The organism is Haloarcula onubensis (assembly GCF_031624605.1).
Taxonomy (GTDB): domain Archaea; phylum Halobacteriota; class Halobacteria; order Halobacteriales; family Haloarculaceae; genus Haloarcula; species Haloarcula onubensis.
Window position 1 is genome coordinate 115,344 of the sequence record NZ_JAMQOS010000007.1, and the last position, 53,732, is coordinate 169,075.

Here is a 53,732-nt window from a genome sequence, read left to right on the forward strand (position 1 = left end):
GAAGTCGTAGTCGGGGTCGAACCGGAGGTTCTCGGTCATGTCGACGGTGCGAGCGCGCAGCGGTGCCCTGCCTGCCGCGACATCGTTCTCGTCGACGCCGACGACCTGGCCCGGATTCAGGAGCCAGTCCGGGTCGAAGGCCGTCTTGAGCTCCTGGAACAGCTCCCAGACGTCGTCGCCGTACAGCCTGTGATTCCACTGGGTCCGTGCGCGGCCGTCGCCGTGTTCCCCGGAGACGCTGCCGCCGTACTCCGTGACTAACTCCGTCGCGCCGTCGGCGATGGCTTCCATCCGCTCGACGCCGTCGACGGTCTTGGTGTCGACCAGCGGGCGGATGTGGAGACAGCCCGGCCCGGCGTGGGCGTAGAAGGAGGCGAACGTGCCCTGCTCGTCCAGCAGGTCCCGAAAGTCCGCGACGTACTCGGGCAGGTTCTCGGGCGGGACCGCCGTGTCCTCGATGAAGCTGATGTGTTTGGCGTCGCTGGTCCGCCCCAGCAGAATCGGCAGCCCCGACTTCCGCAGCTTCCAGAACCGCTCGCGCTCGGCGTCGCTGTGGGCCTCACGGCCGAGGAAGGCGTAGGTCGGTTCGTCCGTCACGCCCGCGGCCGTCTCGCCCGGCGCGACCGCCGTGTCTACGTCGCCGATGCGGTCGGCCAGCAGGTCCGCCACTTTCCGCTTGCCGGCCTGGTCGTCCTCCGCGTAGAACTCGACCAGCAGGATGGCCCCCGTCCCGTCGGGGACGATGTCGTCGACGAGCGCGCCGAACGCCTCGGTCTCGCCGGCCAGGTCGAGCAACACGTCGTCGAGCACTTCGACCGCGGCGGGGTCGTGGGCGAGGATGGGCTCGACGTCCCGCATCGCGGTGACGAGGTCGTCGTAGGTCAACAGCGCGAGCGCCTTCGTCTCGGGGACCGGTTCCAGCGAGACGGTCGCCTCCGTGACGATAGCCAGCGTCCCCTCGCTGCCGGCGAGCAGCCGCGCGAGGTTGACCGTCCCTTCCTCGCCGTACTCCCCGCGGGCCTCCGCCAGCAGCCGGTCGAGGTTGTACCCCGAGACGTTGCGTTTCAGGTGCGGGTACGACCCTTCGATGGCCTCGGCCCCGTCCTCGACGAGGCGGACCACCGCGTCGTAGACCCGCGATTCGAGGTCGCCGTCGGGGTCGCCTGCGGCCCGCAGCTGTGCCAGCGACGACTCGCCGAACGTCGTCACCGTCCCGTCGGCCAGGACGACCTCGCAGGACTCGACGTAGTGGTCGGTCTTGCCGTACTGCAGCGAGTGCGCGCCCGTGGAGTTGTTCCCGATGGCCCCGCCCAGCGCCGATTTGTCGCCCCACGCCGGGTCCGGCGCGAACTTCAGCCCCTCGGGAGCGAGCGCGGCGTTCAGGTCCCCGAGTCGGACGCCGACCTGCGCCGTGGCGCGGCGGTCCTCCGCGTCGACCGACTCCAGGTCGTCCATGTGACGCGTGAAATCCAGCACGACGGCCTCGTTGACGGACTGGCCGGCGAGGCTCGTCCCGCCGCCCCGCGGCAGGACGGGTATCTCGCGGGACGCGCAGTAGCGGACCACGGCGGCCACGTCGGCGGTCGACGTGGGGTAGACGACGCCGACCGGCGTCATCTCGTACGCGCTCGCGTCGGTGGCGTAGAGCTGGCGGGAGTACTCGTCGAACCGCACGTCGCCCTCGACCCGCTCGCGAAGCTCCGCGACCATCGCCGGTCGGGCGACGCCGTCGCCCTGATAGTCGTAGTCGGCTCGCCCGTCCGCCGCGGGGTCCTCGCTCGCCTCCTGCTCGGTAGCGCCCATACCCAAACCACTGGTCGGGACAGGATTAACCTGGCGCCAGCACCCCGACGGTCCGTCATGACGGCCCGGTAACGCGATATACCGGAGCGTTATTTACCTTCTAGCGTCGAAACACGGCTAACAATGGGGCTTACCGAGACAGTGTCTAACAGGCGACAGTTCCCGGTCGAGCTGTCGGGTGTCAGCGCCGTCGTCGCCGTACTGTTGTATCTCGTCGTCGACCTCGCCGTCAAACTGACCGGAACGACCGTGTTGGCGTTCGGATTCCACGTCATCGGGGGGTCGCTCACAGTCGGCTCGCTCCTCTCGATGGTGGTCGACGGACTGCTGGTCGGGCTGGCCGTCGGGCTGGCCGGCATCGGGCTCTCGATGACCTACAGCATCCTCGACTTCGCGAACTTCGCCCACGGGGACACCGTCACCGCCGGCGCCTTCCTCGGCTGGGTCGCGGCCTACGTCGTCGCCGGACTCGGGAGCGGTGCGGCGCTGTCCGAACTGGTCCTGTTCAACACCGGCCAGCAACTCAGCGTCGTCTCGGCGTTCCTGCCGGTGTTGTTCGGACTGGTGGTCGCCGGCGCGGGCACCGTCGGCGTCGTCCTCCTCGTCGACCGGCTCACCTACCGGCCGATGCGGGGGTCGGACAACATCTCGCTGCTCATCGCCTCAATCGGGGTGGCGCTGGCGCTGCGCTACCTCATCGCCTTCGTCTTCGGGACTCAGACCAGCGGGGTCGCCTCCAGCGGCGCCCGCTTCCAGGTGGTTCCCGGCCTGACCATCACGGACAACGAACTCGCGCTGCTGGTCCTGGGCGTCGGGCTGATGCTCGCAGTCCACCTGTTGCTCCAGCGGACGAAACTCGGCAAGGCCATGCGCGCGATGGCAGACAACGAGGACCTCGCGCGCGTGACCGGTATTCCGACCGAGCGGGTCATCCGGGTCACGTGGGTGCTCGGGGGCGCGCTGGCGGGTATCGGCGGTTACCTGCTCGTGCTCGAAAGCGGCACTATCTCGTTTAACTTCGGCTGGATTCTCCTCTTGCTCATCTTCGCGGCGGTCATCGTCGGCGGTATCGGCTCCATCTACGGTGCGATGGCAGGGGGCGTCCTCATCGGGCTGGTCGACAGCCTGGCGCTCATCTGGCTCCCGTCGGGACTGACCCGTGCGGCCGCCTTCGCGGTGCTCATCGCCGTATTACTTCTCAAGCCGTCCGGGCTGTTCAGCGGGGTGAGCACGGCGTGAGCACCGCACACGACGTCTGGGACCGACTGGAGGAACTCCCGGACTACGGCCTCGTCGCGCTCTTCGTCGTCGCCATCTGGCTGCTGCTCTCACTGCTCGCGGCGCTGGTCGGCGGGCCGCAGGCGCCGAACCTCGCGGCCGGCTTCGTCGGCAGCGTGACCGTCCTCATCGGCGCGTTCGCCCTGCTGACGCTGGCGCTGAACCTGCAGTGGGGGTACACCGGGCTGTTCAACATCGGCGTCGCGGGCTTTATGGCCGTCGGCGCGTACACGACGGCCGTCCTGACCGCGCCGACGGACCCCGCAGCCGGGGCCGTCCCGGGCTTTGGACTCCCACTCGCCGTCGGACTGGTGGGCGGGATGGTGATGGCCGCCGTCGTCGGCGCGCTGGCCGCGCTGCCCGCCCTCAGGTTACGGGCGGACTACCTCGCCATCGTCACCGTCGCCCTCTCCGAGATCATCCGCCTGTTCGTGAACTGGAACGGCGTCGAACAGTTGGCCGTCGCGGGCGTCGAGTTCGGCACCGGCGGCGCGACCGGTATCTCCTTCGAGTCGCCGTCGGGCATCGTGGCCGGTGTCGTCAACGGCCCGCTCGGCCCGCTCGTCGCGGCCGCGGAGGGATTGGGTATCTCCGGGCCGAACGTCGTCAACTTCGCGTACGGGCTCGTGTTGCTCGCGCTCGTCGTCGGGAGCTACTGGGTCCTCTCACGGCTCGTCAACTCCCCCTTTGGCCGGGTGTTAAAGGCCATCCGCGAGGACGAGCAGGTGACCCAGTCGCTGGGGAAGGACACCCGGCTGTTCAAGATAAAGGCGTTCATGATAGGCTGTGCGCTGATGGGGCTGGCCGGCGCCCTGTTCCGCGGGAGCGCGGGCTACATCAGCCCGGCGCAGTTCCGGCCCGGCATCACGTTCTACGTCTTCGCGGCGCTCATCATCGGCGGCGCCGGCTCGAACACCGGCAGCATCCTCGGGGCAGCGACGTTCTCGGCGCTACTCTTTTACCTGCCCGCCCGACTGGGGGAGTTCTTCCCGAACGTCGGCGGGCAGGCACCGGGCAACATCGTCGAGGCCGTCGGCGCGCTGGGCGCGCTCGACGTCGGCCCGCTCGTGGCCTACACCGTCGCGAACATCAGCACGCTCCGATTCGTCCTCATCGGCGTCGTCCTCATCTACATCATCCAGCGGCGGCCGCTGGGTCTGCTGGGCCACCGGAACGAACCGGCGGCCAGCGTCGACCTGGGGCGGCCGCGGGCGGCCGACGGGGGTGGCGACGATGAGTGAGCCCGAGACGGTCGAAGCGACCGCACCGGACACCGACGTGCCGACGACGAGCGACGCCGTCGACGCGCCGCTACTGGAAGTCGATGGCCTGCGCAAGGAGTTCGGCGGGGTCACCGCCGTCGACGGGGCATCCTTCCGCGTCGCGCCCGGCTCTTTCACGGGACTTATCGGTCCCAACGGCGCCGGCAAGTCGACGACGTTCAACTGCATCACCGGTATCCACGAGCCGACGGCCGGCACCGTCCGCTTCGACGGGCAGGACGTGACCGGGCTGGCGCCCTTTACCCTCGCCAAGGAGGGGCTGGTTCGGACCTTCCAGATTGCCCGGGAGCTCTCGGAGATGACCGTTCTGGAGAACGTCATGCTCGCGCCGCCGGGCCAGCGCGGTGAGTCGGCTATCCAGTCGGTGCTTCCAGGGCTCCGAGAGGAGGTTCAGGCGGCGGAACGCGACGTGGTCGAGGACGCCTGGGAGACCCTCGACTTCTTCGAGATAGACCACCTCGCCCACGAGGACGCCGGCTCGCTGTCGGGCGGCCAACGGAAACTACTGGAGATGGCCCGGGTGCTCTCGACCGACCCGGAGATGGTGCTGCTCGACGAACCGCTCGCGGGGGTGAACCCGACCCTGGAGGAGAAACTGCTCGACCGCATCGACGAGTTGCGCCGGGACGGGCTGACCTTCCTGCTTGTCGAACACGACATGGACGTCATCATGAACCACTGCGAACACATCATCGTCATGCATCAGGGACAGGTCCTCGCGGAGGGGGACGCCGAGACAATCCAGTCCGACGAGCGGGTCCTGGAGGCCTACCTCGGAGGCGACGTATGAGCCAGCAGGCCAGCCGGTCGGCCGACGTGACGCTGCCGGACGCGAGCGAGAGCCTGCTTGCGGTGCGGGACCTCGATGCCGGCTACGGCGACCTGCAGGTGCTCGACGGCGTCGACATGGACGTCGCCGACGGCGAGTACGTCGTCATCGTCGGCCCCAACGGCGCGGGGAAATCGACCGTGATGAAGTCCGTCTTCGGACTGACGACGTACATGGGCGGCTCCGTGAGCTTCGACGGCGAGGAGATAAGTCAGCGCCGCCCCGACCAGATAATCTACGAGGGCATCGGCTACGTCCCACAGACGGACAACGTCTTCGGCAAACTCAGCGTCCGCGAGAACCTGGAGATGGGGGCGTACATCTTAGACGAGGTGCCGGAAGACCAGATCGACGCTATCTACGACCGGTTTCCCATCCTCGAAGAGCGCTCGTCCCAGAAGGCCGGGACGCTCTCGGGCGGCCAGCAGCAGATGCTGGCGATGGGGCGGGCGCTCATGCTCGACCCCGACCTCCTCTTGCTCGACGAACCCTCGGCGGGGCTGGCGCCGGACCTCGTCGCCGAGATGTTCGACCGCATCGACGGTATCAACGACGACGGCACCGCCGTCATGATGGTCGAGCAGAACGCGAAGGAGGCGCTCCGGCGCTGTGACCGGGGCTACGTCCTCGTGCAGGGACAGAACCGCTATCAGGACAGCGGCGAGACGCTGCTTGCCGACCAGGACGTGCGCCAGGAGTTCCTCGGCGGCTGAGTTCGCCGTTCGGAAAGAAAGCGGGTTGTCGAGTCCGGTCGGGCGGCTGTCCCGGACAGTCCGGGCTACTGGTTGAGCGCGCTGTTTATCTGTGAGGTGTAGGAGGACTGCTGGGACTCGAAGCCCACCTTCTGGAGGACGGAACCGCCCGACTCCTCGAACGCGCTGACGAAGCTCTCCTGAAGCGCCTGGCCGTAGCTGTTGTTCAGATACAGCGTCGACGCGGTCGAGGCCTCCAGGTCCTCGTTGGCTATCTGTGACAGCACCTGCCCCTGCAGCGCGTCGCTCGGCGGGGTGCGGAAGACGAAGTCGTCGTCCTCGAGGTTCGTGATGGTCGGCGAGGTGGAGGCCGGCGAGCAGGCGACCACCTCGTTGTCCACGAGGACGTTGCGCGCGACCTGAATCGTCGCCTCGGAGCTCGCGGCACCGGTGATGGAGGGGTAGCCGGCGCTGACGAGCGAGTTGGCCGCGTTGACCGCCGCCTCGGCCGTCGACTGGGTGTCGCCGACCTGGGTCTCGATGGACTGGTCGATGCTCCCGTTGAGCTGTCGGGCCGGAAGCAGCGCCGCGTCCCGGATGGCCTGCCCCAGCGAACCGAGGTCACCGGTCTCCGGCTGGAGGACGCCCAGCCGGACCGCCCGGTCGGCGCCGCTGCCGCTTCCGGACGGCTCGGGTTGGGGCACGTCACCTGAACCGCCGAAGTCGATGGTGCTTTTCGACTCGACGCCGTCCTGCGTGAATCCGAACACCTGGTACTGCGCGGCGGTGATATCGCCGGCGTCGTCGAAGTTGACGTTGCTCGACGCCCCTGCGTACTCGATGTTCTCGCCCGCGGCGGCGGCCTCGGCGGCTTCGGGCAACTCGGAGGGCGTGTACTGCGTCCCGCCGGGGTTCGCGACCACGCGCATGTGGTCCCGGATGGAGGCCCCGTCGTTGGCCCCAGCCATGAGGTTCGCCAGAATCTGGACGGCCGAGGCGTCGTAGGCCTGGGAGGTGAACACGCCGGCGCTGTCGTAGTCGAACTCCTCGGTGAACAGCGACTCGAAGGTGTCGACACCGGGGCCCGCCGCCGACGGCGCCGACCCCTGGACGTTGGACATGTCGTTGCCCACGTCGCCGGGGAGGTCGCCGTCCTGCAGGCCGTCGGTGACGAGGATGTCGACGGTGTCGTCGCCGTAGTCCGCGTAGTAGTCCTTGAACAACTGGACGCCGCTCTGTGGGTAGCCGACGACCATCAGGACGTCCGGTGTCTCGCCGCCGCCGGACTCCGTGGAACAGCCGGCGAGACCGACGAGACCCGCCACGCTTGCCGCGCCACTGTACTTCAGGAATGACCGTCTATTGGTATTGATTCCCATACTGACTCCGGCTTATACGCCATAGGTAAAATAGGTTGCCCGTAACTCAGTCACAGAGCCCGAATGTTCGGTCACGCGGGGGCACTACACCGGGTCCGTCCGCGCCTCGAACTACGGCGCGAGTCGGTTCTTCCGGTTCTTCATCTCGCGCTCGTAGTGGTCGAAGGTGATGGGACACCAGTCGGCGGCGATGTCAAGCAGGTCCTCGGTCAGTCCGCGAATCTCCCACTGGGCGTCAGCGGCGGCGCGCATGTCCGCGACGTGCATCAGCATCCGGGCGTTCATCGACATCACCATGTTCACCTTCGTCCCGATAGGGAGGACGAAGCGGGCGTCTTCGGGGGGCATTCCGAGGTCGAGCAGGTCCTGATAGGACTCGACGGCGTCCTCGATGGTGTCTCTGAATATCTCGGCGCGCTCCTCGACGACCGAATCGTCGACCTGGCCGCTCTTCTGGTTCCGGCCCACCCAGTCCGGGTCCGTCGCCGACGGCGGGACGACGACCAGTTCGCCCTCGCGGACGTCGGCCGGGTCGACGTCGTCGAACGAGACGTAGCGCATCGACTGGACGTCGAAAGAGACGTGACGATGTCGAGTAATCTGTGCCATACACGACCGCGAGACGCCCTCGACGGCGAACGTTATCTGGGGGTGTTCGAACGGCCCGAAGTGGCCGTGGTCCAGCAGGTGCCCGATGAGCGTCGCCTGCTTTTCCCGCATGGTGTCCCCGTCGACGGTCGCCATCGTCGCCTCGAGCGACTGGCCCCCGACGAACTCCCCGCTGTAGTCGTTGCGGGCCGCCTTGCAGATGAGTTCCTCCGGGTCCTCAGTGGCTTCCAGCAGCGTGACTTCCATACGGGGTGGGAACGCCCGAACGTGATAGTTCTTGCTCCACGCACGAGCGTAACGCTCAACCGCCAGGCCCCTAGACCGACCCGGTATGCTGCAGGTGCCCCTGACCGCAAGTCCCGCCCTCTGGATGCTGGTTCTCGGGCTCGTCGTGCTGTGCGTCCCGGCTGTACTGGGAGCCATCGTCCTCCTGCGCCGGCGGACCGACCGTCAGCGCAGAATCGAAGCACTCGAACGGCGCGTCGAGGAACTGGACGACTAGATTCGCTGCCAGTCGGTGGGCTCGTTTGCCAGCCCCAGCACGCGGGCCTCGCGGCCGCCGCCCTCCGCGTCGCGGATGTCGATGAGGCCGTCGAAGGCCTGCTTGATGACCTGGATGGTCTGTTGGTCGTGGGCCCCCGAGTCGATGGTAAACACGCCGATGTAGCCGGCGGCGTCCAGCCGCGAAGAGAGCACGTGACAGAACTTGAAGACGGTCTTCTTGTCGGTGTAGGTGAGCATCGTCGACAGCGAGACGAGCGCCAGCCGGCCGCGTTCGCGGCCGGAGTCGTGCAGTCCCTCCAGCGCCTTCGTGATGCCGATACCGATACCGGTCAGGTCGCCCGGCGAGGAGACCTGGTGGACGGAGACGCCGTCGACGAGGTCGGGGTCGGCACCGCCCTCGCCGCGGCAGTCGACCACGCCAAGCTGGGCCCCCTCCAGATTCGGGACGCGGTCGCGAAACTCCGTGACCACGTTCGCCGCCTTGTCGCTCGTGGTGACGACCACGGCGCCGTCGCCGTCTCTCGCGCCGTCGGCCAGGATGTCGTAGACGAGATTCTCTTTCCCGGTCATCGCGGGCCCCGAGACGAGGATACTGGACCCGGGTCTGACCTCGGCCAGTGCGTCGAAATCGAGAACTGAAGACAGATCGTACATGTGTATCACCCCCTTATTCTTCTTCGCCGTTGCTCAGGCCACGCAGTGTCGCGATGAAGTCGTCGTCGTCTTCGATACCCCCCAGCGTGTCGTCGAGCCCCTCGCGCATCTCGGTTATCTCGGCGGTCAGCTCCGCGTACTGGTCGCTCTCGGCCAGTTCCGCGCTGGACTTCGTCGCTTCGAGCGTGGCCTGCTTCTCCACGAGCGCGTAGTACTCCTGTAACAGAGAATCGTACTCCGAGCGCTCCAGTAGATTCGTCACCGTGTCGTGGAGCTGCTCGCTCCGAATCGGCTTCGAGAGATAGGCGTCGAACCCCATCTCGAGGATGTCGAAGTCGGGTTCAACCGCCGTCACCATGGCGACTCGACAGCCGAGGTCCCGCTCCCGAATCTCGTCCAGCACCTCGTCACCCGACAACCCCGGCATCATCCGGTCCAGCAGGACCACGTCGACGCGCTCGTCCAGCAGTTCGAGGCCTTCGTCCCCGTTTTGCCCCATTCGGACCTCGTAATCACCCTGTAACCACAGTTTGTACGTCTCCGCGACGTCCGGTTCATCCTCCACGATAAGTACGACAGGCGGGTCCGGCTCAGACATGCTATTCCTTACTACCACAGTTTCTGTATCCTCCTACATAGCCCTGTGGGTGTTTCACCGTAGTCAGTGGCTACTGCTGACACGTCGGTGCCGTGCTGGGTGGTCCGGCGTCGGTCGACCCGGAGCGACACCGACATCCGTGGGCCCGCCGAAGTTCGGGCATGATACGAAACCTCGCTCGGGGGACGGACGCCTTTACCAGTAACGTCTTTCTAGTGACCGGCGACCGTCGCGTGCTCGTCGACGTCGGCAACGAGTTCGACGCCGTCGGCGCCGTCCGGGAGCACGTCGACGACATAGACGCCGTGGTCGTGACCCACACCCACTACGACCACGTGTCGAACCTGTCGGCCGTGGTCGAGGCGTTCGACGTCGACGTCTGGGGCTACGACACCACACAGGACGGCATCGACCACGCGCTCTCCGACGGCGACACCGTCGCGCTGGGCGACCACGAGTACACGGCGCTCCACACGCCCGGCCACAAGGACGACCACCTCTGTCTGTTCTCCGCGCCTGCGAGCGTGCTGTTCGCGGGTGACCTGGTCTTCGCGGACGGGAGCTTCGGGCGGACGGACCTGGAGGAGGGGGACCGCGACCGACTCGTCGAGAGCATCGACCGGGTGCTCGACACCGTTCCGGAGGACCTCGACGCGTTGCACACCGGCCACGGCCCCAGCGTCGAGGACCGGCCGTACCACGACATCGAACTCGCCTGGCAGGCGGCCCGGTTCTGAGCGCCAGCAAAACATTTACCGTCTCGTCCATATCCTCGGGTGTGAGTCAGGACGCGCCGCCGTCGGAGGGCCCCGGTGAAGCGATACTCGAACGTCTCTCCGACGGCGTCGTCGCGCTCGATAGCGACCTGCAGATCACGTACTCCAACGGCGCCGCGGCGTCGCTGCTGACTGCCGACCGCGAGACGCTGCTCGGGACCCCCGTCCTCGACGCGCTCGACGACCAGGTGGCGTCGGTGGTCCGCCCACCGCTCGAACGGGCCCTCGAGAGCGGCACCGAACAGTCCTGCGAGTGGTACGGCCCGTCACAGGACAGCTGGCTCGTCCGCTTCTACCCCGACGACGACGGCGTCACCGTCGTCGTCAGCGAGACGACCGACCACCGTCGCCACGAGGAGACGCTGGGGCGACTCCACGAGGCGACCCGACAGATGCTGCTGGCCGACTCGCCAGAGCAGGTAGCCGACTTCGTCAGCCACGCGGCGGTGGAGGTCCTCGGACTCCCGATTAACGCCGTCCACTACTACGACGACGAGGCCGGGACCCTGGTCCCCGTCGCGCAGTCCCCGGCGTGTTACGACGTGCTGGGCGACCCGCCGGAACTCGACAGCGGGCTGGCGTGGACGGCCTACCAGACCGGGAACGTCGGCGTCTACCCCGACCTGCGAGCCGAGGCCGAGGCCTTCGACGCCGAGACGCCGTTCCGAAGCGAGTTGGTCGTCCCGCTGGCCGACTACGGGGTCTTCATCGTCGCGGCCGAGACGGCCGACGCGTTCACAGAGGCCGACGTGACCCTGGCGAAGCTGCTGGGGGCGAACGCGACCGTGGCGCTGGAGCAGGTCACGAGCGAGAACCGCCTCGCACGGCAACGGGACAACCTCGAACTGCTGACGCGGATGATGAGCCACGACATCCGTAACGACCTCCAGGTGGTCGGGGCCGTCGCCGAGATGCTGGGAGAACACGTCGAGGGGACCCAGCGGGAGTACGTCGAGAAGATTCGACGGAGTACGGCCGCGGCGGTGGAACTGACGACCAGCGCCCAGGAACTGGTCGAGGCGATGCTCCGCACCGACACCGAACCCGTGCCAGTAGCGCTCCGGACGATTCTGAGTGCGCAGATAGACCGGGTCGCCGAGACCCACACGGCCGCGACGATAACGGTCGACGGCGAGATACCGGACGTGGGCGTCCTGGCCGACGAGATGCTGGGGTCCGTGTTCCGGAACGTGCTCAAGAACGCCGTCCAGCACAACCGTGGGGACGACCCGACGGTCGTCGTCAACGTCGATACCGACGCGGAGACCGTTCGCGTCCGCGTCGCGGACGACGGCCCCGGCGTCCCGGACGAGCGCAAGGAGAGCATCTTCGGCCGCGGCGAGCGCGGCATGTCGAGCGAGGGGACCGGCATCGGGCTGTATCTCGTCCAGACGCTCGTTGAGCAGTACGGCGGCCGCGTGTGGGTCACAGACAACGACCCGACCGGCGCCGTCTTGGTCGTCGAACTCCGCCGGCAGTAACGACTTTCAGCCGGCGCCCCATCCCTTCGGGTATGCCGCTACCAATCGACCCCGCGGCGCTCGAATCGGGCGACATCGGCGAGAAACGGGCCACGCTGGAGATGGACCACGAGGCCGCCGTCGAACACGTCCGGAGCGTGTTCACCGAGGCCGGCTTCGGCGTCCCCGTGGAGTTCTCGCCGTCTGAACTGTTAAACGAGAAGGTCGACGCCGACCGGGACCCCTACTACGTGCTGGGTGCGTGCAACCCGGCGATGGCCGACCGCGCGCTCGACGCGACGGACAACCGCATGGGCGCGCTCTTTCCCTGCAACGTCGTCGTCTGGGAGGACGAACCGGGCGTCCAGACGGTGTATCACGTCTCCATCATGCGGGCCGCCAGGCTGCTCGGGATGGCGCCCGACGACGAGGTGATGGCCGATATCGTCGCGGACACCGGCGAGATGGTCGAGGACGCGTTCTCGAACCTGTGAGCGACTGCGGGAGCGAGGCTCAGTCGAACGCCGTCGCGAGCAACGCGTCGTAGGCGTGGTCGTACGCGGCCGCGACGGCGTCCGGGTCTTTCCGCGTCGCCGAGTCAAGCGCCGGCAAGCGGACCGCGCCGGCCCGGTCGATGAGGTCGACGACGTTCTCGACCCGCTCCTCTAGCTGGCCCTCCTCGGGCCCGCCCGTCGCTATCTGACAGGCCTTCGCGTAGCGGCGGCCGTCGTAGAACCGCGCCCGTCCCGGTTCGACCACCGCGACGGCGTCGGGCTCGAACCCCTGTAGCGGCCGGGCGATGTCGCCGTAGGATTCGACGACGGCGCGGTCGGCCGCCGCTATCTCCTCGCGCAGGGCCGAAAGCGCCTCGGCGTGCATCGCGCCCATCAGGTCGTTGAAGTCGGGCACCGACGTGACCCGTGGCGCCGCCTCTAACGGGAGCCGCTCGGTCGCCGACTCGGGGACGTCGACGGTACCGTTGACGGCGAACTCGCCGACGCCGTCGGCGTGGCCGACCCGGTCGACGACGAACTGCCTGGCCGACTGGCCCAACAGTCCTTTCGACGGCCCCGGCGACGGGTGCCAGAGCCGGTGGACGGCGTTGATTGCCTCGGGGGCCACGTCGCCCGGCGAGGCGGCGGCCAGCCGATGGGCGTCCTTGCCGTAGAGGCGACCCTGTTCGGTCGCGCGCTGGTAGTCGTCGTGGTCGAACCAGTAGTTGTTCCCGGCCCGCGGTTTGAACCCGCGGGCGCCGGTGTGAGCGAGCAGGCCCACCGAGAAGGTCGTCTTCCCGGCGTCGACCCGGTCGCCACCGGCCACGAGCAACTTCATTCGTCGGCGAGGCCGTAGAGGCCGACGACTTCGTCGTCGTCCGGTTCGGCGAACACCAGACTGTCCTGGTTGTAAATCATCCACGGGATCGCCCAGTCGATGAACACCGACTCGTTGAAGTCGGACAGTTCGGCGTCGGCCGGCAACCCCTGGAGCAGTCGGGCCAGTTCGGGAATCGTGTACAGCAGGTCGGGGTCGAGTATGTCCGCCGGTTCGTAGAGGTCGAAGGCGCGGACGTCGTCGAACTCCGCTTTCCGTGCAGGCATGCGCGGCGCTACGCCGAGACTCGGTGTAAAGCTCTCGAAGTCGGCACAGCCGCTGTCGATGTCAGCGCGAATAAAAGTGCGTGTTCGGGAGTTACTCGAAGTGACCGACTGCGGTGCTGTACTCCTCGGCGACCTCGTCCCAGTCGACGACCTCGAAGAAGGCGTCGATGAAGTCGCCCCGTGCCGGACCGTAGTCGTAGTAGTACGAGTGTTCCCAGACGTCGAGGGCCAGGATGGGATGGGCACCCCAGAGCGCACCCTGGTCGTGCTTGTCGACCGCGACGTTGCGCAGTTGCTTCGCAACGGGGTCGTAGACAAGCAGCGCCCAGCCGCCGGCAGCGGACGCGGCGGCCTCGAACTCGCCCTTCCAGCCTTCGTAGGAGCCAAAGTCCTCCTCGATGCGGTCGGCGAGTTCACCCGACGGCTCGCCGCCGCCGTTGGGGTCCATGTTGTTCCAGAACAGCGTGTGGAGATAGTGGCCACAGCCGTTGTGGGTGACGTTGCCCAGTGCACCGGCGGACGAACCGAAGTCCCCCGACTCGCGGTTCTCGGCCAGCGTCTCCTCGGCCGACTCGAGCCCGTTCACGTAGCCCTGATGGTGGGTGTCGTGGTGCCACGTGAGCACCTGCTCGGAGATGTGGGGCTCCAGGGCGTCGTAGTCGTACGGGAGCGGTGGCAGTTCAGGTTCGGAGTGTTCGGGCATATGAAATCGCCTCCACAGGTATTGTCGGGCGGATGCCTTTTAAACGTTTAGAAGCCGTACGGTACCACTGCACACACACAGGGACCCGGGACGAAGTTTCACACGCCGCTGCGTGAAGCTAACCCGCCACGTCGATGGGTACTAGATGTGTCAGGAAGCGACCGCGGTAGTCGGTGAGGCGGGGACGCTCACTCGCAGTCAGTTCGCGGGAACGTGAGTTCGAGCGACGTGTGGTCGCCGTCGGTGCCGACCGTGACTATCCCCCCGGCCTGTTCGGCCCCCCAGTTGACCAGCCAGCGGCTCATGTCCTCGCGGTCGGCCGGCTGCGGTTCGGCCCCGTCACAGAGTACCGACCGCTGCCTGTCGGTCAGCGGCGGGCCGGCGTCGCTGACCGAGACGGTCACCGCGTCCGGCCCGGCGGTCACGGAGACGCCGACGACCGGTTCCGTGTCCCCCAGCAGCGAGCGTCTGGCCGCGTGCCGGAGCGAGACGCGAAACACCGGCTCGAACAGCCCGTTGCAGTACGCCCACTCGCCGAGGCTCGCTTCGAGGACGAACGAGACGTCAGGCTCCCACTCGCGGGCCGCGTCTATCTCCTCGTGGATTATCGGGACGATGTCGACCGGCGATTCCGCCTCCTCGTCCAGCATGGACGCGAGTTCGCCGGCACGGTCGCTCATCGCCAGGGCCGACGGAAGTCCCCCCTCGGTAGCGCCGGTGAGGACCTCGCCGTGGACCGCACCCCCCACGGCCGAGACCTCCTCCTGAATCGTGGCCCGCAACACTTCGTTCAGCGCACGCAACTGCCGTTTGCGCTCGCGCCGGTCGGTCACGTCGCGGAAGGTCACGACGCTCCCGAACACGTGGTCGCTGTCGTCTATCGAGGCGACCTGCACGTCGTAGTAGGTCTGGCCCACGTCGCTCTCGACGGTGACGGTCGACCCCGCGGAGTCGGCGTCGACATCGGCCAGGTTCGGCACCGCGCGGGCCGGCGTCCCCAACAGGGTCGACCGGGTCATCCCGACCAGGTCGAGCGCCGCGGGGTTACAGTCCACGACGGTTCGTTCGCCGTCGAGGACGAAGGTAGGGTCGTCCGTGGCAGTCATCGCCGTCTCGCTGGCCAGATGTGACGGCACGGGCGCGCGCCGGAACATGTCGAACTCCACGACCGCGAGCGCCGCGAGACCGGCCGACACGGCAAACGTGAGCGGTGTCATCCGAAACACGTCGTCGCCGATGAGATGGAGCGTCTCCAGGAAGTTCGTCCCCACCGGGACGAAGCCGGCCGTCAGCAACACGAGTGCCCGGCCCCGGTAGAGTGAGCGTCCCTCGACGACGAACTCCGCCAGCAGTATCGCGCTGCCGGTCACGAGCAGCCACGTGTAGACGGCAAACAGCCAGTACAGTGGTCCGTACGTACCCGCGAGGGCCGAGAGCCCGTCGGTGCTGGCCACGGTGATTCCCACTCGTATCGTTCGCTCGTAGGCAAGCAGCGACCCGGAGAGTGCCACCGCCGGCACGACGGCGAGTCCAGTGAGTCGCCGCCGGGTCACGTGGTGGCCTCGACCGGTGTACTCGAACACGAACACCGTCCACGCAAGCGGGATGACGACGACGCCGACTTGCTGAACCCTGGCGAACGCCAGCATGACCGACGGCGTCTGGGCCAGCAGTTCACCGATGTAGCAGCCGAGCCACCACAGCTCCCCGAACTGGGCCACTAGCAGCGGCGCAGCGCCCGGACGCGACCGATTCACCGCGAGGAGATATATCGCCGCGACTGCCGCAACCACGGAGAGAGCCAGCACTGCGAGAAATACGTCCGTCTGCATAGTTCCATGGCCTATCTACGTGTATATAAACAACCTGATTGTCAATGGGATGGGAGCTTCGCTGCTAGAAGGTATCGCGCCGACCGCACAGTGCCGGACAGTCGGATACGGGCTCGCCCAACGCCGACCACGGCTCTCTCACTCCCGGTCCGTCCGCGGGAAGGTGAGTTCGAGCGACGTATGGTCGCCGTCGGTGCCGACCAGAATCCGACCCCCGGCTTGTTCGACGCCCCAGTTGACCAGCCACCGGCTCATGTCTGCACGGTCCGACGGCGTCGGCTCCGCGCCCTCACACAGCACCGTCCGCTCGTGGTCGGTGAGCGCTGGTCCGCGGTCGCTTACCGAGACAGTCACCGACTCGGGACCGGCGGCTATCGAGATGCCGACCACGGGTTCGGCTTCGGACTGGAGTGAGCGTCTGGCAGCGTGCCGAAGCGAGACACGGAAGACGGGCTCGAAGAGCCCACTGCAGTACGCCCACTCACCCAACGTCGCGTCGAGGACGAACGACACCTCCGGGTGTAACTCCCGGGCCGCCTCTATCTCCTCGTGGATAATCGGGACGATGTCGGCGGGTGACTCGGCATCGGGCTCGACCATCGACGCGAGCTCGCCGGCCCGGTCGGTCATGTCCAGCGCCAGGGAGGCGCGTTCACGGAGCGCCCGGATGTCGCTCCCGGTCCCCTCCTCGTCGACGGTTTGCTTGACGGTCGCCATCTCCTCCTGAATCGTGGCCCTGAGGACGTCGTTCAACGCGTTCAGCCGCTGCTTGCGCTCCCGTCGGTCGGTCACGTCCCGAAGTGTCAAGACCCGGCCGTGTCCATGGCTGCCGTCCTGGTCGACAGTGGCCGTCTGGACGTCGTAGTAGGTCATCGTCCCGTCGCGTTCGACCGTGACCGTCGAGTCCTCGGCGGTGTCGACGCCGGCCAACGGTGGCAGCGTCGCCTTGGGGGTCCCGACGAGGGACTGCTCGTCTAGCCCGACTACCGCACAGGCCGCCGGGTTGCAGTCCACGACGGTGTCGCTCCCGTCCACCACGAAGGTGGGGTCGTCGATGGCCTCGATGGCCCGCCCGGTCGCGATGTGGCGTGGAATCGGCGGTTCGTCGAACGCGTCGTACTCGACGATGGCCAGTGCGGCGAGTCCGCTCGAGACGGCGAAGGACAGCGGCGTCGGGTCCAGTCCCCCCACGCCGTCCAGCCCCGTCGAGTTGAGGAAACTGGCAATCTGTGGAATGAAGCCGGCGCCGAGGAGCGCGCCGGCCCGCTTCCGGTAGAGCGAGCGCTGTTCGACGATGAACTCCACGAGCAAGACGAGACTACTCATCACGAGCAGCCAGGCGTAGCCGACGAAAAACCAGTACATCGGACCGAAGCCAGCGGTGATGGCGTGGAGGCCGTCTACCTCGGTCACCATCACGTCCGGCCGGACGAGTGATTCGTAGGCCACCGCAACCGCGAGGAGTGCCACCACTGGCGGGGTCACCAGCCCGACCACTCTGGCTCGCGTGAGATACGCGCCCCGTCCAGTGTACTCGACGACGAACAGCACCCACAGCGAAGGAATGAACACCGCCGGGACCCAACCGAGGCGCGCGAGTAGCAGCGTCTGTGCCGCCGTCGGACTGAAGATTTGGCCGAAATACAGGCACACCCACAGCAGTTCGAGCACCGAGGCGAGCAACAGCGGGCGCGCGCCGGGAATCGAACGGTTGCGAGCGACGAGAACCGTCACCATCGTGACGACGACGAGCGACGCCCCGAGTCCCACAACGAAAAGCTCACCCCTCACGAATCTATCTGAACCAGTTTACTGTGTGAAAGTAAACCTTTCGTGACGTTCCAGGCGGTCGTCGCCTTCGGATGTGCATACGAGATACAGGAGAAAACTCGTGGCTTCCCGGAGGATAGCTCAATTCGCGTGCTCGCGGGTTACACACTGACTCGGGCGCGGCGGTTGGACCCTCTCCCGTCGCTTCGAGGTGCCGCATACGCTTCACCTCGCGCCAGTTCCACTGCTCACTGAGGTTCGCCGGTCCACTACGAGGGCCGACTCCGTCCCTGCGGTCTGTCGTCTTCCCTCGCTCCTCGCAGGTCCATCCTCCCTTGCTCGCTGTAACGAGAGGCGATAGCCTTGCTACGCTCAGCTATCGCCTCTCGCTTCCTCGAACATCTCGATAGCCGCCTCCCGTCGCTCGCTGTGGTCGACGATTGGGTCCGGATACTCGGGCGCCGCGCTGCGGCGCTGTGTCAGCGACGCCTCGTGCCAGGAGTGGATTATCTCGGCGCCGGCGTCCCGCAGTTCGGGGACGTAGCGCTTGATGTACTCGGCGTCGGGGTCGTAGCGCTCGCCCTGTGTCATCGGGTTGAAGATGCGGAAGTAGGGCTGGGCGTCGGTGCCGGTGGAGGCGGCCCACTGCCAGCCGCCGTTGTCGTTACCCGTGTCGTGGTCGACCAGTTTCTCCCGGAACCAGTCGTACCCCTCGCGCCAGTCGACCAGCAGGTCCTTCGTCAGGAACGAGGCGACTATCATTCGCACCCGATTGTGCATGTACGCCTCCTCGCGGAGCTGTCGCATCCCCGCGTCCACGATGGGATAGCCGGTCTCGCCGTCCTTCCAGGCCTGCAGCCCTTCGGGGTCGTCGTTCCACCGAATCGGGCGCTCGTAGCGCTTGTAGTTCTCCGTCACGACGTTCGGGTTCGCAAAGAGGACCTGCGTGTAGAACTCCCGCCAGGCGAGCTGTGACTGGAACTCCGCGACCGACTCGTCGCGCTCGCTGCCGGGCTCGACGGCGGAGCGGGCCTCGGCCGTCCCCGCGTAGACCTCGCGGATACCGATGGTGCCGTACTTCAGGTGGGCCGACAGCCGCGAGGTGCACTCCTCGGCCGGGTAGTCCCGACGGTCGTCGTAGCGGTAGACGTCGCCGTCGAGAAAGGCGTCGAGCAGCTCCCGGGCCGGCCCGGTCCCCGCCGGCGGGATGTCCGCTTCGGGCTCGTCGAACCCCAACTCGTCGAGCGTCGGGAGGTCGGTGTCGTCTTCGAAAGTGACGAGCGCGTCGGCGGCGGGCGGGTCGTAGGGCGCTCGCTTCTCGCGGTCCTGCCACTTCCGGCCGAAGTACGTAAAGACGCTGTAGGGGTCGCCGTCGTTGGTCGTTATCTCGCCCGGTTCGTGGCAGACGGCGTTCTGGACGGCCTCGCGGGCCACGTCGGCGTCGTCCAGCGCGCGGCGGACCGCGGCGTCACGCTCGCGGGCCAGGCCGGAGTAGTCTCTCCCCCAGGTGACGCTGTCGGCGCCGTGTTCGGTCGCCAGGTCGGGAAGGACTTCGCGCGGGTCGCCGTGGGCCACGAGCAGGTCGCTGTCACGCTCGCGGTACCACTCCCGTAGACGCGAGAGCGCGTCGAGCATGAACGCGACCCGCGGCGGACCGGCGTGGGCGAGCACGTCGCTGTCGAAGACGAACACCGGGAGCGCGGGGTCGTCGGCGCTCGCGCGGGCCAGCCCCGCGTTGTCCGCCGCCCGGAGGTCCCGCCGGTGCCAGTGGAGATACATAGCGGTAGCAGGGACCCGTCGCTGAAAAAGCCGTACCCAACGCGGACAGCAACGTTTTGGTCGCGCGGGCGGTCGTCCGTGGTATGACCGACGACGCCGTCCTGCTGTCCGTCGAGGACGAGATAGCTACCGTCACCCTCAACCGCCCCGACCAGCGCAACGCCTTAGCGGCGCCGACGGCCAGGCGGCTCCGCGAACGGTTCGAAGCTATCGCCGACAGCGACGCCCGCTGTGTCGTCGTCCGCGGTGCCGGGTCGGCGTTCTGTGCCGGCGGCGATATCGGCGCGATGGTCGACGGCGTCGAGCGGGACCTGGCGCCCGCCGAGCGACAGTCGTTCGTCTCGGCCATCCAGGCGGCCATCGAGACGGTTCACGACTGCCGACTGCCGGTCGTCGCGGCCATCGACGGACCGGCCTTCGGCGCCGGCGCCGGCCTCGCCATGGCCTGTGACGTCCAGCTTGCGAGCCCGGACGCGAAGATTGGCTTTGGCTTCCGCCGGGTCGGTCTCGCGGTCGACTCGGGCGTCTCCTACTTCCTGCCCCGCGTCGTCGGGCCGAACAAGGCCAAGGAACTCGTCTTCACCGGCGAGTTGCTCGACGCCGACGCCGCCCGCGAACTGGGCATCTTCACGCGGCTGTTCGAGACCGACTCTTTCGACGAGGGCGTCGAGAACCTCGTCGCGACCATCGCGGCGGGACCGACCGTCGCGCTCGGCCAGGCAAAGCGTCTCATCGACCGTGGCGCCGCGTCGACGTTCGAGGCGGCGCTGGACCGCGAGGAAGCCGCACAGGGGCTGGCGGCCGCGACGAGCGACCACGCGGAGGGGACGGCGGCGTTCATGGAGCAGCGCGACCCCGAGTTCGAGGGGCGCTGAGCCGCCGCTTTACCGTGGTTCTTGACAACAGAGAGAGACGACTTACAGCTTGCTTTCGGCGTCTTCGGCCAGTTCCTTCATCCGCTTGCCGACCCGGCCGGCGTCGGAGAACTCGTCTTCGCTCATCGCCGTCGCCAGCGCGTTCCCGAGGACGAAGACGGCGTGTTTGTGTTCGCTCTTGGACTTGTGGACGTCCGAGGGGCGGACGTCGAGTTCGCCGTACGGGTCGAACAGTTCCGGGTCGACGGTGTCCATCTCGTCACGGAAGAACTCCATGATGGTCACCATCTGCTCGTGTAGTTCGAGTAACTCGTCTTTGTGCATTGTTGTGCAAGTAATTCGGTCCGACCGGTATAAGAATTGCCCGAGACGGTGTACCAGAGTGACAGGTCGGGTACTGCTCGCGGCCACGCTGGGCGCGGCTCGCGGTATCGCACGCCGCTCGATACCGCGCTCTCAGAACACGTACTCGTCGTCGTGTCCCATCATCCCGTCTTCTTCTTCGAAACCCGGTTCTTCGTCTTCGTCCGTCGGCCCTGAGGTCTTGTACGCCTTCAGGCCAGTCGCCAGGAGGTCCTCGATGGCCTCCTCACGGTTGAGGAACTCGCCCTGCTCGACCAGCTGAGCGATCTGCATTTCGAGGTGCTCAGGGATGTTGATCTCTACCTTTGGCATCGCAACGTTGGCACCTTTGAGCAAGGTATATTTAAACCTGGCGGGGGTAGGGGGCGACAGCCGAACCGGTAGATTTGGCCTGTCTGGCCCGCGAGGCCGGAAAGTCTCGATTACTCCGGTCCCGTCGGGACCGTTCACCGTTTTGAACGGCGACCGGCGACTTACACCGGCCGTTGTACCCATCTGCCGGACGTGGCGACGGCTGGCCGGCGTTCGTCCCGGATACGGTGGCACAGTCCCTATAGTCAGGCTCAAAGGGGCCCGCTCCTAAGGGCGACGTGATGGAACCACTGCGTGGTGAGCAGTCGACGGTCGGTGAGACGACGGTCGTCACACGCGGGTGCCGACTCGGTCCGGGCTCGGTCCGGACTGTCCTGGAGGCCGAGAAGCGACCACGCTTCGGATGGGCGACACCGACGGAGTCTATCGCCGCCGCCGGCGGCGCCGCCACGGTGACCGCCGAGGGGTCGTCGCGGTTCGAGGACGTGCGCGCGGCGGCCGCGGCGCTGCTCGACGCCTGCGAGACGCCGACGGGCGGGCTCCCGAGCGTGGCCCGGCCGCGGCTGTTCGGCGGGTTCGCTTTCCACGACGGGGACCACGACGGCGAGGACTCGCCCTGGACGGACTTCCCGGGCGCGGCCTTCTTCCTCCCCGAGGTCCAGGTGACCGAACGGGACGGGCGCCGCTGGCTCACGACGGCGGCCGCGGGCGAGGACGCCCCCGACCGCGCCGAGGCCCTGCTCGCCACCTGGAAGGACCGCCTGGCCGAGGAGCCGGCGGTCAACGCCAAGCGCAGACCCGGTATCGGCGCCCGCGAGCGCGACCCCTCGCAGGCGGGCTGGCGAGAACAGGTCGGTCGGGCGCTCGAAAGCGTCGAGGAGGGGCGGCTCCAGAAGGTCGTCCTCGCGCAGGCGCTGCGGGTGCACCTCCAGTCGGCGCTGTCGGTCCCCGACGTCTTCGCTCGGCTGGCCGAGACGTATCCCGACTGTTACCGGTTCATGTTCTCGCCCGCCGACGGGAGCACGTTCTACGGGGCGACCCCCGAACGGCTGGTCTCGCTGCGGGGTCGCACCGTCCGGACGGAAGCGCTGGCCGGGTCGACCGGCCGCGGTGACACGCCGGCCGAAGACGAGTGGCTCGCCGCCGAGTTGCTCGACAGCACCAAGGACATCCACGAACACGAACTCGTCGCGGAGGCCATCCGGGACCAGCTGGAACCGTTCGCCAGCTCGGTCCGTATCGGCGACCGCACCGTTCGCCGGCTGGCGACGGTCCAGCACCTCCGGACCTCGATTACGGCCGAACTCGCCGACGACGAACACGTCCTCTCGCTCGTCGACGCGCTCCACCCGACCCCCGCCGTTGGCGGGTTGCCGCCGGGCGAGGCGCTGCGGACGATTCGCGAGACGGAGGCGTTCGACCGCGGCTGGTACGCCGCGCCGGTCGGCTGGGTGGACGCGGCGGGCAACGGCACCTTCGCCGTCGGGATTCGCTCCGCCGTGGCCGCCGAGCGCACGGCGACGCTGTTCGCCGGGGCGGGCATCGTCGCCGACAGCGACCCCGACCGCGAGTGGGACGAAGTGCAGCTGAAGTACCGACCGATGCTGGACGAACTCGAATGAGCTACCCGAACGCCAACACCCTCTGGGCCGGGACGCTGGTCGAGGAGCTTGTCGCCGGCGGTGTCGACGCCGTCTGCGTCTCGCCGGGGAGCCGGTCGACGCCGCTGACGGTCGCCTGTGCCCAGCACCCGGACCTCCGGGTGTACTCGCACCTCGACGAGCGCGCATCGGCGTTTTTCGCGCTCGGGCGGGCCAAGCGGACGGGAAAGCCGACGCCGCTCGTCTGTACCTCCGGGACCGCGGCGGCGAACTACCACCCGGCGGTCATCGAGGCGAGTCAGTCCGGTGTTCCGTTGCTCGTGCTGACCGCGGACCGCCCGCCGGAACTCACCGACAGCGGCGCGAACCAGACCATCGACCAGGAGAAGCTCTACGGCGACGCCGTCCGCTTCTACCGCGACATGCCCGAACCCGAGGCCGAACCGCGCAAGGTCCGGATGCTTCGGACCACGGTCGCGCGGGCGCTCGCGAACAGCACCGGGGCCGACCCCGGACCGGTCCACCTCAACTGTCGGTTCCGCAAACCGCTGGAACCCACGCCGGTCCCCGACGACCACCGCGATGGCGTGCCCGAGGACTGGGCCGACGGCGACCGCCTCGCGGCCGACGGCCGGGACGGCCCGTTCGTGACGACCGCACAGGGCGCCGGCCAACTCGACGACGGGGCACTCTCGGAAGTCGTCTCTGCCACCGAGAGAGCCGACCGGGGCCTCGTCGTCGCGGGCCCGGCCGACGGCGGACTCGGTGCCGACGCGCTCGAAGCGCTGGCCGGCGCGACCGGGTTCCCCGTGCTCGCGGACCCGCTCTCGGACCTCCGCTTTGGCCCCCACACCGAACGAGCGCCGGTCGTCGGCGGCTACGACGCCTACCTCGGGACCGACGCCGCGGCCGACTGGCCCGACCCCGAAGTGGTGTTGCGCTTCGGGGCCTCGCCCACGTCGAAGCCGCTGCGCCACTCCCTCCGGGACGCCGACTGCCGGCAGTTCGTGGTGGCCCCGAGCGGGCGCTGGACGGAGGCGACGTTCACCGCGAGCGACCTGCTGGTGGCGGACCCAGACGCCACCGCACGGGCCGTCGCCAACGGAGTCCGCGAACGGGGCGACCCCGCGTGGACCGAGCGGTTCCGGCGCGCCGAGCAGGCCCACTGGGAGATAGTCGCCGACGCGCTCGCCGGCGAGTACTGGGAGGGCGGCGTGCTGGCCGACGTGGCACGGCTCGCGCCCGACCCGGCGACCGTGTTCGTCTCCAACAGCATGCCCGTGCGCGACCTCGACCGCTTCGGCGAGCCCCGTGAGGCCGACCTCACCGTCCTCGGGAACCGGGGCGCGAGCGGCATCGACGGCGTCACCTCCACGGCGCTGGGCGCGGGCAGCGCCACCGACGACCCGCTCGTGCTCGTCACGGGCGACCTGGCGTACTACCACGACATGAACGGGCTGCTCGCGCTCTCGCGCTGTGGCGTGGACGCGACCATCGTCCTCGTGGACAACGACGGCGGCGGTATCTTCCACATGCTCCCGATAGCCGACCACGACACCTTCGAGGACCAGTTCGTGACGCCCCACGGGCTTGACTTCGAGCCGACCGGCGACCTCTACGGGCTTGCCTTCGAGCGCGTCGAGACCCGCGAGGGGTTCCGCGACGCGTTCGAGCGCTCCGTCGAAAGCGAGGGCACACAGGTCCTCTCGGTGAGCTTCGACGCCGCGGAGAGCCACGCCCGGCGTGACGCGCTCGGGCGGCGGCTCGTCGACGCCCTCTAGTACCGCAGCGCCGCCGCCGTCAGCACGGAGAACCCGAACGGGAGGACGGTTCCGGCCAGGACGACGAGCCCCACCACAGAGACGTAGCCGATACCCGACATCCCGAGCCCGAGGACGCTGATACCGCTCCAGCCGCCAAACAGCAACAGGGAAACGCGGGGCATCGACTGGAGATACGCGACCACAAGCAGCGTACACGCGCCGAGTACGAGGTTGACAAACAGCGGGAACGCCGGCAACAGCGCGGAGAACAGCAACACGGGATAGAGCGGAAAGAAGAGGCCGAGCAGGGTGAGCTGTCGACCACGTGGCAACAGCGGGCCGTAGCTCGCCGGTGTGGTCACGTCCTCGCGGACGCTGTAGGTGTTGCCGGTCGCCGTCGCGCTGGTCGTGTCGGTGGCTCCCGCGTTCCGGCTGCCAGTCGAGGACGTGTCGCTGGGGCTCGCTCTCGCCGCTGCCGACGCGTCCTCGCGGTCACTCCCGTCGTCACCGGGGGCCGACCGGTGTCGCTGCCGTTCGGCCCGCGCCCGCCGGCGCTCCTGGCGGACGCGCTCGCTCGCCCGCCGTTCCCGTCTGGCCCGGTTCTGACTCCGCGTTCCGCCCGACACGGTATCTCCCGACTGGCCGTCGCGCTCGTCGCCGGCCTCGGCGGCCTCGGCCGCAGCGTCGCCCGCCGAGGGCGTGCCGTCCCCGACGTAGGCGTCGTGACCGACCCGGTCGTAGCGCGCCCGCTCGGCCTCGTCGACGAGCACGTCGCGGGCCTCGATGAGGGTCTTCGTCGCCTGGCCCGCGTCCTCGTCGTCGCTCACGTCGGGATGGGTCTCCTTGAGCCGCTCCCGATAGGCGGTCTCTATCTCGTCGGTCGTCGCGTCCTCGGCGACGCCGAGCACCTCGTAGAAGGTCTCGGTCATAGCGAGCGGGCTGGTACGTAGTCGGCAACATCGCGGTATAAAACTTCAGGCCGGTGTTGCCCGCTACCGGCCGTCGTCTGTTCGGTCCCAGCCCTCGGCGGAGTTCTCGACTTGCTGTTCGACCAGTTGCTCCAGCGACGTCGCGATGCGGGAGAGGACCCGGATGAACTGATAGAAGACGTATCCGAGCCAGAGAATCGCCACGACCAGCAGCCCGAGCAGTATCTGCTGGGCGATAATCAGGCTGTACGCCATCACGAGAACCGAGAGGACGGCCAGGGCGATACGCGTCCCCTGGCTACCTGTGGAGGACATATGCGTAGACCCACCGACGACGCCGAAAAAACTGTTTCGCACCACCGGGACGCTTTTGCCGCCGTCACCCCGCATCGACAGTATGGTCTCAGAGATTTTCGACCCGGAGCGCTGGGACGCCGTCGACCGGTTCGCCTTCAGCGACATCACCTACCACCGCTCGACGGAGACCGGCGCGGTCCGCATCGCCTTCGACCGCCCGGAGAAACGCAACGCCTTCCGGCCGGAGACGGTCGACGAGTTGTCGACGGCGCTCGACCACGCCAAACGGCTCACCGACGTGGGCTGTGTCCTCATAACCGGCAACGGCCCCTCCGAGAAGGACGGCGGCTGGGCGTTCTGTTCGGGCGGGGACCAGTCGATTCGGGGCGAGAGCGGGTACGAGTATGCTGCTGATGCCGATATCGGCCGCGAGGACGCGCCCGAGAACGTCGGCCGGCTCCACATTCTGGAGGTCCAGCGCCAGATTCGCCACATCCCCAAGCCCGTCGTCGCCGTCGTCCCCGGGTGGGCCGTCGGCGGCGGCCACTCGCTGCACGTGGTCTGTGACCTCACGCTCGCGAGCGAGGAGCACGCGAAGTTCCTCCAGACCGACCCCGACGTGGGCAGCTTCGACGGCGGCTTCGGCTCGGCGTATCTCGCCCGGCAAATCGGTCAGAAGAAGGCTCGTGAGGTGTTCTTCCTCGGAAAGACCTACTCGGCCGAGGAGGCCGCGGAGATGGGGATGGTCAACGAGGTGGTGCCACACGACGAACTGGAGGACACGGCCATCGAGTGGGCCGAACGGATGATGGAGAAATCGCCCACGGCGATGCGGATGCTGAAGTACGCGTTCAACCTCGACTCGGACGGCATGGTCGGCCAGCAGGTCTTCGCCGGCGAGGCGACCCGACTGGCGTACATGACCGACGAGGCCCAGGAGGGCCGTGACGCGTTCAACGAGGGCCGGGCGCCCGACTTCAGCGACGAGCCCTGGCACTACTGAGTGACGTTCTCGTCGCCCTCTGGGTGACGCTCACCCCTCGCCGACCATCCGGTCTTCCTCGTCCCATTCGCGCTGTCGGAGTTCGTACTTCTGGACCTTCCCGGTCGCGGTCGTCGGGAGGGCCTCGACGAACTCGACGCGGCTGACGGCCTTGTAGTTCGCGAGGTGCTCGCGGGTGAACGCCACCAACTCGTCGACGTCGGTGCCGGGGTCGTCCGGGTCGCCCGACGCCGGAACGACGAATGCCTTGGGCGTCTCGCCCCACTCGCTGCTGGGGGCCGGGATGACCGCGACGTCGGCGACCGCGTCGTGCTCGTAGAGGGTGTCCTCCAGTTCGATGCTGGAGATGTTCTCGCCGCCGGAGATGATGATGTCTTTCTTCCGGTCGCGGATGGCTATCATCCCGTGCTCGTCGACCGTCGCCAGGTCGCCGGTGTGGTAGTACCCCTCGATGCGGTCCGTGAACGCATCCTCGGTCGCCTCTGGCTTGTTCCAGTAGCGGTCCATCACCTGGTTGCCCCGGACGACCACCTCGCCCAGCGTGGCGTCGTCTTCGGGCACGTCCTCGCCGTCTTCGTCGACGACTCGGACCTCCGTCCCGAGATAGCCCAGTCCCTGGCGCTTCTTGATGGCGAAGCGGTCGTCGCCGTCGTCGTCGAAGAAGCGGCGGGCGTCCGAGGTGGTGATGAGCGGCCCCGTCTCCGTCGCGCCGTAGACGTGTTTGAGATACCAGCCGAAGTCGTCCTCGACGGCACGGATGACCGCTTCGGGCGGGGCGCTGCCGGCGGTGCCGATACGGACGTCGCTGTCGCCGGTCGTCACCACGTCGTGGCTGTCGTAGTAGTCGACCAGCATGTTGAGCACCGTGGGCGCGCCACAGAGGTAGGAGACGTCCTCGGCGCGGATGGTCTCGAAGATGCCGCCCGCGTCGACCCCGCGCGTACAGACGTGTGTCGCGCCCATCCCGGTTATCGCGTAGATGTGACCCCAGCCGTTGACGTGGAACATCGGGAGCGTCCAGAGGTAGACGTCGTCGTCCCGTATCTCCTGGTGCAGACTCACGATGTAGGCGTGGAGCGTCTCCGTGCGGTGGGTGCGACAGACCCCCTTCGGGTCCCCCGTCGTCCCGGAGGTGTAGTTGATGGTGATGACGTCGCTCTCGTCCATCGCCGGGCGCTCGAAGGTGGCGTCCGTCTCGACGAGGTCGTCGAACGACTCCCAGTCGCCGTCGACGGCGTCGGCGTCGTTCGTCACGAACGTCTCGGTCGGGACCGCCTCGCGCACGGCCTCTATCTTCTCGGCGTGTTCGTAGTCGGCGTAGATGGCATCGACGCCCGCATCGGTCAGGATATACTCGAAGTCGTCCGGGACGAGCCGGTAGTTCAGCGGCGTGTGGACCGCCCCGAGCTGCACGATGCCGTAGGCGGCTTCGAGGTGGTAGTGGGTGTTCGGGTCGAGCACGGCTACACGGTCCCCCTTCCCGATACCGCGCGCCGCGAGGGCCGCGGCGAACCCGTCTGCGCGCGCGCCGAACTCGTCGTAGCTGTAGCGCTCGCCGGTGGTGGCGACGACGGCCTCTTCGTCGCCGTAGTGGCGACGCGCACGGTCCAGAAAGTCTGTCACGAGGAGTGGCTTCTCCATCGGAAATAAATACGAACAATCGTTATATAAGAATTCTGTCTTTTGGTCGCCGTCGGGCCCGGGACGGCGGCCTCACTCGGGCGGGTCGGCCAGCGGCAGCGTCAGTTCGACGCTCGTCCCGGAGTCGGTGTTCGAGATACTGAACGTCCCACCGCTGTTTACCGCCATCCAGCGGACGAACCACAGCCCCAGTCCCTGGGTGTGCTGGAGGTCGGACTCGATACCGGAGTTCAGCGCCTCCAGTTCCACGTCCTGCAGTCCGGTGCCGTCGTGGCTGACGCTGATGTGGACGTCCCCCTCGTCCCGGTCGGCTGTCAGCGCCACCCTGACCGTGACCTCCTCCCCAGCAGTCGCGGCTCGCTCCAGTAGCTCCGTCATCGCGAGTTCGAAGGAGTCGTGGGCCGTCGCCCACAGTGGCCTGGGCACGTCGGCGAGTATCGTCGCTTCGCCGTACTCCACGCCGGTCTCCTCGACCGCGTGACAGAGGTGGCTCCCGACGTCGACGGGACCGACGCCGTCGTCCTCCGCGGGGTCGACGGTCCGCTTGAACTCCCGGGCCGTCTCTGCCAGTTCGAGTAGCTCCTCGGCGGTCCGTTCGACCGTATCCGCCGAATCGACGATGGGGTCACTGTCGCTGTGCCACCGTATCTGTTCGACCTGTGCCTGTATCACCATCAGCTTGTTCCGCAGGTTGTGTCGCAGGACGCGGTCGAGCACCGAGAGCCGCGACTCCCGCTCCCTGTCCTCGGTGATGTCGCGGCTCACGCAGACGACTCCCTCGAACTCCTCGGTCGGCAGGCGGGCAACGGTGGTCTGGAACCGTCGGCTCCGCCCCTGTGTGTCCTCGACGACCGTTCCGATGGTCTGCTGGTGAGTGTCCGACTCTGCGAGGTTGAGCACCGCCGCTCCGAGCACCTCGGCGTGGTCTTTGCCGAGCACCGCCTCGACCTGTCGGCCCAGTATCTCCGACTCCGACTTCCCCGCCAACCGCGTCATCGCGTCGTTGACGAGCGTGAACCGCAGGTCGTTGTCAAGCGCGTAGATGGGCTCCCCGGCGGCGGTGACTATCTCCTCGTAGCGACGGAGCGCCTTCGTCTGTGCGACGCTGTCGGTGACGTCCTCCTGGAAGCCGACGAAGTGGGTCACGCCGTCCTCGCCGTACACCGGCGCTATCTTCAGCTCGTTCCACCATATCTCGCCGTCCTTCCGGTAGTTCCTGAGCTGGACGCTCACGGCTCGTTCCTCGTCGATTGCTCGCCGAAGCTCCCGAACCGGCTCCGCCTCGGTCCTGGGACCCTGCAGGAACCGGCAGTTCCGCCCCAGCACCTCCTCGCGACTGTAGCCCGTTATCTCCAGAAAGGCGTCGTTGACGTACTCCAGTTCCTGGTCGCCGCCCGCGGTGGCGATACAGATACCGGTCTGTGCGTCGTCCATCGCCCGGGCGAACAGCGCCAGTTGCTCGGACTGTCGACGCGTGCTCACCAGCCCGTCCAGCCGGTGGCGAAACACCTCCCGGGAGGTCGGCACGGAGAACACGTCGTCGATGCTGTCCCAGTACGGGCGAACCCGTCGCTCCGACTCGTTCGGTCCGAGCACCATGAGGACCGGGAGCTGGACGACGCCGAGGGCCTCGCGTCGCGCCTCGATGGTGTCCGCGACCGAGGGGTAGGTCCGCCTGTCGACGACACAGAGGTCGAACTGCGGTATCGACCCGTCGTCGTCGGCGGCGCTGACGACGGTCAGACCCGCCGACCGCAACTGCTCGGCCAGCAGTTCACGGTCGCGCGGACTGGCGATGCTCAGCAGGACCCGCATCGACCTGGCGAGAAACGAGTCCGTCTCCTGAATCGAGGTGTCGAACATCGATCACTCTGTGTCGCGCGTGGGTGTCCCGGTCAGCACGCCGCGAAGGTCCGAGAGGGCCCCACCGACGTGGACGCCCTCGCCGTCGATGCGGAACGACCGCAGCGTCGACTCGAACGAGCCAAAGCGCTTCTTCAACACGCCGATGGCCTTCCGTATCTCGCCGTCGACCTCGATGTACCGAAGGAAGACGACGTTGTCCGCGAGGTAGCTCACGTGCGAGTCCGAGGCCTGGAACGGTCCGGTGACCGACGTCACCTCGTCGGTCAGCAGGACGGTCACGCCCATGTTCCGGAGGTACCGACAGAGCGCGTGGAGCTCCCCTCTGAGTTCGGACTCGGGGTCCTGTAGCGCCAGCCGGTAGCCGGCCGTCCCGTCGAGCATGACGAACTGGATGTCCCGCTCCTCCACGGCGGTGCGCACCCTGTGGGCGAACTCGTCGGCCGAGACGGCGAGCGGTTCGACGGGGTGTATCTCGAAGTCGCCGTTCTCCGCGCGGTCGCGCACGTCGAACCCCACCGCCTCGGACCGGTGGACGAAACTGTCTCGGGACTCCTCGAAGAGGTACGCGGCCGACCGCTCGCCCCGGTGGGCGGCCGCGCTGGCAAACGCCGCCCCCGTCGTCGACTTCCCGACGCCGCTCGGGCCGCTTATTAGCGTGATACTCCCGCGCTCGATACCGCCGCCCAGCAGTTCGTCGAGCCGGTCGATGTCCGACGAGAGCGTCTCGTAGTCGAAGCGCTGTCCGTGGTCCCCGGGAACCAGGCTCGGAAACACCGACAGCCCCCGCCCGGCGTCGATGCGGAGACCGTGTTTCCCGCTCCGGAACCCCGACCCGCGGAACTTCTCGACTTCGAGCCGCCGGCCGCTCTCGAACCGCTCCAGCCGTATCGACCCGTCGGCGAGGTACTGGAGGTCCTCGTCGGTCCCGGCGCTGGTCCGCTGGGTGGTAAAGAGCGTCGTGATACCCCGCTCTTTCAGGTAGCTCATCAGCGACGCGACGGTCCGCTTGAACTGGAACTCGTCGGGCGTGAGATGCCGCAGCAGGGTCAGCGGGTCGATGAACACACGGTCCGGGTCGTGTTCCCCAACCGCGTCGCCGATTCGGGAGACCATCTGGTCGCCTTCTACCTCGCTGGGGCCAAACACCGTGTAGTTCCCGTCCTCCATGAACTCCGTCGCCGAGGGGCTCATGTCGACGATTTCGACGTCACTGAGCTCGAATCCCAGTGACTCGGCGTTTCGGGTGATGTCTTTCGCCGTCTCCTCGAACGCGAAGTACAGCCCCGTCTCGTCGGCTTCGACGCCGGCCGTCAGGAAGTGATAGCCGAGAATCGTCTTGCCCGTCCCCGACCCGCCGCGGATGCTGTAGGTCCGTTCGTCGATGAAACCGCCCTGGAGAATCTCGTCGAGACCGGCGAGCCCGGACGAGACGCGACCCCGCTGTGGGGAACTCATAGCCCCTCTATTGTATGGTACCATAAAAGTGTAGTTCTTATATTAGGTTCTGTCGGCGTGCATTTTACCGGCCGATACGCTTCCGTGGCGCGAACCACAGCCGATTTGTGGCGTGGAGCCAATATTCGGCCAATGAGTACCGCGACGGTCTCGAAACGCAAGGCCTGGCTCATGGCCGCCAGGCCACAGACGCTCCCCGCCGGCGCCGCGCCGGTCGTCGTCGGTGCGGGCCTGGCCGTCCACGCGGGCGTGTTCGAACCGCTCGTGGCGCTGGCGGCGCTGGTCGGGGCCTTGCTCATCCAGGTCGGGACGAACTTCGCGAACGACTACTACGACGCCGTCAAGGGCGCCGACACGGACGAGCGGGAGGGCTTTACCCGCGTGACCGCCGGCGGCCTCATCGAACCGGCGTCGGTCAAGCGGGCGATGATACTCACCTACGCGCTGGCCGTCGCCGTCGGCGTCGCGCTGGTCGCCATCGGCGGCGTCCCTATCGTGGTGGTCGGCCTCTCGGGCATCGCGGCCGGCGTCCTCTACACCGGCGGCCCCTTGCCCTACGGCTACCGCGGGCTGGGCGACCTCTTCGTGTTCGTCTACTTCGGTCTGGTCGCCGTCACCGGCACCTACTACGTCCAGGCCGTGGCCAGCATGCCCGCCGTCGGCACCTTCCCGACGACGCTGCCCGCCGGCTCCGTCCCCGTCGACGCCGTCGTGGCGAGCCTCCCGGCCGCGGGGCTCTCGACCGCTATCCTCGTTGTCAACAACGTCCGCGACCGCGAGACGGACAGGGCCGCCGGCAAGAAGACCCTCGCGGTGTATCTGGGTTACGGCCCCAGCAGAGCGGAGTTCCTCGCGCTCGTCGGGATGGCTTACGTCGTCCCGATACTGTTCGCGCTCGACCCGGCCTACGGGCTCGGGGCGCTGGCTCCGCTGCTGACGCTCCCGCTGGCCGTCGGCATGAGCCGAACCGTTCTGACTCGGACCGACGGCGAGGCGCTGAACCCGACGCTCGAACGGGTCGGACAGACCCTCTTTGCCCACTCGCTGCTCTTTACGCTCGGGCTGGCGGTGCCACAACTGCTATGAGGACCGAACCGTTCTCGCTGCGGCTGTCCAGCCCGCTCGCGACCGCAAGCGGGGCTATCGAGGCCCGCGAGGGCTTTCTCGTCCGCTACGACCACCGGGACGAGACCGGCATCGGGGAGGCGACGCCGCTCCCCGGCTGGACGGAGTCACTGGCCGACTGCGAGCGTGCGCTCGACCGCGCCGCCGAAGCCGAGGTCAGCGGTGGCCACACCGCCGCGATGCTCGAACTCGCGGCCGACACCGTCCCCGCCGCGCGCCACGGCTTCGCGACCGCGCTGCTTGACGCGGACGCGCGGGCCGACGGTGTCCCGCTCTACCGGTGGTTCGACGCCGACCGTCGCTGCGAGTCGGTGCCGGTCAACGCCACCGTCGGCGACGGCGACCCGACGGAGACGGCCGACGCGGTCGAGCGAGCCGTCGACGGCGGCTTCGACTGCTGCAAGCTGAAGGTGGGCGCTCGCGCCGTCGCGGCCGACGTCGACCGGGTGCGCGCGGTCCGCGAGCGGGTCGGCGCCGACGTGACGCTGCGAGCGGACGCCAACGGGGCCTGGAGCCGCGAACAGGCGAGCGAGGCGTTCGACGCCCTCGCCGAGTTCGGGGTCGCGTACGTCGAACAGCCCCTCGCGGCCGACGACCTGGCGGGCCACGCCGACCTGCGGGGCGGCCCCGTGGGTGTCGCACTCGACGAGTCGCTCGCCCACCAGCGGGCAGACACCGTCCTCGCCGCGGACGCCGCCGACGTGTTGATACTGAAGCCGATGGCGCTCGGGGGCCCCGGCAACGCCCACACGCTGGCGCTGCGGGCCCGCGAGCGGGGCATCGAGCCGGTCGTCACCACCACCATCGACGGCGTCGTCGCTCGACTGGCGGCGCTGCACGTCGCCGCGGCCGTCCCCGATATCGGCGCCTGCGGGCTGGCCACGGGCGACCGACTGGGCGGTGACCTCGCGCCGGACCCGGCCACTGTCACCGACGGCGAGATGACCGTCCCACAGACCGACGGGCTCGGCGTGGACCCAGCGGAGGTGCGTCAGGATGCGTGAGCCAGTCGACTGGCCCGCCCGCGATTTACTGACCCACCGCGCCGCGACGACGCCCGAGCGGACCGCGCTGGTCGCCGCCGACGGCGGCGGCGAACGGAGCTACCGGGACCTAGACGCCGCCGTCGATTCGGTCGCGGCGGCGTTCGAGGCCGCAACCGACGGCGAGGACGGGCCAATCGCGGCGCTGGTCGACACCCGGCCGGCGGTCGCCCAGTTGCTCCACGCCGCCATGCGGACCGGCCGGACGTTCGCGCCGCTGAACGTGGAACTCGCGCCGGAGACGCTGCGAGCGCAGCTAGAGGCCCTCGACGCCGACCTGCTGGTCTGTGAACGCGAGACCGAACCGCTCGCGGCCGACGTCGCGGACTGCCCCGTGGCCTCCGTCGACGAACCCACCGGCGGTGTCGCCGCACAGCTCGAGGGGACGGCGCCGGAGTGGGACCTGGCGCCGGTCGAGTTATCGCGGGACCACACGGCCGTGATTCTGTTCACGTCGGGCACGACGAGCGAGCCGAAGGGCGTCCGGCTCACGCTCGGCAACCTCGTCGCGAGCGCGACCGCGTCGGCGTTCCGGCTGGGGACGCTGCCGGGCGACCGCTGGCTGGTCTCGCTCCCGACCTACCACATGGGCGGGCTGGCGCCGTTCGTCCGGTCGGCGCTGTACGGCACCGCAGTCGTCGTCCAGCGGGAGTTTACACCGGACGCGACGGCCCGAGCGATGGACGAACACGGCGTCACCGGCGTCTCGCTCGTGCCGACGATGTGCAAGCGGCTGGTAGACGCCGGCTGGGTCCCGAGCGACGCGCTCAGGGTCGTCCTGCTGGGCGGCGGCCCGGCCGCCCCCGAACTGGTCGAGCGCTGTCTCGACCGCGGGATTCCGGTCTGTCCGACCTACGGCATGACCGAGACCGCCTCACAGATTGCGACGGCCCTCCCCGAGACGGCCGGGGAGCACCGCGACACCGTCGGCCAGCCGCTGGTGTCTACGACGGTCACCGTCCTCGCCGACGGCGACCCGGCCGGGCCCCACCAGCGCGGCGAACTCGTCGTCTCCGGCCCGACGGTGACGCCGGGCTACCTCGACGAGGAGGCGACGGCGGCGGCGTTCTCCGAGTGGGGCTTTCACACCGGCGACCTGGGCTACCGGGACGAGGACGGTCGCCTCTGGGTCGTCGGCCGCGTCGACGACCGCATCGTCACCGGCGGCGAGAACGTCGCGGCGGGGGCGGTCGCCAGCGCTATCCGGGCGCTGGACGGCGTCGAAGACGCCGCCGTCGTCGGCCTCCCCGACGAGGAGTGGGGCCAGCGCGTCGCTGCGCTGGTGGTGGGGGCGACCGACCCGGAGACGGTCCGGGACCACTGCCGCGCCGAACTCGCCCCGCACGAAGTGCCAAAGACCGTTCGCGTCGTCGACGAACTGCCCCGGACGCCCTCGGGCACGGTCGACCGGGACGCCGTCCGACGGCTGCTGAGGACGTAGCCAGCCGGGCACGTCGCTTTTCTCCCCCGAGCGCGTACGCCCGCCCGTGTGTACCATCGTCCTCGCCTGGCAGGTGTTCGAAGACACGCCGATAGCGTTCGCGGCCAACCGCGACGAACTGCTGGACCGGCCCTCGGAGCCGCCCGACCGCCGCCAGTGGGGCGCCGAGGCCGTCGCTCCGGCCGACGCCGAAGCCGAGGGGACCTGGGAGGGGTACAACGAACACGGGCTGCTCGTCGCCGTCACGAACCGCTGGGTCGACGCCGACCTCGCCGGCGAGCGCTCGCGGGGCCTCCTCGTCCGTGACTGCCTGAGCCACGAGAGCGCCGAGGACGCCGCCCGCGCCGTCGAAGGGGCCGTCCGGGAGGCGGAGTACGCCGGCTTCAACCTCCTGCTGGCCGACGCGAACGCCGCTCTGTTGCTCGAGTGGGACGGCCAGCTTGCGGTGCGGAACTTCGAGCCCGGCGTCCACGTCGTCGTCAACGTCGGCGCCGACGGTGATTACCGGATTCCGAGCTCCCGGCCGGACGCTGGCGAGCAACAGGCCGTCAACGCCGACCGACTCCGCGAGGTCATGCAGGTCGAACCCGGCGAGGGGGTCGACTCGTGGCTCGACCGGGCCGGCGAGACCATCGCCGACCACGACTACGGCGTCTGCGTCCACGGCGACGGCTTCGGGACCCGGTCGTCGTCGCTCGTCGCGCTGGGCGACGGCGAACGGTACGAGTTCGCCGACGGCCCGCCCTGTCGGACCGACTATCGACCTGTGAGCGGTATCTAGTCCCGGAGGTCCGGCTCTCAAAGACAGGGCCGGCCACCTCGATTGTGTCTCTCGGGCCGAAGGCCAGATTTAAGCGGCCGACCGGCGGACGTAGAAGTATATGAGTTCGGCAACGTCGGAGGCGGACCTCTCAGAGGACGAGCGGGCCGGATTGGAACTCATCCGCGAGTCCGGCGGCATCCACCAGAGCGACTTCTGGAAAGACCTCGACGTCTCCTCCCGGAAGGGCAGTCGTATCGTCGAGTCCCTCTTCGAGAAGGGGCTCATCCAGCGCGAGGACACCGTCTACGAGGGCCACAACACCTACTTCCTCACGCCCGCGGCCCGGGACCTCGACTTCTCGCTTCTGATGGCCGGCGACCAGCTCTCTCCGTTCATCGGCGACGAGGAGGTCGACCCGCACGACGACACCTTCTCGCAGTGGGTCATGACGCTGGCGTACAACGACTGAGCGGCCGCTGGCTGACGCGTCGAAACGGAAGAAATCGCGTCTCCGACGGTCTCAGTTCTCGAGCGCGTCGGCGATGCGGTCCAGCGTCCGTCGCATGTCGTGGACCTCGTCGCGGAGTTTCCGCATCTCGCGGACCATCTCCTCGTTGTCGCTGCTCTCTTCCTGTCCGGGGCCGGGCGCACCGCCGGGGCCGCCGCCCATGCCGCCGGGACCGCCGCCCATCATGCCGCCCATCATCTGCGCGAAGGGGTTGCCGCCCCCGCCCATGCCGCCGGGGCCGCCACCGCCGCCCATCATCTCTTCCATGCGCTCCTCGCGGCTCATGCCGTCGCCGTCGCCCTCGCCTTCCTCGGCGCGCTTCTGTCGAATCTCCTCGACGCGCTCGCGGAAGGACTTCTCCTCGCCGTCCTCGTTCGATTCGGTCGCCTCGTCGCCTGTCTCGGGCTCGTCGTCTGCCATGAATCCGGGTTCGGTTGGCCCGCGGAAAAGGGTTGTCGTGTCAGGTCCGTCTCAGCCGAACGCGCCCAGACTCGACTGTAGCTCCCGTTCCGTCCCGCCGCCGCTGACCTCGTAGCCGACGAGGTCACGCAGGTCGACGGCGTAGACGCTGCCCGCATTTTCGACGACGGCGACGCGCCCTTTCGTCCCGCACACGGTGCCGGTCGCCAGCGTCTCGGCCAGCGGGCGGTCGGCCAGGGCCAGGCCGTAGTCGAAGTCGTAGGTCTCCAGCGGGTCGTACGCGGCACACAGCGACTCCCAGAACGACTCGTCGACCGCCTCGGCGAAGCCGGCTATCTTCGTCGGGACGCGGACCCGGTCGCCCAATTCGACGGCGATGTCGGCCTCGACCTGACGGGCGATGCGACCGTCCGCGACGGTCCGGAGGTGGGCCGCGCGGTCGGCCCCCTGCTCGCGGAGCCGCGTCTCCAGGCGCCACGAGCGCGTGACGCCGACTTTCACCGTGTCGGGCGCGAAGGCGGCCAGATAGACGGCGTGTTCCTCGTCGCAGGCCGCGATTGGTTTCCCGCAGTCGCCGGTACAGCGAGCGCAGGGCCAGCGGCTGGTGTGTTCCGGACAGTAGGGCGCGTCGGCGGCGTCACAGCCGTGGTGGACCATCTCGTCGGGGCCGCCGGCGTCCGATTCGGAAGCGACGGATTCGACCGCCCCGGCGCAGTGGCGCTCGCCGAGCCGGTAAGACAGCTCCGTCCCGGGGTCCAGCCGCTCGACGGTGACCGCGCCGTCCTCGGCGACCAGGAGGGCGGCGTGGTCGTCGACACGGGCGCGGTAGCCGACGACTTGCACGCTCCGGCGTTGGCAGCCGACGGGCAAATGGCTACCGGGACGGGGCTTTTGTCCGTGGCGTGCCAACGTCGGCCATGGCCGACCTCGAACTGTCGAGTCCGGCGTTCGACGACGGCGAGCGAATCCCCGCGAAACACGGCTACACCGAGGAGAACGTCAGCCCGCCACTGGAGATACGCGACGTGCCGTCCGCAACGGAGACGCTTCTGCTCGTGGTGGACGACCCCGACGCGAAGGAACCGGCGGGAAAGGTGTGGAACCACTGGCTCTGCTGGGATATCCCGCCGGAGACCGAGTCGATTCCCGAGGGGGCGACGCCCACCGGCGCGACGGAGGGCCAGAACGACTACGGCGAGACCGGCTGGGGCGGCCCGAACCCGCCGGACCGGGAGCACACCTACCGGTTCTTGCTGTACGCGCTGGACACCGAGTTGGCCCTCCCGCCCGACGCGACGAAAGACGACATCTACGACGCGGCCAGCGGCCACATGGTCGGAAAGGCGGAGCTGACGGGGACGTATCCGGCCTAGAAGAGGTTGAACAGCGCGGCGATAGCGCCGATGATGAACAGGTAGGGGAGCCCGGAGTCGATGCCCATGACGAGCGCGGCGATACCGACGCCGCCCAGCGCGATAGCCCCCGTACGCTTGTACTGCGTGATATTGTCCCGTATCAGGGGGGTCGCCGCACCGCCGAGGTAGATGGCGAACGTGGCAAACAGAGCGCCCTGGTCCTCGTTGCCGCTGCGGAAGACGACCACCGTCAGCGCGCCGGTGATAATGGCGCCGACGGCAAAGAGGGCCCGCTCGGTCTCGATACCGGCGACCCGCGAGGTGATATCCATGCCAGTCCCTGTGTGACCGCCCGTATAATAGCCTCCGGTCGTCCCGCGGCGGCTCAGAGCTCCGCGAGCAGTTCGCGGGCGGACTGACGGACGGCGTCGTCGCTCGACTGCTCGGGCTCCCAGCCAAGCCCCGCGAGCTTCTCGATTGAGAGGCGCATCCGGGGCACGTCGCCGGTCCAGCCGCGGTCCCCGCCGGTGTGTTCGTAGTCGGGGTCGACCCCCATCTCGTCGGCGACGATGTCGGCGATGCGGTCGACTGAGGTCGTAGTCCTGGTGCCGAGGTTGAACACGTTGTGGTCGGCGTCGGCGTGTTCGACCGCGTAGCTCATCGCGTCGATGCACTCGGAGACGTGCATGTAGGACTTCTCCTGGCGGCCGTCGCCCAGAATCGTCAGCGAATCGGGGTCCTCGCGCAGTTTCTCGACGAAGTCGGGGATGACAGCGCCGCGCAGGCGCGGCCCGACGATGTTGGCGAAGCGAAACACCCACGACTGGAGGTCGTGGCTGTGGGCGTACGTCGAGACGAGCGACTCCTCGGCGAGCTTGGTCGCGCCGTAGACGCTGATGGGCTCTAGTGGCGCGTAGTCCTCGGGCGTGGGTCGCGGGGCCTCGCCGTACACCGTCGAGGAGGAGGTAAAGACCAGCTTCTCGACGCCGACCGCGTCCATCCGTTCGAGGACGTTGTACGTTATCTCGCTGTTGTCGTCGAACTGCCGGCGGGGCGTGTCCGTGTCGACGAGTTTCGATGCCGCCAGGTGGACGACGAGGTCCGTCTCGGGAGTGATGGCGTCGGCCACGACCGCGGCGTCGGTGAGGTCCCCGCCGAGAAAGTCGGCGTCGTCGTGGACCCACTCGCTGTGGCCGTTCGACCCGTCGTCGACGACCAGCACGTCGTTGTCTGCCACCAGCCGGTCGACCAGGTGAGAGCCGATGAAGCCGGCGCCCCCGAGGACGACGATTCGCTTCTCCTGCAGGTTCATACGTCGAGTCCAGTAGCTGTCACAAATAGCGTTGCGGTACGGCGTGAGCGTCACTGGGTCGGCTACTATCGCCGTCCGTGTGTCGAACTCGCCTGACCGAGGGAGAAATAGAGATTGTCGGGGAGCCGTTTCACGGGACCGAGCAATGCGCGGTCGCTTGCGACCGCGAGAGACGAACGGGCGCCCTGCGCCCGTGAGTCAGTGAGGTCCACCGCGTTTTTTCGCGCACGTTTCTCGAGTCTAGCGGGACCGGAGGTCACGCTGACCGTGCGAACGGCGACTTCGTCGCCGTGAGCAGAGAGTGGTTCGTGCGGAGCGTGAACCCGACGCAGAAAAAGGTGCGAGGACAACGGCGTTATATAGCGCCCGTGGCTTGCCTCTCGTATGAAACGGTACACTCGACGCGCGTTCGTCGCCGCAGGTGTCGCAGTCGCCGCGGGTACCGCCGGGTGTTCCTCCGGCGGAGAGGAGTCGTCGACACCGCCCGAACTCGGCGACGTCGCGTCGACATCGACCCCGACCACGGATGGGGCCCTCCCCACGCCGGTGGCCGGCGACCCCGACGCCGACGTGACCGTCGCCGTCTACGAGGACTACGCCTGTCCCCACTGTGGGACCTACTCGCTCGAGGTGTTCCCGCAGGTGGCGAGCGACTACCTCGAACCGGGGACGGTCCGCTACGAGTTCCACGACTTCCCCATCCCGGTCGACGAGACGGTCTCCTGGCAGGCCGCGAACGCCGCCCGCGCGGTCCAGGCCGCCGCCGGGCCCCAGGCCTATTTCGAGTACAGCGAGGCGCTGTTCGCGAACCAGTCGAGCCTCGGCCCGGACACCTACGCCTCGCTGGCCGACGACGTCGGTGTCGACGGGGCGGCGGTCCGACAGGCAGCGACCGACCGGACGTACGACGAGACCGTCACGGCGGACCGGCAGGCCGGGCAGGACCGCGGCGTGTCCGGGACGCCGACGGTGTTCGTCGACGACAGCGAGGTGGAGTGGAGCGAGATAGCCTACGAACCCGTGCGGGACGCCATCGAGGCCGCGAGGGACCAATGAGGGGGGCGCCGGAGGTGACGGTCCTCCGACTGGGCCACCGGCCGGGCCGGGACGAGCGCATCACGACCCACGTCGGCCTGACCGCGCGGGCGCTGGGGGCCGACCGGGTGTTGCTCGCCGGCGCGGCCAGCAGCCGTGCGGACACCGTCGTCGACATCACCGACCGCTTTGGCGGCCCCTTCGACGTGGAGACGACCGACGAGCCAAAGCGCGTCGTCCGCGACTTCGACGGCACCGTCGTCCACCTGACGATGTACGGCGAGCCGATACAGGACGTGGAGCGCGATATTCGCGGGGCCCACGAGCGTGACCCGCTGCTGGTCGTCGTCGGCGCCGAGAAGGTGCCCTTCGAGGTGTACGAACGGGCCGACTACAACGTCGGGGTGACCAACCAGCCCCACTCCGAAATCGCCTCGCTCGCCGTCTTTCTCGACCGGCTCTACGAGGGCGACGAGCTCGGTCGCGAGTGGGAGGACCCCGAGCAGGTGGTCGTCCCGATGGCGACCGGCAAGAAGGTCGTCGACCCCGAGGACGTCGAGGACGGCGCGTGACCCGGCCGCTGACCGTCCGTAGATGACCCTGCTCGACGCCCTCTCCTCGTCGCGACTCGTCCCCGTTCTGGGAACCGTCTATCTCGTCTATCTGGCCAGCCAGCCACCGCCCGCTCGGTGGGTCGGCCTCGGCTGTCTGGCAATCCTTTCGCCCTTCGCCGTCGGCTGGGCGCTCGGCCGATTCGCCGGTGTCGGTCCCTGGGCGGAGTAGCAGGTAGTCGAAACGAACGAACCTCGCCTCGCGAGCGAGGCGGAGATGAGCGAACGCGGTTTGTTCGCGAGTCACGGAGCGACGGCGACGGCGCTCCGGAGGTGAGTGAACACGCAGTGTTCACGAATCACGGAGCGACGGCGACGGCGCTCCGGAGGTTTTAACCACGTGACCCACCGAGAAGCCGGTAATGGCTTTTGAGGATCTGCTGGAGGACCCCGTCATACAGAAGTACCTCCACGAGCTGGTCGGACCGAAAGGGATGCCGGTCGCCGCCGCGCCGCCGGACGGCGAAGTGACCGACGAGGAGCTGGCCGAGGAGCTGGGCCTGGAACTGAACGACGTGCGGCGCGCGCTCTTTATTCTCTACGAGAACGACCTGGCGGCCTACCGTCGGCTCCGCGACGAGGACTCGGGGTGGCTGACCTACCTGTGGACCTTCGAGTACGAGGAGATTCCCGAGCAACTGGAAGAGGAGATGTACCGCCTGCTTGAGGGGCTGGAGGAACGGCGCGAGTACGAGCGCGACAACGAGTTCTACCTCTGTGAGCACTGCGGCATCCGCTTCGAGTTCGGCGAGGCGATGGAGTTTGGCTTCGAGTGCCCCGAGTGTGGCAGCCAGGTCGAGGCGATGGAGAACACCCGCCTCGTGACGGCGATGGAGCGGCGCATCGACGAGTTGCGCTCGGAACTGAACGTGGACGCCGAGGCCTAATGGTCGTCCTTGGCTCCAAAGTGTACGTGACGGGCGAGGCCCGAGAACGTGCGCTCGACGGACTGGGCGGACTGGTACGGAACCGCTTTGGCGACCTGGACGTGACGTTCGAAATCGGCCACCGCGAGGACGACTTCCCGGTCGTCACCGTCGACGGGCCCGACGCCGTCGTCGCGCGGAACGTCCTGCGCGAGGAGTTCGGCGAGGTCGTCCCGACCCACGAGGCCGGCGAGACCTACGTCGGGACCCTCGATTCGTGGGACGACGACGGCTTCGTCCTCGACGCCGGCCCCGCGGGCGACGTGCGGATTCCGGCCGCGAACCTCGACCTGGGCCAGGGGTCGCCCGCCCAGATACGGAAGCGGTTCGGGCTGGTCCAGCACATGCCGCTTCGATTCGTCGCCGGGCCCGAGCCCAGGCTGGCCGACGCGGAGGTCGACCGGCTCTACGACTGGACCCGCGGCGAGAACGGCCGCGTCAACGCCAACAGCGCGACCCGGTCCGAGGTCCGTGCGACGGTCAACAGGGCCGGCCACGCCCAGGACATCGTCACCGTCGAGCGACTCGGACTGCTGGAGATGAGCGTCATCTGTAACCCCGACACCGACGCGCCGGGGCTGCTGGCCGACATCGGCCGGTTCATGCCGTCGGAACTACTCGCCGTCGTCCCCTGATATGCAGCGTCGCACCCTCGCCCTGATCGCCGTGCTCGCGCTGGCCGCTCTCGCCGGCTGTACCGGAATCTTCGGCCCCGAAGAGGTCGACGAGGGGCAACTGAACGAGAACGCCAGCTACGACTGGGAGACGGAGTCGAACGCCTCGATAACGCTGAACCGGACCTCCTACCGGGCGGTGTACGACGTCCCGGACAACTCCTCGGTCACCATCTACAGCCGCGACGACCTCGGCCGCGAGGAGAGTGTCCCCGTCAGCGCCCTGCGCTTCCGGTTCGACAACGGGACGGTCATCAGCCCCGCGAACTCCTCGCTGACTGCCCGGCGGACGGGCCGCTCGACCGTCATCGACCTGCCGAACAACAGTAGCGGGCAGGTCGCCTACAGCGCGCCCCGGCAAGGGAAGTCGTTCTCGACCCCGGTGTACACGAGCGGGAACACGTACAGCGTGACGCTCCCGCCGGGTCGCCGCGTCGGCATCCCGCTGCTCTCGCAGGTCACGCCGGGTGGCTACGAGACATCCGTCGACCAGTCGACGGACCGGATGACCGTCACCTGGTCCGAGCCGGTGGACTCGCGGGCGATACGGGTGCGGTTCTACCTCCAGCGCGACCTCTACATCTTCGGCGGCCTCGCGGCTATCGCCATCGTCGTCGGGACGGTCGGAACGGTGTACTACTGGCGCCAGCTACAGGCGGTGCGACGCCGCCGGAAGGAGGCCGGTATCGACTTAGAAGAGGAGTACGACGACGAGGACTTCGGCGACGACGGCCCGCCGCCGGGGATGCGCTGAGCCACGCCACAACGGACCCCGCGGGACCTCGGCCATCAGTTATGTGACCGCGGGTCGTAGGTGTAGCTATGCCGACAGAGACATACGGGCAGTGGATGGGCACGCCGATGGACGACCGCGACATCGACCGCCTGCTGACCGACGCGGGCTGGGGCGTCCTCTCGTTGGCCGAGGGCGACGAGCCCTACAGCATCCCGGTCTCCTTCGGCTACGACGGCGACGACGTCTTCCTCGCGCTCATCCGGGACAGCCCCGAAAACACCAAGTTCGAGTTCATCGACGACGGCCAGCGGGCGCGCTTGCTCGTGACGGACATCGGCGGCCGCTTCGACTGGCAGTCGATCGCCGTGACCGGTACCGCGCGGGCGCTGAACCGGGCGGGCGGCGAGTGGGACCGAGCCGTCGAGACGCTGGACGACAACGCCTGGTTCTCCACGGACTTCGAGCGGGCCGAGGGCATCGAAGAGATAACCGTCTGGCGCCTGGAAATCGACGAGGTCCGGGGGCTGGAAGTGAAAGAGGACGAGAACTGAGCGGGCCGCCCCGGCGGCGGTAGCGGAGCGGTCGGCGCAGCCACCCCTATCGAAGAGTTAACTAGGTGCAAGGTCGAACTCACGGTATGGCAATCGACCCGGAGTTCGAAACCAGCCGTGACGTCGTCGAACAGCACGAGGGTCACGACGTCTGGGGCCCAGTCGAGGAACCGGAGACGCTCGGTATCCACGGGACCCACGTGGCCGTCGACTTCGACATCTGTCTGGCCGACGGGGCCTGTCTGGAGGACTGTCCCGTCGACGTCTTCGAGTGGGTGGACACGCCCGACCACCCCGAGAGCGAGATAAAGGCCGACCCGGCCCACGAGGACCAGTGCATCGACTGTATGCTGTGTGTGGACGTCTGTCCCGTCGACGCCATCGACGTCGACCCCGGTCGCGCCGGCCGTACCTGAGTGACGCGGCGGGGTCGGGTACGGTTCCGGCATCCAGTTGGTATGTAGATTTTTTAACAGTAGCGGCAGACCTTCGACTGAGGGTCATGACATCGACACACACGGTCGTACTGACGAAGGGCGTCCCGGACTTCCGCGAGGGGCAGGTCTCCTTCGACGAGGAGGGGCACCTCGAACGCGGCAAGACGCCGACGGTGATGAATCCGAACGACAGGGCGGCGTTGCGGGCGGCGCTCCAGACGAAGGTCAAAAACGGGGGTAGCGTCTCGCTGATGAGCATGGGTCCGCCGGGGTACGAAGACGTGCTCCGGGAGGGAATGGCCGAGGTGTACGCCGACGATTGCTATCTCCTCTCCGACCGGGAGATGGGCGCGGCCGACACCTGGGCGACGGCGATGACCGTCGCCACGGGGCTCCAGCGACTCGACGAGTCGCCCGACGTCGTCTTCGCGGGGTTCAAGACCGCCGACGGGGAGACGGGCCACACCGGGCCACAGACGGCCTACTGCCTCGGCTGGCCGCTGGTGACACACGTCGTCTCGCTTTACGTGGACGCAGACGCCGGTCGACTGCGCGCGGAACGGCTCGTCGACGGGGACGCGAGCGAGGTCGAGACCGTCGAGGCCCCGCTGCCGTGTTTCGTCGTCGCGGACCCGGAGTTCGAACCGAGCTACGGCACCGCGAGCCATCGGCTCGAACACAAGGACCTCCGGGCAGAGACACGGCGGCGGGCCGAGGATATCGACGACCACCTGACGGTGTGGGACCACGAGGACCTGAACCTGGACCCGGACTACATCGGCCTGGACGGCTCGCCGACCATCGTCGCCGGGGTGGACCCCATCCCGAAGGCACCCGCCGAACGCGACGCGACGGTGGTCGACGGCGCGTCTCCGGGGGGCCTCGAACCGGTCCTCGACGAACTGGCTCCCTACGCGGGCGGTGACTGACGATGCCCGAGATAGACCCCCGCGAGTACGAGATTGCCGACCTGGGACCGAAGCTGAAAGCCATCGAGGACCCCGAGGAACTCCGGGCGATGCTCGACCTCGAACGCGAGGGCGACGCCCGCCCGCCGGTCGAGACGCTCATCGAGGACCGTATCGAGAAAGTCGAAGCGGCCGAGAGCGGCCCGCCGGACCCGACGGCGGTCGACCTCGCCGAGCTATCGACCGCCGACGTGGCGAACATGGTGCGGGACATCGACGACGCGGACGCCCTGCGGACGCTCCTCGAACGGGAGCGCGAAGGCCCCGACCGCGACGGCGCGGTCAGCCAAATCGAGAGCCGTATCGACTCCGTCGAGGGGAGCGAGGAGCAGACCGAGGCCGTCGAGACCGTGCCACCCGAGGAGAAGTACCCCGAACTGGACCACCCGACCAACGAGAAGCAGTGGGTCGAGGGGACCGTCGGCGGCGACTACCGCGACATGTGGGTCTACTGTGAGACCCACGCGGGCGAACTGCTCGACGTCTCCCGCGAGATGCTGGGGAAGGCCCGCGAACTGATGGACGGCTACAACGAGGCCTACGGCAGCGAGGAGCGCGTCGTGGCGGTCCTGGTGGGTGCCGACGCGAGCGACTACGTCGAGGAGGTCACCGCCCACGGCGCGGACCTGGTGGTCTATCACGAGGACAGCAGGCTGGAGCGGTTCCGGCACACGCCCTACACCGAAATCGTGGTGGACATGATGCGGGCGGGCGGCGACCTGGCCAGCGAGGGCCACGAGGCCGTCGACTGGAAAGAGTACCACGAACCCCGGTACACGCTGTTCCCGGCGACGAACAACGGCCGGGACCTCTCGGCGCTGGTCCAGGGGGCACTCGACTCCGGGCTGGCGTCGGACTGCTCTGGGCTGTACATCGAGAGCGAGGTCATCTCGAACCCGGCGAAGGTGGGCACCGCGGGCGAGAAAAAGGAGTTCGACCGGGTGTTACACATGAAGCGGCCGGACTTCTCGGGGTTCGAGTACTCGACGATTCTCTGTATCGACAAGCCCAACCGGGACTTCCATCCGCAGGGTGCGAGTGTTATCCCGGGCAGTTTCGACGTGCCCGACCCCGACCCCGAGCGGGAGGCCGAGGTGGTCGCGTACGACCTCGAACTGGACGACGACTGGTTCGCCGTCGACGTGACCGACGTGGCCCGGCTCTCGGGCGGCGTCGACCTCTCGGGCAACGACGTGGTCGTCGCGGTCGGTCGAGGCATCGGCGACGACCCGACGCGGGGTATCGAACTGGCGCTTGACCTCGTCGACGCCTTCGAGGACGCCGACCTGGGGCTCTCGCGGGGCGTCATCACCTCCTCGTATGCCTTCGACAGCCACGTCGAGGAGTACGTCACCGAGGAGCGCCAGATAGGGGAGTCGGGACAGGTCGTCGAACCGGATATCTACATCGCCGCCGGTATCTCCGGGGCCGTCCAGCACAAGGTCGGTTGCGACGAGGCCGAGACCATCATCGCGGTCAACACCGACCCCGAGGCCGACATCCGGGAGTTCTCTGACTACGTCATCGAGGGCGACCTCTTCGAGGTACTTCCGAGGCTCACGGAGGCCGTCGAAACGGGGCGACTCGCCCCGGTCGTGGAGGCCAGCGATGACTGAGAAGTACGAGGCCGTCGTCGTCGGCTGTGGACCCGGCGGCGCCGCCGCAGCCGCCACGCTGGCGCGCAACGGCGTCGAGACTCTGGTTCTGGAGCGGGGCGTCGACGCCGGTTCGAAGAACGTCTCCGGGGGCGTCATCTACGCCGAGGAGTCGGCGCCCTACACCGTCGATGGCCTGTTCCCCGACTTCCGCGAGGCGGCGACGGAGCGCCCGGTCACCGACAACTACATTCACAACGTCGCCGCCGACGAGGTCAAGACGTTCGACATCGGCGAGCTCCACCACCACGACACCGCGTGGGCCGACGCCGTACTCCGGCGACCGATGGACTCGTGGCTGGCCGAGCGCGTTCACGAGCGGACCCGCGAGACCGGCGGCGGCCTCCTGACCGAGATTCACGTCACGGGGCTGCTGCGCGAGGACGGCGAAATCGTCGGCGTCCGCACGGAGGAACTGGAGCCCATCGAGGCCGACCTCGTCGTGGCCGCCGACGGCGTCAACTCCGAACTCGCCCGGGACGCCGGGCTGATGGACTGGGACGACCCGGAGGAGTGGTTCCAGGGCGTGAAAGCCGTCGTCGACATGGACCCGGCGGTGCTCGACGACCGCTTCGACATCGCGCCCGACGAGGGGGAGGCCCACCTGTTCTCTGGTGACCTCTTCGACGGGGTCCGGGGCGGCGGGTTCCTCTACACCAACCGGGAGTCGCTCTCCATCGGGACGGTGTTCCACCTGGACTCGCTGGCCGACCAGCGGGCCGAACCGCAGGAACTGCTCGACGCCCTGCTGACACACCCACTGTTGGCGCAGTGGCTCGGCGACGACTACCGCGAACGGGAGTACAGCGCGAAGCTCGTGCCGGACTCGAAGAAGGTGGCCCACGAGTCACCTCACGAGGACCGGCTCGTTCTGGTCGGCGACGCCGCCGGGCAGATGCAGGCCCAGGGTCCCATCATCAAGGGGATGAACCACGCCGTCACCGCGGGGGCGCTGGCCGCCGAGGCGTTCGCCGACGCGCGCTCGCGGGGCGACCCGCACCGCGCCGGAGAACTGTACGAGCGCAAGCTCCGCGAGGAGGGCGTCATGGCGAAGCTGCGACCGCGGAGCTACGACCGCCTTGGACGGCTCGGCGAAGTGGGCGTGCTGGACAGGGCCGCGACCGCCGTGGCCGACTCCGCGCTGGGACGGCTGGCGGTCCGCAAAGCCCCCGGACTCCTCGAACGGGCCTACAACTCCCCGCGGCTCGTCGCGGCGATTCCCGACACCGGGCTCGCCTACGTGACGCTGCCGACCGTCATCGCCGAGGAACTGGGCGAACCGGTCGACGCAGAGAGCCACGTCGAGCCGCCGGAACTGGACGAGCGCATCGGCGACCTGACCTACGACGTGGGCGAGCCACACATCCGGCTTGTCGACAACTCCGTCGAGGCTTCCGGGACGGCCGTCACCGCCTGCCCGGTCAGCGCCGAGGCCTTCGGCGGGGGCTGCTACCGCGACGAACTGGTCCGCACGAACGGCCACGAGGAGCACGTCGTCAGCCTCGACACCCAGCCCTGCGTCGAGTGTGGCACCTGCGCCGTCGTCGCCGACACCGAGTGGGAACACCCCGCCGGTGGGAAGGGCGTCGACTTCGAACAGGGGTGAGCCACGGTGGCGACGGCATACGAGGACCGCATCCGCGAACTCGACGCACACGCCAGGGAGTTCGCGACCGTCCTCGACCCGGACCCGCCCGACGACGAACTCGCGGCCGACGTGGTCCGACTCGGCGTCGGGCCCACGGTGGCGCTGTACTGTGAGGCCCGCACCGGCGCCGACTGGCACCGATTCGAACGCCAGCAGTTCCGGCGGCTGCAGGCCACGTTCGACCGCTGGCTCGCCTGTTACGGCGCCTGCTACGGCGTCGACCTGTCGGGGAGCTACTCGCTTCGAACGGCCGCTGAGCTACTGGTCGACACCCACGACGCCCGCGCCGTCGCCGCGGTTCTCACCGGCGTCCCCGGCCGGTAGCCCCGGCCCGTATCTGGCCACAACCTCGCACGGAGAGTGTGACAACCTTTGACATGTTGGGGCGTGGTACCGTGGACCATGGAGCTCACAGAGCCACTGCAGTTCGACCACCCCGACAGGCGGGACATCTACGAGTACGTCGAGTCCCACGGAAGCGTCTCCGCCGAGCAGACGCGCAAGGCGCTCGGGATGGAACACCGCCCCTTCGGCCACCACCTCGTCATCCTCCAGCGCCAGGGGATGGTGACACGGACCGACGACGAACTCCGTATCGCCTACGAGGACACGGAGACCCACTCCTACGAGACGGAGGCGGTTTCCTTTACCATCCGACAGGCCGACCAGGACGACCTCGACGGCCTGGTCGGGGCGATACGCGCGGCCATCGGCAGCGGCGAGTACGTCGACGCCGAGACGGTCGCCGACATCGTCGACAGCGAGGGCGTCATCATGCGGCACAACGAGGTCGAGTCGCGCATCTTCTTCGTCGCCACCGTCGACGGGGACGTGGTCGGCTGGGTCCACATCGAACGTCCCGAGACGGCGAAGCTCAGTCACACCGCCGAACTCACCGTGGGCGTCCTGGCCCAGTACCGCGGCCAGGGCATCGGCAGTCGGCTGCTCGAACGGGGCACCGAGTGGGCCGCCGAGCAGGGCTGTGAGAAGCTGTACAACTCCGTCCCCTCGACGAACGAGGCGGCCATCGAGTTCCTCGAGGCCCACGAGTGGGAGACCGAAGCCGTCCGCGCGGACCACTACAAACTCGGCGAGGCGTACGCCGACGAGGTGATGCTGGCCCGCAAGCTCTAGGGCCACTCCCCCTCGCGGTCCGGCAGCGGGTCGGGAACCACGCCGTCCCGCGTGGCCCAGCCCCGGGCGTGGGCGGGGCAGACGACCATGTCCGCTCGCCACGGGATGTGTAGCCGAACGGCCGCGGTCCGGTCACAGTCGGGCTCCTCACAGGTCGTCACAGCAGTGCGACCCGAGCATCGCGAGCAGTATCGAGCCGGTCAGAAGCGCCTGTGCGACGCTGGAGGCCAGCATTCCGACGGTCGTGACGAGCGCGGCCTTCGCCCCCTTCCGGGCGTCCCGCTGGCGGTAGAACTCGACGGCGAACACCGTCACGGCGACGCCGAGGATGATGCCCAGCGGGCCGGTCACGAAAAAGAGGACCAGCGCGACCACGCCCGCGAGCAGTGCGGTCAGGTTCGACGCCCCGCCGGCGCGGGCGGCGATGGCGCCGCCGACGAAGTCCACGACCCACGTCAGGACCCCGACGAGGACGAGTGCGGCGAGCAGCGCAAGCCCCGGCTCGCCGGTGGCGTACCAGTAGGTGAAGACGCCGGCGAGCGAGAGCAGCGCGCCGGGGACCTGCGGGACGAGGCTGCCCGCGACGCCGCCGACGAGCAACAGGAAGGCAAGCACCACCAGCCCGGTCTCGATGGAGAGCAACATGGCGTGCCTACGGAGGTTCGCGGTAGAGTCGGGTCAACGTTTCGACGCTTCCACCGAGCGCGCGCTTGCACTCGCGCTCGGAGACGAAGCCCATCTCGTCGGCCACGTCGCCCCAGGGATTGGCCTGCAACACTTTCCGGACCAGCAGACGCTCCTCGCGGGCCGACAGCGCGTCCGCGTCGGCCGGGGCCACGAGGTGCCGGAGCGCGAGTCGTCGGAACGGCGCCGGGTCGGTGTCGAGGATGGACGCGCCGCTCGGGAGCCCGGCGACCAGCCGCCACTCCCACGCCGAGAGGGCCGGTTCCGGTTCGGCGTCGACGGCCGCGAGCGCGGCCCGGACCACGTCGGGGTCGACATCTTCCAGCGCGTCGGTCAGCGTGGCGCCGATGCGGTCACAGAACCACTCGCTGTGGCGCGCCGCCAGCGCCGCCCCGGCGTCGCTGCAGGGGTCGAGCATGACGGCCGAGTACTCCCCGCTGCGGTCGTTGCGCGTGGTAGAGAGGTGGAGCGTCCGGTAGCCGTTCGCCCGCCAGAAATCGAGGAGCTCCGGCGTCGCGCCGAAGCCGACGCCCAGCCAGTCCACCTCGTCGGCGAACTCCGCGCGAATCTCGGCGAGCAGGCGCGACCCCAGCCCGCGCGACCGGACGGCCCCGTGGGTGGCGATGCGGAGGACGCGCTGTCCGACCGGGACGCCGGCCTCCCGGTCACGGAGCTGTGTCGTCAGCACGTCGGGAATCATGTTGCCCCGGACGCGCCCGCCGTCGTACATCCGCGCCCGCCGCTCGCCGTCCAGGGCGCCCTCCCGAGCCAGCAGCGCCACGGCGACGACGTGGCCGCGGTGGGTCAGCGCCCGCACGGAGAGGTTCGGGGCGTCCAGCAGGCGCGCGAGGTCGGTCGGTTCCGTCCGATAGTGGGCCAGGACGAGCAGGCCGAACGTCTCCCGGAGCAGGTGCTCGTCGGCCAGCAGGTCCGCGGCGGTGAGCCGGCGGTAGCTGACCGTCTCCGGCGTCGCGTCGGTGACGAGCGGCGCCACCGGCGGCCGCGCGTCGAGCAGGAGCGCCCGGAACGCCCACACCTCGACGGGGTCGGCCGCCGCGTAGCGGATGGGCGCGGTCATCGACACCTCGGTGACGCTGTGGTCGCAGTCGGCGAGGCGGTCCCGGAACCGGACCGAGAAGCCACGGCCCGCGCCCTCGTAGCCGTGGACGGTCGTGGTGAAGGCCACCGACGGCGCCGAGAGGAGCGCTTCGAGCCGACGGACCGGCAGAGCGGCCGCCTCGTCGACGAGGACGACGTCGGGGTCGTCGGGCAGGTCGACCGCGCTGGCCGGCGGCTCGAACCGGATTCGGCCGCGCTCCCCGCCGTCGCTTGCGGGGCGGACGGTCAGTCGCCGGGCGGTGTCCGCCCGGTCGCGCTCGACGGACTCGCCGAGCGTCGCCAGCAGCGCGGCCGCGCGGGTGAACACCGCCGCGGCGCTGCGGTACTGCGGCGCGGTCACGAGTACGTCCAGCCCCTGCCTGGCGAGGTTCGCGGCGGCCAGGCCCGCGGCGCTGGACTTGCCCCGCCCGCGGTCCGCCTCCACGACGACGGCGTGGCCGGGCGAAGCGAGCGGTTCGAGCGCGCGGACCGCGTCGCGCTGGTCGGCCGTCCGGCAGGCCGCGTACGTCGCCGCGGCGAAGGCGTGGTCGGCAGGGGCGTCGGGCACCGTCCGGGGACACCGCGGCGGCGGGTCGGTGAGCCCGGACTTCTCGACCGTCTCCCCGTCACCGTCGACGGCGACCACGGCGACACCGCGGTGGGCCCTGAGAGTCTCGACCAGCCGACGGCGGAAGTTCCCGGTCACGTCGGCGCGGTCGAACGGCGGCACCGCGAGCGACGTATCGAACTCGTCCCGGCGGTCGGGCCACTCGTCGAGCGGCGGCGCGAGGACGAGGAGCAGGCCGCCGCCCTCGACCGCGCCCACGGCGGTCCCGAGCGCGTTCGGCCGACACGCCGCGTGGGCGTCGAGGACCACGGCCGACCGCGTCCGGCCCAGCAACTCCGCGGCGCGACGCTGGTCGTGGCGCTCGCAGTCGAGGAACGGGTCGGGACCCAGGAGCGTCGTCTCGTCGGTGGGGATGTCGGTCGCGGACAGCGCCGCGGCCGCCCGCTCGCGGGTCAGTTCGGGGTCGCCGGCCAGGACGAGCACCCGCCGCTCGTCGGCGCGTTCGGCCTCGGCACGGAGCGTCCGGGCCAGTTCCATACCCCCTCTGTGGGGCGGGTCCGTATGGAACTGACGGAACCACGGGCCAGGAGGCCGTGCCGGAACCACGAGCCCACTGACCGCGCCCCCTGGTGGCGATAGCTGTCCGTGTCGCTAGGGTTTTACCCCCCGACGGCGTTGGTAATTCCAATGCCACAGGTCGTGGTCCCGGTCCGCTATCCGCTGACGAAAGACTCCAGACGGACGCTGGCCGAGGCAATCAAAATCGCCGAAGAGGAAGACGCCGACCTCACCGTCCTCCACGTCAACCTGTATCAGAACGGAACTCGCGTCTCGCGGGCGGAGTTAAAGCGGGCCGTCGAAGAGGCGTTCGGGCACGTCCCCCGGAGCCGCTACATCGTCCGCTCCGGGATGCTCGTCGAGGAGACGATTCTCGACGAGGTCGCGGCCAACGACGCCGACGTGGTCGTCATCGGCTCGAAACAGGCCAGCCGCTGGCGAAAGATGATTCGCCGTCTCGTCGACGACCCCGACATCGAGCGGTTCCTGCGCGAGGAACTCGACTGCGACATCGTCACCGTCAGTTCGACGGGCGCGCCGCGTCACTCCCCGTCGGCGTCGGAGGACTGAGGGCGGGGGCCGTCGCCTATCGCGTCGCCCATCTCCCTGGCCCGCTGGTCGACCATCGACAGCTCCATGGCACCGCTGGTCTCGTCGAAGTGCAGGTGCGAGTGGGGGTAGGCGAACTCCACGTCGGCGTCCTCGACCATGGGTTCGAGGTTGGTCTGGACCTTCGAGCGGGCCGCGAGCAGTTTGTACGGCTCCGTCACCCAGTAGCGCAGCGTCAACAGGACCCCGTGGTCGCCGTACTCGTTGATGTAACAGGTCGG

Annotated in this window: 58 protein-coding genes (2 of these 58 cut by a window edge); 32 read left to right on the top strand and 26 right to left on the bottom strand. The window is 68.6% G+C overall.

The features are described from left to right. Positions 1 to 1,803 carry the 5' portion of an FAD-binding and (Fe-S)-binding domain-containing protein gene (locus NDI86_RS18600; RefSeq protein WP_310901838.1) on the bottom strand. It extends 1,305 nt beyond the left edge of the window, so the window shows 1,803 of its 3,108 coding nt (coding positions 1-1,803); it begins with the start codon at positions 1,801 to 1,803; its stop codon lies beyond the left edge, outside the window. A 123-nt stretch (positions 1,804 to 1,926) separates the two neighbouring features. Between NDI86_RS18600 and NDI86_RS18605 the strand changes: the two genes are divergently transcribed. From NDI86_RS18605 to NDI86_RS18620, 4 genes are read left to right on the top strand one after another with little or no spacing between them, the layout of a single operon-like run. Continuing rightward, positions 1,927 to 3,042: a branched-chain amino acid ABC transporter permease gene (locus tag NDI86_RS18605; RefSeq protein WP_417936290.1), complete on the top strand. Its 1,116-nt coding sequence runs from the start codon at positions 1,927 to 1,929 to the stop codon at positions 3,040 to 3,042. Further along, positions 3,039 to 4,322, top strand: coding sequence for a branched-chain amino acid ABC transporter permease (locus NDI86_RS18610; protein WP_310901839.1), 1,284 nt, complete (start codon positions 3,039 to 3,041; stop codon positions 4,320 to 4,322). Before NDI86_RS18605 ends, NDI86_RS18610 begins: the two co-directional genes overlap by 4 nt. Beyond that, positions 4,315 to 5,154 (top strand): ABC transporter ATP-binding protein, encoded by an 840-nt coding sequence (locus NDI86_RS18615; RefSeq protein ID WP_310901840.1) that lies wholly within the window; start codon positions 4,315 to 4,317, stop codon positions 5,152 to 5,154. The genes NDI86_RS18610 and NDI86_RS18615 overlap by 8 nt, the downstream gene beginning before the upstream one ends. After that, positions 5,151 to 5,906 (top strand): ABC transporter ATP-binding protein, encoded by a 756-nt coding sequence (locus tag NDI86_RS18620; protein WP_310901841.1) that lies wholly within the window; start codon positions 5,151 to 5,153, stop codon positions 5,904 to 5,906. Before NDI86_RS18615 ends, NDI86_RS18620 begins: the two co-directional genes overlap by 4 nt. A gap of 65 nt (positions 5,907 to 5,971) precedes the next feature. Here NDI86_RS18620 and NDI86_RS18625 read toward each other — a convergent pair whose 3' ends face one another. Both NDI86_RS18625 and thyX read right to left on the bottom strand, forming a co-directional pair. Continuing rightward, complete coding sequence (locus tag NDI86_RS18625; protein ID WP_310901842.1) at positions 5,972 to 7,264, bottom strand: ABC transporter substrate-binding protein; 1,293 nt, start codon at positions 7,262 to 7,264, stop codon at positions 5,972 to 5,974. 111 nt (positions 7,265 to 7,375) lie between these two features. Next, a complete protein-coding gene (gene thyX, locus NDI86_RS18630) occupies positions 7,376 to 8,119 on the bottom strand; it encodes an FAD-dependent thymidylate synthase (protein WP_310901843.1) in 744 nt (247 codons plus the stop codon). Positions 8,120 to 8,204: 85 nt separating this feature from the next. On the opposite strand from thyX, the gene NDI86_RS18635 reads away from it, so the two are divergent. Continuing rightward, a complete protein-coding gene (locus NDI86_RS18635) occupies positions 8,205 to 8,375 on the top strand; it encodes a hypothetical protein (protein ID WP_310901844.1) in 171 nt (56 codons plus the stop codon). Here the strand turns inward: NDI86_RS18635 and NDI86_RS18640 are convergent. Together NDI86_RS18640 and NDI86_RS18645 are read right to left on the bottom strand one after the other, a co-directional pair. Continuing rightward, positions 8,372 to 9,031, bottom strand: a complete 660-nt coding sequence (locus tag NDI86_RS18640) for an RAD55 family ATPase (protein WP_310901845.1) — start codon at positions 9,029 to 9,031, stop codon at positions 8,372 to 8,374. The genes NDI86_RS18635 and NDI86_RS18640 overlap by 4 nt on opposite strands. Positions 9,032 to 9,044: 13 nt before the next feature. Then, positions 9,045 to 9,629, bottom strand: a complete 585-nt coding sequence (locus NDI86_RS18645) for a HalX domain-containing protein (RefSeq protein ID WP_310901846.1) — start codon at positions 9,627 to 9,629, stop codon at positions 9,045 to 9,047. A 161-nt stretch (positions 9,630 to 9,790) separates the two neighbouring features. Here NDI86_RS18645 and NDI86_RS18650 point away from each other — a divergent pair, with 161 nt between their 5' ends. Genes NDI86_RS18650 through NDI86_RS18660 form a run of 3 tightly spaced genes read left to right on the top strand, consistent with a single transcriptional unit; the run spans position 9,791 to position 12,359 of the window. After that, positions 9,791 to 10,366 carry an MBL fold metallo-hydrolase gene (locus tag NDI86_RS18650; protein ID WP_310901847.1) on the top strand — a complete coding sequence of 192 codons (576 nt, stop codon included), beginning with the start codon at positions 9,791 to 9,793 and terminating at the stop codon, positions 10,364 to 10,366. Between the two features lie 41 nt (positions 10,367 to 10,407). Beyond that, positions 10,408 to 11,886 (top strand): sensor histidine kinase, encoded by a 1,479-nt coding sequence (locus NDI86_RS18655; protein ID WP_310901848.1) that lies wholly within the window; start codon positions 10,408 to 10,410, stop codon positions 11,884 to 11,886. Positions 11,887 to 11,918: 32 nt separating this feature from the next. After that, positions 11,919 to 12,359 (top strand): DUF302 domain-containing protein, encoded by a 441-nt coding sequence (locus NDI86_RS18660; RefSeq protein ID WP_310901849.1) that lies wholly within the window; start codon positions 11,919 to 11,921, stop codon positions 12,357 to 12,359. 19 nt (positions 12,360 to 12,378) lie between these two features. Here the strand turns inward: NDI86_RS18660 and NDI86_RS18665 are convergent, their stop codons facing one another. The 6 genes from NDI86_RS18665 to NDI86_RS18690 all read right to left on the bottom strand — a co-directional run bounded on the left by NDI86_RS18665 (position 12,379) and on the right by NDI86_RS18690 (position 19,547). Beyond that, entirely contained in the window at positions 12,379 to 13,197 is an 819-nt protein-coding gene (locus NDI86_RS18665) for an ATPase (RefSeq protein ID WP_310901850.1), read from the bottom strand. Then, on the bottom strand, positions 13,194 to 13,463 hold the full coding sequence (locus tag NDI86_RS18670; protein ID WP_310901851.1) for a DUF5827 family protein: 270 nt from the start codon (positions 13,461 to 13,463) through the stop codon (positions 13,194 to 13,196). Before NDI86_RS18670 ends, NDI86_RS18665 begins: the two co-directional genes overlap by 4 nt. Before the next feature lie 91 nt (positions 13,464 to 13,554). Beyond that, positions 13,555 to 14,166 carry a superoxide dismutase gene (gene sod, locus NDI86_RS18675; protein ID WP_310901852.1) on the bottom strand — a complete coding sequence of 204 codons (612 nt, stop codon included), beginning with the start codon at positions 14,164 to 14,166 and terminating at the stop codon, positions 13,555 to 13,557. A gap of 188 nt (positions 14,167 to 14,354) precedes the next feature. Beyond that, a complete protein-coding gene (locus tag NDI86_RS18680) occupies positions 14,355 to 15,998 on the bottom strand; it encodes a histidine kinase N-terminal 7TM domain-containing protein (protein WP_310901853.1) in 1,644 nt (547 codons plus the stop codon). A 138-nt stretch (positions 15,999 to 16,136) separates the two neighbouring features. Further along, positions 16,137 to 17,789: a histidine kinase N-terminal 7TM domain-containing protein gene (locus NDI86_RS18685; RefSeq protein ID WP_310901854.1), complete on the bottom strand. Its 1,653-nt coding sequence runs from the start codon at positions 17,787 to 17,789 to the stop codon at positions 16,137 to 16,139. A 351-nt stretch (positions 17,790 to 18,140) separates the two neighbouring features. Further along, positions 18,141 to 19,547 carry a cryptochrome/photolyase family protein gene (locus tag NDI86_RS18690; RefSeq protein ID WP_310901855.1) on the bottom strand — a complete coding sequence of 469 codons (1,407 nt, stop codon included), beginning with the start codon at positions 19,545 to 19,547 and terminating at the stop codon, positions 18,141 to 18,143. Positions 19,548 to 19,630: 83 nt separating this feature from the next. On the opposite strand from NDI86_RS18690, the gene NDI86_RS18695 reads away from it, so the two are divergent. After that, positions 19,631 to 20,422: an enoyl-CoA hydratase/isomerase family protein gene (locus NDI86_RS18695; protein WP_310901856.1), complete on the top strand. Its 792-nt coding sequence runs from the start codon at positions 19,631 to 19,633 to the stop codon at positions 20,420 to 20,422. 42 nt (positions 20,423 to 20,464) lie between these two features. Here the strand turns inward: NDI86_RS18695 and NDI86_RS18700 are convergent, their stop codons facing one another. Together NDI86_RS18700 and NDI86_RS18705 are read right to left on the bottom strand one after the other, a co-directional pair. Beyond that, on the bottom strand, positions 20,465 to 20,746 hold the full coding sequence (locus tag NDI86_RS18700; protein ID WP_276250752.1) for a UPF0058 family protein: 282 nt from the start codon (positions 20,744 to 20,746) through the stop codon (positions 20,465 to 20,467). A 132-nt stretch (positions 20,747 to 20,878) separates the two neighbouring features. After that, the gene (locus NDI86_RS18705; RefSeq protein WP_220587409.1) at positions 20,879 to 21,097 is read right to left on the bottom strand and encodes a ribbon-helix-helix domain-containing protein; all 219 of its coding nucleotides are present in this window, start codon (positions 21,095 to 21,097) and stop codon (positions 20,879 to 20,881) included. Positions 21,098 to 21,378: 281 nt separating this feature from the next. Between NDI86_RS18705 and NDI86_RS18710 the strand changes: the two genes are divergently transcribed. Together NDI86_RS18710 and menD are read left to right on the top strand one after the other, a co-directional pair. Further along, a complete protein-coding gene (locus NDI86_RS18710; RefSeq protein ID WP_310901857.1) occupies positions 21,379 to 22,719 on the top strand; it encodes an isochorismate synthase in 1,341 nt (446 codons plus the stop codon). Next, positions 22,716 to 24,479 carry a 2-succinyl-5-enolpyruvyl-6-hydroxy-3-cyclohexene-1-carboxylic-acid synthase gene (gene menD, locus NDI86_RS18715; RefSeq protein ID WP_310901858.1) on the top strand — a complete coding sequence of 588 codons (1,764 nt, stop codon included), beginning with the start codon at positions 22,716 to 22,718 and terminating at the stop codon, positions 24,477 to 24,479. Before NDI86_RS18710 ends, menD begins: the two co-directional genes overlap by 4 nt. Here menD and NDI86_RS18720 read toward each other — a convergent pair. Together NDI86_RS18720 and NDI86_RS18725 are read right to left on the bottom strand one after the other, a co-directional pair. Further along, entirely contained in the window at positions 24,476 to 25,390 is a 915-nt protein-coding gene (locus NDI86_RS18720) for a J domain-containing protein (RefSeq protein WP_310901859.1), read from the bottom strand. The genes menD and NDI86_RS18720 overlap by 4 nt on opposite strands. Before the next feature lie 63 nt (positions 25,391 to 25,453). Beyond that, positions 25,454 to 25,705: a DUF8066 domain-containing protein gene (locus tag NDI86_RS18725; RefSeq protein ID WP_310901860.1), complete on the bottom strand. Its 252-nt coding sequence runs from the start codon at positions 25,703 to 25,705 to the stop codon at positions 25,454 to 25,456. 82 nt (positions 25,706 to 25,787) lie between these two features. Here NDI86_RS18725 and NDI86_RS18730 point away from each other — a divergent pair, with 82 nt between their 5' ends. Further along, a complete protein-coding gene (locus NDI86_RS18730; protein WP_310901861.1) occupies positions 25,788 to 26,690 on the top strand; it encodes a 1,4-dihydroxy-2-naphthoyl-CoA synthase in 903 nt (300 codons plus the stop codon). Positions 26,691 to 26,720: 30 nt separating this feature from the next. On the opposite strand, the gene NDI86_RS18735 is transcribed toward NDI86_RS18730, so the two are convergent. The 3 genes from NDI86_RS18735 to NDI86_RS18745 all read right to left on the bottom strand — a co-directional run bounded on the left by NDI86_RS18735 (position 26,721) and on the right by NDI86_RS18745 (position 31,652). Further along, positions 26,721 to 28,331, bottom strand: a complete 1,611-nt coding sequence (locus NDI86_RS18735) for a long-chain-fatty-acid--CoA ligase (RefSeq protein ID WP_310901862.1) — start codon at positions 28,329 to 28,331, stop codon at positions 26,721 to 26,723. A gap of 72 nt (positions 28,332 to 28,403) precedes the next feature. Next, positions 28,404 to 30,194, bottom strand: a complete 1,791-nt coding sequence (locus NDI86_RS18740; protein ID WP_310901863.1) for a PAS domain S-box protein — start codon at positions 30,192 to 30,194, stop codon at positions 28,404 to 28,406. 3 nt (positions 30,195 to 30,197) lie between these two features. Beyond that, positions 30,198 to 31,652: an ATPase domain-containing protein gene (locus NDI86_RS18745; protein WP_310901864.1), complete on the bottom strand. Its 1,455-nt coding sequence runs from the start codon at positions 31,650 to 31,652 to the stop codon at positions 30,198 to 30,200. Between the two features lie 132 nt (positions 31,653 to 31,784). On the opposite strand from NDI86_RS18745, the gene NDI86_RS18750 reads away from it, so the two are divergent. The 5 genes from NDI86_RS18750 (at position 31,785) to NDI86_RS18770 (ending at position 36,493) form a co-directional block, all read left to right on the top strand. Next, positions 31,785 to 32,738, top strand: coding sequence for a 1,4-dihydroxy-2-naphthoate polyprenyltransferase (locus NDI86_RS18750; protein WP_310901865.1), 954 nt, complete (start codon positions 31,785 to 31,787; stop codon positions 32,736 to 32,738). After that, entirely contained in the window at positions 32,735 to 33,781 is a 1,047-nt protein-coding gene (locus NDI86_RS18755; RefSeq protein WP_310901866.1) for a mandelate racemase/muconate lactonizing enzyme family protein, read from the top strand. Before NDI86_RS18750 ends, NDI86_RS18755 begins: the two co-directional genes overlap by 4 nt. Next, on the top strand, positions 33,774 to 35,261 hold the full coding sequence (locus NDI86_RS18760) for a class I adenylate-forming enzyme family protein (RefSeq protein WP_310901867.1): 1,488 nt from the start codon (positions 33,774 to 33,776) through the stop codon (positions 35,259 to 35,261). Before NDI86_RS18755 ends, NDI86_RS18760 begins: the two co-directional genes overlap by 8 nt. Positions 35,262 to 35,307: 46 nt before the next feature. Beyond that, positions 35,308 to 36,042: an NRDE family protein gene (locus NDI86_RS18765; RefSeq protein WP_310901868.1), complete on the top strand. Its 735-nt coding sequence runs from the start codon at positions 35,308 to 35,310 to the stop codon at positions 36,040 to 36,042. Between the two features lie 100 nt (positions 36,043 to 36,142). Then, positions 36,143 to 36,493: a helix-turn-helix transcriptional regulator gene (locus NDI86_RS18770; protein WP_310901869.1), complete on the top strand. Its 351-nt coding sequence runs from the start codon at positions 36,143 to 36,145 to the stop codon at positions 36,491 to 36,493. Between the two features lie 51 nt (positions 36,494 to 36,544). Here NDI86_RS18770 and NDI86_RS18775 read toward each other — a convergent pair whose 3' ends face one another. Further along, positions 36,545 to 36,952, bottom strand: a complete 408-nt coding sequence (locus NDI86_RS18775) for a hypothetical protein (protein ID WP_310901870.1) — start codon at positions 36,950 to 36,952, stop codon at positions 36,545 to 36,547. A gap of 51 nt (positions 36,953 to 37,003) precedes the next feature. Then, a complete protein-coding gene (locus NDI86_RS18780) occupies positions 37,004 to 37,795 on the bottom strand; it encodes a DUF2797 domain-containing protein (RefSeq protein ID WP_310901871.1) in 792 nt (263 codons plus the stop codon). A 74-nt stretch (positions 37,796 to 37,869) separates the two neighbouring features. Between NDI86_RS18780 and NDI86_RS18785 the strand changes: the two genes are divergently transcribed. Next, positions 37,870 to 38,325, top strand: coding sequence for a YbhB/YbcL family Raf kinase inhibitor-like protein (locus NDI86_RS18785; RefSeq protein ID WP_310901872.1), 456 nt, complete (start codon positions 37,870 to 37,872; stop codon positions 38,323 to 38,325). Here NDI86_RS18785 and NDI86_RS18790 read toward each other — a convergent pair. Both NDI86_RS18790 and NDI86_RS18795 read right to left on the bottom strand, forming a co-directional pair. Continuing rightward, a complete protein-coding gene (locus NDI86_RS18790) occupies positions 38,322 to 38,639 on the bottom strand; it encodes a hypothetical protein (RefSeq protein ID WP_310901873.1) in 318 nt (105 codons plus the stop codon). The two genes, NDI86_RS18785 and NDI86_RS18790, sit on opposite strands and share 4 nt — an antisense overlap. A gap of 53 nt (positions 38,640 to 38,692) precedes the next feature. Further along, positions 38,693 to 39,619, bottom strand: a complete 927-nt coding sequence (locus NDI86_RS18795; protein WP_310901874.1) for an NAD-dependent epimerase/dehydratase family protein — start codon at positions 39,617 to 39,619, stop codon at positions 38,693 to 38,695. Positions 39,620 to 40,003: 384 nt separating this feature from the next. Between NDI86_RS18795 and NDI86_RS18800 the strand changes: the two genes are divergently transcribed. The 13 genes from NDI86_RS18800 (at position 40,004) to NDI86_RS18860 (ending at position 49,994) form a co-directional block, all read left to right on the top strand. Next, positions 40,004 to 40,675, top strand: a complete 672-nt coding sequence (locus NDI86_RS18800) for a DsbA family protein (protein ID WP_310901875.1) — start codon at positions 40,004 to 40,006, stop codon at positions 40,673 to 40,675. Beyond that, the gene (locus NDI86_RS18805) at positions 40,672 to 41,226 is read left to right on the top strand and encodes a tRNA (cytidine(56)-2'-O)-methyltransferase (protein ID WP_310901876.1); all 555 of its coding nucleotides are present in this window, start codon (positions 40,672 to 40,674) and stop codon (positions 41,224 to 41,226) included. Before NDI86_RS18800 ends, NDI86_RS18805 begins: the two co-directional genes overlap by 4 nt. A gap of 22 nt (positions 41,227 to 41,248) precedes the next feature. Continuing rightward, entirely contained in the window at positions 41,249 to 41,437 is a 189-nt protein-coding gene (locus NDI86_RS18810) for a hypothetical protein (RefSeq protein WP_310901877.1), read from the top strand. A 190-nt stretch (positions 41,438 to 41,627) separates the two neighbouring features. Then, positions 41,628 to 42,152, top strand: a complete 525-nt coding sequence (locus tag NDI86_RS18815; protein WP_310901878.1) for a transcription factor — start codon at positions 41,628 to 41,630, stop codon at positions 42,150 to 42,152. Continuing rightward, positions 42,152 to 42,826, top strand: coding sequence for a DUF2110 family protein (locus NDI86_RS18820; protein ID WP_310901879.1), 675 nt, complete (start codon positions 42,152 to 42,154; stop codon positions 42,824 to 42,826). Before NDI86_RS18815 ends, NDI86_RS18820 begins: the two co-directional genes overlap by 1 nt. 1 nt (position 42,827) lies before the next feature. Next, the gene (locus NDI86_RS18825) at positions 42,828 to 43,619 is read left to right on the top strand and encodes a DUF5803 family protein (protein ID WP_310901880.1); all 792 of its coding nucleotides are present in this window, start codon (positions 42,828 to 42,830) and stop codon (positions 43,617 to 43,619) included. Between the two features lie 68 nt (positions 43,620 to 43,687). Next, complete coding sequence (locus tag NDI86_RS18830) at positions 43,688 to 44,152, top strand: pyridoxamine 5'-phosphate oxidase family protein (RefSeq protein WP_310901881.1); 465 nt, start codon at positions 43,688 to 43,690, stop codon at positions 44,150 to 44,152. A gap of 86 nt (positions 44,153 to 44,238) precedes the next feature. Then, positions 44,239 to 44,568, top strand: coding sequence for a 4Fe-4S dicluster domain-containing protein (locus NDI86_RS18835; RefSeq protein ID WP_310901882.1), 330 nt, complete (start codon positions 44,239 to 44,241; stop codon positions 44,566 to 44,568). A gap of 86 nt (positions 44,569 to 44,654) precedes the next feature. After that, on the top strand, positions 44,655 to 45,518 hold the full coding sequence (locus NDI86_RS18840; protein WP_310901883.1) for an electron transfer flavoprotein subunit beta/FixA family protein: 864 nt from the start codon (positions 44,655 to 44,657) through the stop codon (positions 45,516 to 45,518). A 2-nt stretch (positions 45,519 to 45,520) separates the two neighbouring features. After that, positions 45,521 to 47,173 carry an electron transfer flavoprotein subunit alpha/FixB family protein gene (locus tag NDI86_RS18845; RefSeq protein ID WP_310901884.1) on the top strand — a complete coding sequence of 551 codons (1,653 nt, stop codon included), beginning with the start codon at positions 45,521 to 45,523 and terminating at the stop codon, positions 47,171 to 47,173. Beyond that, positions 47,166 to 48,818 carry an FAD-dependent monooxygenase gene (locus NDI86_RS18850; protein WP_310901885.1) on the top strand — a complete coding sequence of 551 codons (1,653 nt, stop codon included), beginning with the start codon at positions 47,166 to 47,168 and terminating at the stop codon, positions 48,816 to 48,818. The genes NDI86_RS18845 and NDI86_RS18850 overlap by 8 nt, the downstream gene beginning before the upstream one ends. A gap of 6 nt (positions 48,819 to 48,824) precedes the next feature. After that, positions 48,825 to 49,184, top strand: a complete 360-nt coding sequence (locus NDI86_RS18855) for a DUF8055 family protein (protein ID WP_310901886.1) — start codon at positions 48,825 to 48,827, stop codon at positions 49,182 to 49,184. A gap of 78 nt (positions 49,185 to 49,262) precedes the next feature. Next, positions 49,263 to 49,994 (top strand): GNAT family N-acetyltransferase, encoded by a 732-nt coding sequence (locus tag NDI86_RS18860; RefSeq protein WP_310901887.1) that lies wholly within the window; start codon positions 49,263 to 49,265, stop codon positions 49,992 to 49,994. On the opposite strand, the gene NDI86_RS18865 is transcribed toward NDI86_RS18860, so the two are convergent. Genes NDI86_RS18865 through tmcA form a run of 3 tightly spaced genes read right to left on the bottom strand, consistent with a single transcriptional unit; the run spans position 49,991 to position 52,881 of the window. After that, positions 49,991 to 50,155 carry a DUF8014 family protein gene (locus tag NDI86_RS18865; RefSeq protein WP_310901888.1) on the bottom strand — a complete coding sequence of 55 codons (165 nt, stop codon included), beginning with the start codon at positions 50,153 to 50,155 and terminating at the stop codon, positions 49,991 to 49,993. The genes NDI86_RS18860 and NDI86_RS18865 overlap by 4 nt on opposite strands. Next, the gene (locus NDI86_RS18870) at positions 50,142 to 50,639 is read right to left on the bottom strand and encodes a DUF456 domain-containing protein (protein ID WP_310901889.1); all 498 of its coding nucleotides are present in this window, start codon (positions 50,637 to 50,639) and stop codon (positions 50,142 to 50,144) included. The genes NDI86_RS18865 and NDI86_RS18870 overlap by 14 nt, the downstream gene beginning before the upstream one ends. Positions 50,640 to 50,646: 7 nt before the next feature. Next, positions 50,647 to 52,881 (bottom strand): tRNA(Met) cytidine acetyltransferase TmcA, encoded by a 2,235-nt coding sequence (gene tmcA / locus NDI86_RS18875; protein WP_310901890.1) that lies wholly within the window; start codon positions 52,879 to 52,881, stop codon positions 50,647 to 50,649. A 150-nt stretch (positions 52,882 to 53,031) separates the two neighbouring features. On the opposite strand from tmcA, the gene NDI86_RS18880 reads away from it, so the two are divergent. After that, on the top strand, positions 53,032 to 53,472 hold the full coding sequence (locus NDI86_RS18880; protein ID WP_310901891.1) for a universal stress protein: 441 nt from the start codon (positions 53,032 to 53,034) through the stop codon (positions 53,470 to 53,472). Here the strand turns inward: NDI86_RS18880 and NDI86_RS18885 are convergent. After that, positions 53,445 to 53,732, bottom strand: the final stretch of a protein-coding gene (locus NDI86_RS18885) for a mechanosensitive ion channel family protein (protein ID WP_310901892.1). Its footprint extends 747 nt past the window's final position; only the last 288 of its 1,035 coding nucleotides appear in the window; its start codon lies beyond the right edge, outside the window; it ends in the stop codon at positions 53,445 to 53,447. The genes NDI86_RS18880 and NDI86_RS18885 overlap by 28 nt on opposite strands.

What these genes read in the sequence shown, in the direction of transcription:
- NDI86_RS18825 (WP_310901880.1), top strand. Translation starts at nt 42,828, where the DNA reads ATGCAGCGTCGCACCCTCGCCCTGATCGCCGTGCTCGCGCTGGCCGCT.
- NDI86_RS18740 (WP_310901863.1), bottom strand. Translation starts at nt 30,194, where the DNA reads ATGTTCGACACCTCGATTCAGGAGACGGACTCGTTTCTCGCCAGGTCG.
- NDI86_RS18700 (WP_276250752.1), bottom strand. Translation starts at nt 20,746, where the DNA reads ATGCACAAAGACGAGTTACTCGAACTACACGAGCAGATGGTGACCATC.
- NDI86_RS18710 (WP_310901857.1), top strand. Translation starts at nt 21,379, where the DNA reads ATGGAACCACTGCGTGGTGAGCAGTCGACGGTCGGTGAGACGACGGTC.
- NDI86_RS18810 (WP_310901877.1), top strand. Translation starts at nt 41,249, where the DNA reads ATGACCCTGCTCGACGCCCTCTCCTCGTCGCGACTCGTCCCCGTTCTG.
- NDI86_RS18830 (WP_310901881.1), top strand. Translation starts at nt 43,688, where the DNA reads ATGCCGACAGAGACATACGGGCAGTGGATGGGCACGCCGATGGACGAC.
- NDI86_RS18605 (WP_417936290.1), top strand. Translation starts at nt 1,927, where the DNA reads ATGGGGCTTACCGAGACAGTGTCTAACAGGCGACAGTTCCCGGTCGAG.
- NDI86_RS18750 (WP_310901865.1), top strand. Translation starts at nt 31,785, where the DNA reads ATGAGTACCGCGACGGTCTCGAAACGCAAGGCCTGGCTCATGGCCGCC.
- NDI86_RS18835 (WP_310901882.1), top strand. Translation starts at nt 44,239, where the DNA reads ATGGCAATCGACCCGGAGTTCGAAACCAGCCGTGACGTCGTCGAACAG.
- NDI86_RS18670 (WP_310901851.1), bottom strand. Translation starts at nt 13,463, where the DNA reads ATGCCTGCACGGAAAGCGGAGTTCGACGACGTCCGCGCCTTCGACCTC.
- NDI86_RS18665 (WP_310901850.1), bottom strand. Translation starts at nt 13,197, where the DNA reads ATGAAGTTGCTCGTGGCCGGTGGCGACCGGGTCGACGCCGGGAAGACG.
- tmcA (WP_310901890.1), bottom strand. Translation starts at nt 52,881, where the DNA reads ATGGAACTGGCCCGGACGCTCCGTGCCGAGGCCGAACGCGCCGACGAG.
- NDI86_RS18770 (WP_310901869.1), top strand. Translation starts at nt 36,143, where the DNA reads ATGAGTTCGGCAACGTCGGAGGCGGACCTCTCAGAGGACGAGCGGGCC.
- thyX (WP_310901843.1), bottom strand. Translation starts at nt 8,119, where the DNA reads ATGGAAGTCACGCTGCTGGAAGCCACTGAGGACCCGGAGGAACTCATC.
- NDI86_RS18760 (WP_310901867.1), top strand. Translation starts at nt 33,774, where the DNA reads ATGCGTGAGCCAGTCGACTGGCCCGCCCGCGATTTACTGACCCACCGC.
- NDI86_RS18840 (WP_310901883.1), top strand. Translation starts at nt 44,655, where the DNA reads ATGACATCGACACACACGGTCGTACTGACGAAGGGCGTCCCGGACTTC.
- NDI86_RS18625 (WP_310901842.1), bottom strand. Translation starts at nt 7,264, where the DNA reads ATGGGAATCAATACCAATAGACGGTCATTCCTGAAGTACAGTGGCGCG.
- NDI86_RS18680 (WP_310901853.1), bottom strand. Translation starts at nt 15,998, where the DNA reads ATGCAGACGGACGTATTTCTCGCAGTGCTGGCTCTCTCCGTGGTTGCG.
- NDI86_RS18690 (WP_310901855.1), bottom strand. Translation starts at nt 19,547, where the DNA reads ATGTATCTCCACTGGCACCGGCGGGACCTCCGGGCGGCGGACAACGCG.
- NDI86_RS18620 (WP_310901841.1), top strand. Translation starts at nt 5,151, where the DNA reads ATGAGCCAGCAGGCCAGCCGGTCGGCCGACGTGACGCTGCCGGACGCG.
- NDI86_RS18615 (WP_310901840.1), top strand. Translation starts at nt 4,315, where the DNA reads ATGAGTGAGCCCGAGACGGTCGAAGCGACCGCACCGGACACCGACGTG.
- NDI86_RS18850 (WP_310901885.1), top strand. Translation starts at nt 47,166, where the DNA reads ATGACTGAGAAGTACGAGGCCGTCGTCGTCGGCTGTGGACCCGGCGGC.
- NDI86_RS18800 (WP_310901875.1), top strand. Translation starts at nt 40,004, where the DNA reads ATGAAACGGTACACTCGACGCGCGTTCGTCGCCGCAGGTGTCGCAGTC.
- NDI86_RS18820 (WP_310901879.1), top strand. Translation starts at nt 42,152, where the DNA reads ATGGTCGTCCTTGGCTCCAAAGTGTACGTGACGGGCGAGGCCCGAGAA.
- NDI86_RS18645 (WP_310901846.1), bottom strand. Translation starts at nt 9,629, where the DNA reads ATGTCTGAGCCGGACCCGCCTGTCGTACTTATCGTGGAGGATGAACCG.
- NDI86_RS18720 (WP_310901859.1), bottom strand. Translation starts at nt 25,390, where the DNA reads ATGACCGAGACCTTCTACGAGGTGCTCGGCGTCGCCGAGGACGCGACG.
- NDI86_RS18635 (WP_310901844.1), top strand. Translation starts at nt 8,205, where the DNA reads ATGCTGCAGGTGCCCCTGACCGCAAGTCCCGCCCTCTGGATGCTGGTT.
- NDI86_RS18735 (WP_310901862.1), bottom strand. Translation starts at nt 28,331, where the DNA reads ATGGAGAAGCCACTCCTCGTGACAGACTTTCTGGACCGTGCGCGTCGC.
- NDI86_RS18725 (WP_310901860.1), bottom strand. Translation starts at nt 25,705, where the DNA reads ATGTCCTCCACAGGTAGCCAGGGGACGCGTATCGCCCTGGCCGTCCTC.
- NDI86_RS18845 (WP_310901884.1), top strand. Translation starts at nt 45,521, where the DNA reads ATGCCCGAGATAGACCCCCGCGAGTACGAGATTGCCGACCTGGGACCG.
- NDI86_RS18640 (WP_310901845.1), bottom strand. Translation starts at nt 9,031, where the DNA reads ATGTACGATCTGTCTTCAGTTCTCGATTTCGACGCACTGGCCGAGGTC.
- menD (WP_310901858.1), top strand. Translation starts at nt 22,716, where the DNA reads ATGAGCTACCCGAACGCCAACACCCTCTGGGCCGGGACGCTGGTCGAG.
- NDI86_RS18775 (WP_310901870.1), bottom strand. Translation starts at nt 36,952, where the DNA reads ATGGCAGACGACGAGCCCGAGACAGGCGACGAGGCGACCGAATCGAAC.
- NDI86_RS18880 (WP_310901891.1), top strand. Translation starts at nt 53,032, where the DNA reads ATGCCACAGGTCGTGGTCCCGGTCCGCTATCCGCTGACGAAAGACTCC.
- NDI86_RS18815 (WP_310901878.1), top strand. Translation starts at nt 41,628, where the DNA reads ATGGCTTTTGAGGATCTGCTGGAGGACCCCGTCATACAGAAGTACCTC.
- NDI86_RS18795 (WP_310901874.1), bottom strand. Translation starts at nt 39,619, where the DNA reads ATGAACCTGCAGGAGAAGCGAATCGTCGTCCTCGGGGGCGCCGGCTTC.
- NDI86_RS18695 (WP_310901856.1), top strand. Translation starts at nt 19,631, where the DNA reads ATGACCGACGACGCCGTCCTGCTGTCCGTCGAGGACGAGATAGCTACC.
- NDI86_RS18705 (WP_220587409.1), bottom strand. Translation starts at nt 21,097, where the DNA reads ATGCCAAAGGTAGAGATCAACATCCCTGAGCACCTCGAAATGCAGATC.
- sod (WP_310901852.1), bottom strand. Translation starts at nt 14,166, where the DNA reads ATGCCCGAACACTCCGAACCTGAACTGCCACCGCTCCCGTACGACTAC.
- NDI86_RS18660 (WP_310901849.1), top strand. Translation starts at nt 11,919, where the DNA reads ATGCCGCTACCAATCGACCCCGCGGCGCTCGAATCGGGCGACATCGGC.
- NDI86_RS18860 (WP_310901887.1), top strand. Translation starts at nt 49,263, where the DNA reads ATGGAGCTCACAGAGCCACTGCAGTTCGACCACCCCGACAGGCGGGAC.
- NDI86_RS18730 (WP_310901861.1), top strand. Translation starts at nt 25,788, where the DNA reads ATGGTCTCAGAGATTTTCGACCCGGAGCGCTGGGACGCCGTCGACCGG.
- NDI86_RS18650 (WP_310901847.1), top strand. Translation starts at nt 9,791, where the DNA reads ATGATACGAAACCTCGCTCGGGGGACGGACGCCTTTACCAGTAACGTC.
- NDI86_RS18790 (WP_310901873.1), bottom strand. Translation starts at nt 38,639, where the DNA reads ATGGATATCACCTCGCGGGTCGCCGGTATCGAGACCGAGCGGGCCCTC.
- NDI86_RS18755 (WP_310901866.1), top strand. Translation starts at nt 32,735, where the DNA reads ATGAGGACCGAACCGTTCTCGCTGCGGCTGTCCAGCCCGCTCGCGACC.
- NDI86_RS18745 (WP_310901864.1), bottom strand. Translation starts at nt 31,652, where the DNA reads ATGAGTTCCCCACAGCGGGGTCGCGTCTCGTCCGGGCTCGCCGGTCTC.
- NDI86_RS18785 (WP_310901872.1), top strand. Translation starts at nt 37,870, where the DNA reads ATGGCCGACCTCGAACTGTCGAGTCCGGCGTTCGACGACGGCGAGCGA.
- NDI86_RS18805 (WP_310901876.1), top strand. Translation starts at nt 40,672, where the DNA reads ATGAGGGGGGCGCCGGAGGTGACGGTCCTCCGACTGGGCCACCGGCCG.
- NDI86_RS18870 (WP_310901889.1), bottom strand. Translation starts at nt 50,639, where the DNA reads ATGTTGCTCTCCATCGAGACCGGGCTGGTGGTGCTTGCCTTCCTGTTG.